Source organism: Pseudomonas kulmbachensis (genome assembly GCF_963681935.1).
Classification (GTDB): domain Bacteria; phylum Pseudomonadota; class Gammaproteobacteria; order Pseudomonadales; family Pseudomonadaceae; genus Aquipseudomonas; species Aquipseudomonas kulmbachensis.
Map to the genome: position 1 here is coordinate 4,791,029 of NZ_OY817088.1, position 57,671 is coordinate 4,848,699.

Consider the following 57,671-nt stretch of genomic DNA (forward strand, 5'->3'; position numbering starts at 1 on the left):
ACCCCCTCAGGAGGTCGCAGGTGGGCTGCCAGGCGTGAGTTTACTCCTTGGTATGGCGTTCGATGGCAAAACCGCTCCAGGACTGCGTAACGGGCATCAGCTCAAGGCGGTTGATGTTGATGTGCGCCGGGGTGTTGAGTACCCAGAAAATGGTCTCGGCGATGTCCTGGGGCTGAATCGGTTCGGCGCCCTGGTAGGTCGCGTCGTACCGCGCCTTGTCGCCGCCGAAGCGCACCATCGAGAATTCGCTCTCGCACAGGCCCGGCTCAACGTTGCTGACTCGCACGCCAGTGCCCTGCAAGTCGCAGCGCAGGTTCAGGGAGAATTGTTTTACAAAAGCCTTGGTGCCGCCATACACATGGCTACCGGGGTACGGGTAGCTGCCAGCGATAGAACCCAGGTTGACGATCCCGGCACCGCGGCCGTAGGCAATCAGGCGTGGCAGCAGCAAGCGGGTGGTGTAAAGCAGGCCCTTGATGTTGGTGTCGACCATGGTGTCCCAGTCGTCGAGATCACACTTGGGGGCCGGGTCGGTGCCCAGCGCCAGGCCAGCATTGTTGATAAGCCCACGCAACTTGCTGAACGAGGGCGGCAGATCGGCAATCGCCGCCTCCATCGCCGCACGGTCACGCACGTCTACCACCAGGCCATGGACCTCGGTCTGCTTGGACAACTCTTCGCACAGTGCCTTCAAGCGATCTTCGCGCCGACCCGTCAGCACCAGTTTCCAGCCTGCCTGTGCAAACTTGCGCGCACACGCCTCACCAAATCCGGAAGTCGCGCCTGTAATAAACAGGGTGGAAGTCATCGTGTTCTCCTTGGCTGGCGGGCATCGGCCGCCGTTGAATTGGACGTTGAGCAGAATGCCCCGGCTGGGTTCCAGCGGCAACCCGGTCATGCTGGCGGACTTTAACTGTACAAAAAACGATCAAACTCCGACAAGCCATGATGCATAAGGCCTGGAGCCATATGCGCTCACCTTATCCACAGGCCCGTCCACAGTCTTTGGGTGTAAGTCGAAAATGCTCGAAGCCGCTATTCACAAGGGGTAGAGCACAGAACGAGGTGTTTTTAACTTGACCTGAACCTGCCCCACATGCACACGCCCCAAAAGGGTGCAACCAGGTAAAACCCGGCACATAGCCACAGGCCAGTAATTACGCCGTCTAGCGCATTCTTTCCAGAGTTTAACCACAGACTTATCCACAGGTTAGTCATGTATTTCGAGCGCTCTTTAAAACTAAACAAACCTGTTGACAAATCACCGGAGCGGCCAAGCAAAAACCACTGATCGAAAAATAACCACACCGCTGGACACCGTGTAGGTAAAGGCCTACAGCCAACTACTCCCACGTTACCCACAGCCACCTCCACAGCAAACGGGGACAAGTCAAATTGATGACAAAACAGGCAATTACAGCGTCTTTATGTCGCGGTTTCACAGAGTTGAAATAATGTTTTCCACAATTTGCGGCGGGGCTGTACGGAGAGGAAATTGTCGAACAAAAAACATGAGGGATAAGCAACTTGCGCAATTGTGTAGCCGCTGCCGCTACAGAGATACTTCAAGCGTGGGAGCGAGCCTGCTCGCGAAGATCATTCGCGAGCAGGCTCGCTCCCACAGGGGGCTTGACCTGGAATAGAGTATCTACAGGGTTTAGGCAGTTCGGTCAGTGCCCACCCAGATAGGCGTTGCGCACTTCGTCGTTACTCAGCAGCTCCTTGCCGGTGCCGGTCAGGCGGATTTCACCGTTGACCATTACGTAGGCGCGGTCCGATAAGCGCAGGGCGTGGTTGGCGTTTTGCTCCACCAAAAAGATGGTCATGCCGGTAGTGGCCAGCTCGCGCAGGGTGGCAAAGATCTGCTTCACCACAATCGGCGCCAGCCCCAGGCTAGGTTCATCCAGCAACAGTAGCTTGGGGCGGCTCATCAATGCGCGGGCGATGGCGAGCATTTGCTGCTCGCCCCCGGACATGGTCATGGCCCGCTGGTTACGCCGCTCCTTGAGCCTTGGGAACAACTCGAACATGCGCTGCATGTCTGCGTCGGCATGTTTGTCACCAATGGGGATGGTGCCCATCAGCAGGTTTTCTTCCACCGACATGTCTGGAAACACGCGACGGCCTTCCGGCGACTGGGCGATGCCGTTGGAGGCAATGTAGTGCGAGGACTTCTGGGTGATGTCCACGCCCTGATAAATGATTTGCCCGCCGCTGGCCCTGGGCTGGCCGAATATCGACATCAGCAGCGTAGATTTACCCGCGCCGTTGGAGCCGATCAGGCTCACGGTTTCGCCCTCTTCGATGTGCATCGAGACTTTTTTCAGTGCCTGGATCGGACCGTAGTGGACATCCAGCTCCTTGAGTTCGAGGATCGTGCTCGTCATATCAGCTCCTCTTCGTCTGCGCCGAGGTAGGCAGCAATCACTTTCGGGTCGTTACGAATAGCCTCAGGCCCGCCCTCGGCGATCACGTTGCCGTGGTCGAGCACCACGATGTGATCAGAAATACTCATGACCATGCCCATGTCGTGCTCGATCAGCACCACGGTAAGGTCGTGTTCGTCACGCAGCAGGCGAATCATCCCGCTCAGCGCTTCGGTTTCCTGTGGGTTAAGACCGGCTGCCGGTTCGTCCAGGCAGATGATTTGCGGACGCGTACACATGGCCCGGGCGATCTCCAGACGCCGCTGTTGGCCGTATGACAATTCACCGGCCAAGCGGTTGGCGCAGTCCACCAGATCCACTACCTCCAGCCAGTAAAACGCATGGTCCAGCGCATCGCTTTCGGCCTTGCGATAGCCCTTGGTGTTGAGGATCCCGGCGAGCATGTTGCGGTTGACCCACATGTGCTGGGCCACCAGCAGGTTTTCCAGTACCGACATTTCCTTGAACAGGCGAATGTTCTGGAAGGTCCGCGCCAGACCCGAGCGGTTGACCAGATGTGTACCACCGAACATTTTGTAGTACAGCCGACTGGCGAACGCCTTGGGCGATACAAAGTCGGTCAGCTTGAACGGTTCGCCCAGCAGCTTGATCACATTGGTACGTGCGCCCCGGGCATTGAGTTCGATCCTGCCGCCGCTGGCCTTGTAGAACCCGGTCAGACAGTTGAACACCGTGGTTTTACCGGCACCGTTGGGGCCGATCAAGGCAAAGATCGAGTTGCGTTTAACCTTGAGGCTGACATCACTCAGGGCTTTGATCCCACCGAAATGCATCATCAGCTTGTCGACCGAAAGCACCACGTCGTCTTTCATGATGGGCTCATTCATGGCGCGACTCCCTTGCGTGGCGTAACACCGACACGGCTGATCCGGATCAGGCCTCGCGGTCGCCAGATCATCATCAACACCATTAAGACACCAAACAGCAGCACCCGATACTCGGCAAAGCTGCGCAGCAATTCAGGGGCCACGGTCAGTACGAACGCAGCAATTACCACACCCACCGTCGACCCCATGCCACCAAGCACCACAATCGCGAGGATCAGCGCCGACTCAAAGAAGGTAAACGAGGACGGGTTAACAAAGCCCTGGTAGCTGGCGAAGAACACCCCGGCCAGACCTGCCGTAGACGCGCCAATGGTGAACGCCGAGAGTTTGACCAGTACATGGTTAAGCCCCATGGAGCGGCAGGCGATTTCGTCTTCGCGCAACGCTTCCCAGGCACGACCGATCGGCATGCGGGTCAATCGATGCTTGATGTACAGCACCAGCAGCACCACCAGAAACAGCACGATGTAGATAAACAGGAATTTGATGTTGGGGTTGTAGTCCAGGCCGAAGAACTGATGAAACGGCACCCCGCCTTCTTTGGCAACACGGCCAAATTCCAGCCCGAAAAACGTCGGTGAAGGCACCGGCATACCGTTGGGCCCACCAGTGAACGACAGCCAGTTGTTGAGTATCAGGCGAATGATTTCACCAAAGCCCAGGGTCACGATGGCCAGGTAATCCCCATGCATTCGCAATACCGGAAACCCGAGAATGCACCCCGCCATCGCCGCCGTAATGGCCGCCAGCGGCAGCACCGACCAAAAGCCCAGCCCCAGATACTGATAGCCCAGCGCCAGGCCATAAGCACCGATGGCGTAGAAGGCCACGTACCCCAGATCGAGCAAGCCCGCCAACCCGACCACGATGTTCAAGCCCAGGCCGAGCAGCACGTAGATCAGGCCGAGGATCACCACGGTCAGGATGTATTTGTTGGCAAAAAACGGGAACACGATGGCAATCACGATCAGCAGCGGCACGATCCAGCGCAGCCGCGATTTGTAATCGGGTGGCAGCACGTGCACACCAGAGCCGGTGGACTCAAAGCTCTGAAGAATTTTCAGGCCCTTGGACGTTTGCAGGAACAGGCTCAGGACAAAGCGTCCCACCATCACAATCGCCACCAGCCAGCCAACACGCGCCGGCTGCAGGTTGAAGCTATAGCCGTCGAGCACTACCCCCACGATCGGTCCGAACACAATCAATGAAATCAACCCGGCAAGGATCGAGTCGATAACGCTTTTTTTGATATCAATTGGTTTGTTAATGGCTGCAGACATACTTACACCTTCGCCACGAGAGGACGACCCAGCAGGCCTTGGGGACGGAAAATCAGAATCAGCACCAGCAGTGAGAAACTGAACACGTCCTTGTAATCCGAGTTAACCAACCCGGCAAAAAGTGACTCGGAAATACCCAGGATGATCCCGCCGAGCATGGCGCCAGGCAATGATCCAATCCCGCCGAGCACGGCAGCAGTGAACGCCTTGATGCCAATAATAAAGCCGGCATAAAAGTCGAACGTGCCGTAGTTCATGGTGATCAACACACCGGCCAACGCGGCCATGGCAGCGCCGATCACAAATACGTAGGAGATCACCCGGTCGGTGTTGATCCCCAGGATCGAGGCCATCTTGCGGTCTTGTTGGGTGGCGCGGCACATGCGGCCCAGCTTGGTGTACTTGATGATGTAGGTCAGCAGACCCATGCCTACGAAGGCTGCAATCAGAATGAAGACTTTGGTGTAGGTGAGTTGTACAAAACCGGTGCCAATATCCACGCGCCAGGAACCGCTAAGGAGGGTCGGAACCCCCTGTTGACGCGAGCCTTGGGCAATTTGCACGTAGTTTTGCAGGATCAGGGAAATACCGATGGCGCTGATCAGCGGCGCCAGCCGTGTGGAGTTTCGCAGAGGTTTGTAAGCCACGCGTTCGATGACCCAGCCATACACGCCAGTCACCACTACGGTGAAAACCAAGGTGCCCAACATCAGTAGCGGGAAGGATTCAATACCGAAGTATGCCAACAGAGCCAGACTGATCGCCGCGAGGTAAGCAGAGATCATGTACACCTCGCCATGGGCGAAGTTGATCATGCCGATGATGCCATAGACCATTGTGTAGCCGATGGCGATCAGGCCGTAGACAGACCCGAGGGTCAGGCCGTTCAGCAGTTGCTGTAGGAAAATACCATCCATAACGCAATCTCACGCACTTGAGCCGTTGCGCAGACGCAAGCCGTCCACGCCGTCAGAGGACAGCTTGGCTGGCAGGGTGTACGCGACTCCTGGAAAAGAAGACAGGTGATGCCGATTTGCCTCCGATGCCCTTGGATCCGGAGGAGCTGGCGCAGGCTGCGATCTTTTGAGTGTTTAAAAGATCGCAGGCTTGGCCAGTTCCTAAGGAATCAGGGAATCAGCAGGAGCGATCTATCTCACTTCTGTTTTTCCAACTGGTGATATTTGCCGCTTTTGTCCCACTGATAAACCACGTAGTCAGAGACTTTCAGGTCGCCTTTGCCGTCCCAGGCTTTTTCACCCATCACGGTTTTAACCGGGTTGGCCTTGAGCCACTTGGCTGCGTCTTCACCTTTATTGGATTTAGCGCCATTGAAGGCGTCAGCCAGGGCCTGGATCGAAGCGTAGGCATACAGGGTGTAGCCTTCTGGCTCGGTGCCGGCTTTGCGGAACTCTTCAACCACCACCTTGCTGTCCGGCAGCAGGCGCGGGTCGGCGCCGAAGGTCATGTACACGCCATCGACATACTGCGGGCCACCGGCAGTGGCCACCAACTCGTCGGTCACGATGCCATCGTCCGACATGAATTTCACATCCTTGAGACCCGCTTCACGCAACTGGCGGACCAGCGGACCGGCTTCTGGGTGCAGACCACCGAAATACACGACATCAGCACCGGCGCCGCGGATTTTTGTGACCAGCGCGCTAAAGTCTTTCTCACCCCGGGTCAGGCCTTCTTCCAGAATAGGTTTCACGCCGCGTTTGGTCAGCTGTGCACTGGTGGCATCGGCCAGACCTTTACCGTATGTGTCCTTGTCGTTGATGACTGCTACTTTTTTGCCCTTGAGCACGTCGACAATGTAGTCGCCTGCAACGATGCCTTGCTGGTCATCACGCCCGCACATACGGAACACTGCATCCAGCCCACGCTCAGTGACCTGCGGGTTGGTCGAGCCCGGCGTGATCATGATCACACCCGCATCGGCATACACCTCGGAAGCAGGAATGGTGTTCGAAGAGCAGAAGTGACCGACCACACCGATCACTTTGTCCTGATCGACCAGACGGTTGGCCACGGCCACGGCCTGCTTGGGCTCACAGGCATCGTCGCCAGCAACCAGCTTGATCTTCTCGCCGTTAATCCCGCCAGCCTTGTTGATTGCATCCGCAGCCGCCTGCGCACCCTTCATGTACTGCTCACCAAATGCCGCGTTGGCGCCGGTCATCGGGCCCGCCACACCAATTTTCACATCTGCCTGAACAAACGAGGACACGCCCAAAGCAGCAGCCACTGCGAGGGCCAGAAAACCTTTCTTGTAGAACGTCTGCGACATGAGGTGGTGCTCCTGAGGTTTTTTTAGTTGGCACTGCGACTTCACATAAAGCGCTGAGCAAGGCGCGTGCCATTGGTTTTTTATTCTTAAAAAAGCCGCTGTGTTGTTGTTATATCGACTGTTTCGGGCCCATTTTCATTGGGCGTGCAACCGTCTAAACCAAGGAAGGTGAAACCATTGTTTATTTGCTGGCGCCACCCATCGCAACAAACGTTGCAACCGGGTTGCCCTGCACTGTGCAACCGCCCTGTAACCCCGTGCGTCACCGAACTGCACACTCTCGGTGCGTAACTGCTACAGGCCGCACCATTAGAGGCTAGTCGCTACACGAAGAAACGCGGTGCCATCCAGAAAAAAACCCCGTCAGATCACAATTCTTAAACATTGTCCGGCGTGATACAGCGAAAAACCGGCTTCGTATAAACAGCTGCGTAGCCCCGTGCCAGACAGTGGTCGCATTGGCGCAAAAGGAATCGGCAAAGCCTTGGCATCGCCGCTGCACAAGTAGTCGGCAAACGCTTTGCCCACCACACTGCCAGTGGTCACGCCCCGACCGTTGTACCCGGTAACTGCCACCAAACCGGGTGCTGGCTCGAACAAACGCATCAAGTGATCAGGGGTAAATGCGATACAACCGGTCCAGGTGCATTCCCACTCCACGCCCTTGAGGTACGGGAAGTAGTGCTGTTGCACACGGTCGGCCCAGGCTTTGAGAAACCAGGCAGGCTTTTGATTGCCATTGCCCAGGCTGCCCAGCAATAAGCGGCCCTCGGCATCGCGGCGGATGCTGCTCAACACCTGCCGGGTGTCCCATGAGCCCTGGCCGCCGGGCAAGATCCGGGCGGCAGTGGCGTCAGTCAGCGGCTGGGAGGCAACCTGGTAGTAGTAACCGGGGAAAAAGTTGCGGCGTAAGTCAGTCCATTCGCCTTCGGTGTAGGCATTGGACGCCAGCACCACCTGTTCGGCATTCACCGCACCCAATGCGGTTTGCACCGACCAGCGCTGGCCCTGGCGCTCAAGCCCGGTTACGGGCGAGTGATCAAACAAGCGCCCGCCCAGATCACCGGCAGCCTTTGCCAGGCCCGAGGTGTAGGCCATCGGGTTGAGGGTTCCCGCGCGACGGTCAAGCAAGGCAGCGGCAATTTTGGTGGTGCCGGTGGCGGCTTCGCACGCAGCGCCGGTGAGTAATTCCACAGGCGCCCCGCGGCGCTTCCATTGCTGCTCGCGGCTGCGCAGATCGGCTTCGCCCTTGGCGTTATGGGCCATGTGCAGCGTGCCTTCGCGGCGCAACTGGCAGTCGATGCGGTATTTATCGATCAGGCTGAATACCAGCGCGGGCGCGGCACCGAGCATGCGATTGAGCTGGCTACCGACCGCTTCCCCGAAACCGGCTTCAATATCATCCGGCGCGATCCACATCCCGGCGTTAACCAGTCCTACGTTACGACCCGAACCGCCATGCCCGGTGCGATGCGCTTCGAGCACACATACACTTTTGCCCTGCTCAAGCAAATGGATTGCGGCTGACAGGCCGGTGATTCCGGCACCAATCACACAGACATCAACGCTGAGTTCACCCTTGAAAGTGGGCGCCTGAGGGCGTTGTGGGGTGAGGTTTTCCCATAGACATTGTTCTTGTAGAGGCATTGCCAAGCTCCAGAAATGAAACCCAACCAAACGCAAATCACCTGTAGCCGCGGCCAAAGGCTGCGATGGGTTGCGCAGCGACCCTGGCTTTCATGAATGAAAGAAGGTCCTGCGGCCCTTATCGCAGCCTTCGGCAGCGGCTACAGGGGTGTACTCCTCTCACTCAATCGAAGGTAATCCCCTGCGCCAACGGCAACTCCAGCGAGTAGTTCACGGTGTTGGTCTGGCGGCGCATATAACCGCGCCACGCATCAGAGCCCGACTCGCGGCCGCCGCCGGTTTCTTTCTCACCACCAAATGCGCCGCCAATTTCCGCGCCGCTGGGCCCGATGTTGACGTTGGCGATCCCGCAGTCACTGCCGGTAGCGGACATAAATTGCTCAGCCTCGCGCACGTCGGTCGTGAAAATGCACGACGACAGGCCTTGGGGCACGGCGTTGTTCAGGCGCAGCGCCTCGGCAAAGTCGCTGTAACCGACCACGTACAGGATCGGAGCAAAGGTTTCATCGCACACTACATCGCTCTGCTCGGGCATTTCCACAATCGCCGGGGCCACGTAGTAAGCGCCAGGGTACTGGCCAGCCAATTGACGTTCCCCCCCAAACACCCGGCCGCCTTCGCTCAGGGCTTGCTCCAGCGCATCCTGCATGTTTTCAAAGCTGTGCTTGTCGATCAGCGGCCCCACCAAATTACCTTCCAGCGGATGACCGATACGCACTTTGGAATAGGCGGCCTTGAGCCGGGTGACGATTTCTTCCTTGACCGACTCATGGGCGATCAGACGGCGCAGGCTGGTACAACGCTGACCGGCAGTGCCGACGGCGCTGAACAGAATGGCGCGCACGGCCATGTCCAGATCGGCACTCGGGGCAAGGATCATTGCGTTGTTGCCGCCCAGTTCCAGAATGCTGCGGGCAAAGCGGGCGGCGATTTTTGGCGCCACTTCACGGCCCATGCGGGTGCTGCCGGTGGCACTGATCAGCGCGACACGCGGGTCTTCAACCAGTGCTTCACCGGCCTCACGGCCACCGATAATCACTTGGGCCAGGTACTTGGGTGCGTCGCTGAATGAGTTCAGGACCCGGTCAAACAGCGCCTGGCAGGCCAGCGCGGTGAGCGGGGTTTTCTCGGACGGCTTCCAGATCACAGAGTTGCCGCATACCAGCGCCAACGTGGTGTTCCACGCCCAGACCGCCACCGGGAAATTGAATGCGCTGATCACCCCTATCACGCCCAGCGGGTGCCAGGTCTCACGCATATGGTGGCCCCGACGCTCCGAAGCGATGGTCAAGCCATAGAGCTGGCGCGACAGGCCGACGGCAAAGTCGCAGATGTCGATCATTTCCTGCACTTCGCCCAAGCCTTCCTGGGTGATCTTGCCCGCTTCCCACGACACCAGCTCGCCCAGATCGGCCTTGTACTCACGCAGCAAATCGCCGAACTGGCGCACCAGCTCCCCACGGCGCGGGGCTGGCACTTTGCGCCAGGCCTCGAATGCGTGCTCGGCGCGGGTCACGTGTTGTTCGGTTTCGGCGGCACCTTCCCAGTGCACGGCGCCAATCTGGCTGCCATCAATCGGCGTGTATACCGGCTGATTACCCTGCTGATACAGCGCGGGATTCACACCAAGACGATCCAGTAATGCAGCAACCATTGGGGGGCACTCCTTGAACTTGAGAAAGATAATTCGCAGGCCGTTAGTTGTAGCTGGCTCCCATGACGGCAACAAACGACCTTTAAGCGAGATATCATTCCGAAAATTCATGCTGCGCTGGTAACGTTGCCTGACAACAAGAATCAAGGCCCTTTTTATGCTCAACAAGCGCCATCTCCCCTCGATCACGGCGTTGCAGTGTTTTGAAGCAGTGACCCGTCACCTGAGCTTCACCCGCGCCGCCGAAGAGCTGAACCTGACCCAGAGTGCCGTCAGCAAACAGGTCGCGCAGCTCGAAGAGTTGCTGCAGCACTTGCTGTTTCGCCGTGTGCGCCGCCGCCTTCAGCTCACACCCGCCGGCGATCTGTATCTGGTAGAAGTCCGAAAAATCCTGACCCAGGTCGAGATGTCGACCCACACCCTGCGCTCCTATGGCGGTGAAACGGAAGTATTGCGAGTCTCGACCCCATCAACCTTCGGTGCCCGCTGGCTGGTGCCGCGCCTCAAGGGCTGGGGGATTCGCCATCCGCAGATCCATCTGGACCTGTGCAACGAGCAACAAGGCGACGATCTGCTGCAAGGGCGCAGCGATCTAGCGTTTTATTTCGGCCAGGGTTCACGACCGGGCAGTGAGTGTCTGAAGCTGTTTGGCGAGGAACTGGTGGCCGTGTGTGCACCCTCAAGCCTGCCGCGCACGCCAATGACGGACCCAACCCAACTGACGGATCTGGTGCTGTTGCAAAACGCTTCGCGGCCGCAGGCCTGGCACGAGTGGTTCGAGGATCAGGGGTATTGCACCGACCACAGCTATCACGGGCCACGCTTTGATACCTTCTATATGTGCATCCGTGCCGCGCAGGAGGGATGTGGCGTGGCGCTGCTACCCAAATTCCTGGTGGAAGAAGAATTGGCCGACGGCAAACTGGTGATCGCCTGGCAACACCTGATGCCGAGTCGCGACTCGTATTACCTGGCGTATCCTGAACATTCGGCAGGCGTGCCCAAGGTGCGCGCGTTTGTGAGCTGGATGATGGAGCAACTGAATGAACAGTGAGCCTCTATATACTCGGTTGCAGGTCAAGTGAGGTACGCAAATCTTCGTAGCAGCTGACGAAGGAACGAGGCTGCGTCCGGCTGCGCAGCAGTCGTAAAGCCATTCAGCTGTGGTGTTTCAGATACATCGTGCACACCGGGTTTACGACTGCTGCGCAGCCGGACGTAGCCTCGCACTGCTCGTCAACTGCTACAGGGTTTTGCTCGTCTCGTTGCTTCAAATATAAAAACCGCTGGCAAAAGCGCCTGCGGATATGCGCCACTAGCGCCATTCATTGAAAAAGCTGAACACCGTGGCAATAAGGCACGGGCAGCATGGAGATTGCCGCTATGAGCGAGAGTGTATTTGCCGATCGCATCGTGCAGAACCTGCTCGACACTGACTTCTACAAATTGACCATGATGCAGGCGGTGCTGCACAACTACCCCAACGTTGAAGTCGAGTGGGAATTCCGCTGCCGCAACAGCGAGGATTTACGCCCCTATCTCAACGAGATTCGCCACCAGATCGAACGCCTGGGCGAGCTGAGCATGACTCAGGACCAGTTGGGGTTTCTGGAGCGAATCACGTTTATGAAGCCCGACTTCATACGCTTCCTGGGCCTGTTTCGCTTCAATATGCGCTACGTTCACACCGCTATCGAAAACGGCGAGCTGGTTATCCGCCTGCGTGGGCCGTGGCTGCATGTGATTTTGTTTGAAGTGCCAATGCTGGCGATTGTCAGCGAAGTACGTAACCGCTCGCGTTATGCAGACACGGTGCTGTCCCAGGCCCGCGAGCAGCTGTATCGCAAATTCGACTGGTTGCAGGCCAACGCCAGCACCGAAGAATTGTCCGAGTTGCAGGTCGCCGACTTCGGTACTCGCCGACGGTTTTCGTATCGCGTGCAGGAAGAAGTGGTCAGCGTACTCAAACACGATTTCCCCGGGCGCTTTGTCGGCACCAGCAACGTCAATCTGTCCCGCGAGCTGGACATGAAACCGCTGGGCACCATGGCCCACGAGTGGATCATGGCGCACCAACAACTGGGGCCGCGACTGATCGACAGCCAGAGTGCAGCGCTCGACTGCTGGGTGCGGGAATATCGCGGTTTACTGGGGATAGCCTTGACGGACTGCATCACCACCGATGCCTTCCTGAAAGATTTTGATCTGTACTTTGCCAAGCTGTTCGACGGTTTGCGCCACGACTCGGGCGATCCCGTAGTGTGGGCTGAAAAATGCATTGCCCATTACCACAAGCTGGGCATTGATCCGATGAGCAAAACTCTGGTGTTCTCCGACAGCCTGACCCTGCCCCGGGCGCTGGAAATTTTCCGCGCACTGCGCGGCAGAATCAATGTCAGCTTCGGCATCGGCACCAACCTGACCTGCGACATTCCAGGGGTTGAGCCGATGAGTATCGTGCTTAAAATGACCGCCTGTAATGGCTCGCCAGTGGCCAAGATTTCCGATGAGCCGGGCAAGACCCATTGCTCCGACCCAAACTTCGCCGCCTACTTGCGCCACGTTTTCCAAGTTCCTGAACAGTCTTCCAAGGAGTGAATCATGCAGGCCATACAGCGTCAGATTGCTGAAGACCTCAAGGTCCAGCCGCCGTTTAAAGACATCGCCGCCCTTGAGGCCGAGGTCGCCCGACGCATCACTTTTATACAGTGCTGCCTGCACAACGCCAGGCTCAAGACCCTGGTACTGGGTATCAGCGGCGGGGTCGACTCACTGACCGCAGGCTTGATGGCACAGCGCGCGGTCGAGCAGTTGCGCGAGCAGACCGGCGATCAGGCGTACCGCTTTATTGCCGTGCGCTTGCCGTACGGCGTGCAGCACGACGAAGTCGACGCCACGGCGGCAGTCGACTTTATCAACCCGGATGAGCGTCAAACCGTAAACATCGGCCCAGCCGTCAAGGCCCTGGCCGCTGAAGTAAGCGCCTTTGACGGCAAGCCGCCAGCCACCGTGGATTTTGTGCTGGGCAACACCAAGGCGCGGATGCGCATGGTGGCGCAATACACCATCGCCGGCGCGACTGGCGGGCTGGTGATCGGCACCGACCACGCGGCCGAAGCGGTGATGGGCTTCTTCACCAAGTTCGGTGACGGTTCCTGTGACCTGGCGCCGCTCAGCGGGCTGGTAAAAAATCAGGTGCGGGCAATTGCGCGGCACTTTGGTGCCCCGGAATCACTGGTAGAGAAAGTCCCTACTGCCGACCTTGAAGACCTGGAGCCGGGCAAACCTGATGAAGCATCCCACGGCGTGACCTATGCCGAGATTGATGCCTTCCTGCATGGCGAACCGGTGAGCGACGAAGCGTTCAACATCATCCGCAGCACGTACGAAAAAACCCACCACAAGCGTGAGATGCCGTTCGCGCCTTGATCATTGTGGGAGCGGGCTTGCTCGCGATGCAGGCGCCGCGATTTGTCAGGCAAATCGAGGTGGTGCTATCGCGAGCAAGCCCGCTCCTACAGTGGTTTCATCATAGGCAATACGAAAAAACGGAATGAACCCCGCGTTTTTTTTCGCTTGTCGCCCCCTCTTGCACAGGCTTTGATAGACGTCTATTTCGTCGCCAGAGCCCTGCCCCATGTCTTCTTTCGATGGTTTGTTCTCCCTTGTCGATTCTTTGCTCGGTCAACCGGCATCCACCTGGTTGCGCAAGCATGTCGAGGTGCCTGAAGGGCTGCTGCGTTTCAGTTGGCATGAGCAGGCGCTGCACCGGGCATGGCTCGCCGAGGCATTGAACCTGTGCCTGCTGCACAAGCTGGTGGAGGCCGTACCGGATGGTCGACGCTATGTGCAAGAACAGGCTCAACACGGGCGCAAGGTGGTGTTTGACCACGGAGCTATCCGCACGGTGGACTGGCCCGCAAACGGCGAGCTGCCCCGTGGCCGTCAGGCATTTTCCCGTTTGCTTGAGCCCTTGGGCTTTACCGATGTTCGAACCTACCCCCTGACCAAACTGAACATGACTGGCTGGGGCTACAGACAAATGGACCTGCCCGAGGACATTGCGCAGTTCTTTGTCTCGGAACTGCATCCGGGGCGTTTCAGCGAAGCCTTTCAACAAGCCGTCAGCCGTGTGGTCGGCTCCAGCCTCGACCCGCTACAAGCCGAGCACGAAAGCATCCTCAAACGCCTGAGCCTTACCCGCCATTGCAGCCTGAGCGAAGCCCAAACCCTGTTACCGGCGCTGTATCAGGCATTCGGCTGTCAACATGGCGTGGTACACGAAGCGGACTATCAGTGCCTGCTCAATGAAAGTGCCGAAATGGCCTGGATTGCCACCGAGGGCAACAGCTTCAACCACCTCACCGACCGGGTAGAGGATCTTGAAGCCTGCGTCGCGCAGCAACGTGACCTGCAGCGGCCAATGAAGGACAGCATCGAAGTCTCGGCCTCGGGCAGAGTCATGCAAACCGCGTATCGTGCCTGCACCGTCACCCGAGGCTTGATCGATGGCGCCGGGGTGTACCGAGAGCACACTGTGCCCGGGTCGTTTGTGGAGTTTATTCAGCGCAAGGTCGACCCCGAGACTGGCCGCATCGATCTGAACTTCGACAGCAGCAACGCCCAAGGCATTTTCAAGATGACCGACTCAAAAGCCTGACCCTGAATGCAAACAGCCCTGACACAAGGCCAGGGCTGTTGGTGGGCTGCGGGGTCTTATTTAAGAACCACGGCGCCTTTCATCATCGAGTTGTGGCCCGGGAAGGTGCAGAAGAATTCATACTCTTCGCCCGCCTTGAGTTTGGCCACGTCGAAAGTCACCGAGTCTTTCTCACCGGCGCCGATCACTTTGGTGTGGGCAATTACGCGCTCGTCACCGTCTTTGAGGTAGTTTTTATCCAGGCCAGCTGCAATACCGTCAGTCGAAATTGCCTGCATGTCTGCCTTTTTGCCCAGGACCCAGTTATGGCCCATGACGTTTTTCGGCAGGCTGCCGGAGTGCGTCAGGTTCACAGTGAAGGTCTTGCAGGATTTGTCGATGACGATCTCTTTGGTGTTGTAAGACATCTGGTCAGTCGAATCGACAGTCACAGCGCACTCAGCCGCCAACAAATGGCCGCTGGCCAAGGTCAAAAGGGATACCGCAACAACTTTGGCAAACATGGTGGATCTCCAAGGCAGGGTATGAAAAGCAAAATCTGTATACAGATTGCCTGAAAATTGTATCGATTCATATGATCTGGGTCATGGTCTATCGCTATGATCGAGACAATTGATCTGTAAAACGGACATAGCGCATATAACCTTAGGTCATCATTTTGATTTTTGGGGAATAAGTGATGAGACTTCCGGCATTAATGACCTGTTTGCTGGCCGCCTATGCCTGTGGCGCCTGTGGTCGCGACGAGATTTAATCCACAACCGGTTTTTGGGTGGGTGTAGAGTCGTATTTTCAGCGCAAAATACAACCTTGCAAAAACCCAGCTAACGGCTAAGCACTAATACAGGGCAGAATACGCGCCGCTTAACCTCACCTTCGACCCCAAGAGGATCGCCCATGGCCAAACCAAACTATAACTTCGCTAAGCGTCAAAGAGACTTGGCTAAAGAGCAGAAGAAAGAGGAAAAGCTTGCCCGCAAGAAAGCGGCTGCTGAAAGTGGCATCGTAGACACCGAACTGGATGACGAAGTCGACGCCGAAAGTGAAGTCGCCGCAGAAGATACCGGCGCTACAGAAGATAAAGCTCCAACTGCTTAAGCTCCCCCCTCGGCCCGGTTATCCACAACCCGGCCCACAGGATCTGTGATCAGGATCAGCAGCCCGGCTGCTGATCCTCGCAGTTAGCCAGAACGCCCTCAGACGCTTTCAAGCGCACGCCCTACCCTTTGCTCAGCAAACAGCCTACGCACGCCAGGCAGGCTTCTCAGCGCGCAGAAAGCACAACGCCAGCCCTAAGGCTGGCGTTGATGTGCCACTTAATACACAAACTCCGTAGCAGCTGCCGAAGGAGCCAGAGTTAGCGAGGCACTACCGGCTTGCGGGTCGGCTTTTGGCTTTTGCCGCCCTTGGCTGCTTCGTGACGCTCTTTAGCAGCCTGCTTGTTACGGGCAAATGCCGCAGCCTTGGCCTGTTCACGCTTGTCCCACGGGTTACCACCATCGCTGGCACGCGGCGGCAGGCCGGTGTGCTGGGTAAGAATCTTGGTGGTTTTCTCACCGGCTACCTTGTGGCTGCCAGCAGGCGTCGAGTTTTTGCGACGCGCACTCTGGTAGCTGTCAGTCGCGGGCTGATGCAGCGGGATCAGTTGATCCTTGCCCGAACCGATCAGGTCAGCACGACCCATGCGGGTCAGAGCTTCACGCAGCATTGGCCAGCCTTTCGGGTCGTGGTAGCGCAAGAACGCCTTGTGCAGACGGCGCTGCTCTTCGCTCTTGACGATAGTCACCGAGTCGCTCTTGTACGTGACCTTGCGCAGCGGGTTCTTGCCCGAGTGGTACATCGCGGTGGCAGTAGCCATCGGCGACGGGTAGAACGCCTGCACCTGGTCGGCACGGAACCCGTTGGTCTTGAGCCAAATGGCCAGGTTCATCATGTCTTCGTCTTTGGTGCCGGGGTGAGCGGCGATGAAGTACGGGATCAGGTACTGCTCTTTGCCTGCTTCCTTGGTGTACTTCTCGAACATGCGCTTGAACTTGTCATAACTGCCAATGCCCGGTTTCATCATCTGGTTGAGCGGACCTTCCTCGGTGTGTTCCGGGGCGATCTTCAGATAACCACCAACGTGGTGAGTTACCAGCTCTTTCACGTATTCCGGCGACTCGACCGCGAGGTCATAGCGCAGACCGGATGCGATCAAGATTTTCTTAACGCCCGGCAAGGCGCGGGCACTGCGATACAGCTGGATCAGCGACGAGTGGTCGGTGTTCAGGTTCGGGCAGATACCGGGGAATACGCAGGACGGCTTGCGGCACGCGGATTCGATCTCAGGCGTTTTGCAGGCGATGCGGTACATGTTCGCGGTCGGACCGCCGAGGTCGGAAATGACACCGGTGAAGCCTGGCACCTTGTCGCGGATCTCTTCGATTTCGCGAATGATCGACTCTTCGGAACGGTTCTGGATGATTCGGCCTTCGTGCTCGGTGATCGAGCAGAAGGTGCAGCCGCCGAAGCAGCCACGCATGATGTTCACCGAGAAACGAATCATGTCGTAGGCCGGGATCTTTTCCTTGCCGTACGCAGGGTGCGGAACACGTGCGTATGGCATGCCAAACACGTAGTCCATTTCTTCGGTGGTCATCGGGATCGGTGGTGGGTTGAACCACACGTCCACTTCGCCATGCTTTTGCACCAGCGCACGGGCGTTGCCCGGGTTGGTTTCAAGGTGCAATACACGGTTCGCGTGAGCATACAAAACCGAGTCACCACGCACTTTTTCAACCGATGGCAAACGGATAACCGTCTTGTCACGGGTCATGCGCGGGCTAGCCAGGATTTGCACCACCTTGGCTTCGTTCGGATCTTCGACCGGGCCCTTTTCCTGCTCGATAGCGCAGGCCTGGGTGTCCTGGGTATTGACGTACGGGTTGATGATCTTGTCGATCTTGCCCGGACGGTCGATACGCGTGGAGTCGACTTCGTACCAGTCTTTCGGCGTGTCACGGCGAATGAACGCGGTGCCGCGAACGTCAGTAATGTCTTCGATCTTGTGACCGTAGGACAGACGCTGGGCCACTTCAACAATGGCGCGCTCGGCGTTGCCGTACAACAGGATGTCGGCGCAGGCGTCGATCAGGATCGAGTTGCGTACGCGGTCCTGCCAATAGTCGTAATGCGCGATGCGGCGCAGGGAAGCCTCGATGCCACCGAGCACGATCGGTACATTTTTATAGGCTTCCTTGCAGCGCTGGCTGTACACCAGGCTGGCGCGATCCGGACGTTTGCCAGCCATGCCACCAGGGGTGTAGGCGTCATCGGAACGGATCTTTTTGTCAGCGGTATAGCGGTTGATCATCGAGTCCATGTTGCCGGCTGCGACGCCGAAGAACAGGTTCGGCTCGCCCAGCTTCATGAAGTCGTCTTTGGACTGCCAGTTCGGCTGGGCAATGATGCCCACACGGAAGCCCTGGGACTCCAGCAGACGACCAATGATCGCCATACCGAACGAGGGGTGATCGACATAGGCATCACCGGTGACGATGATGATGTCGCATGAATCCCAGCCAAGCTGATCCATCTCCTCCCTGCTCATCGGCAGGAATGGCGCTGGACCGAAACATTCGGCCCAGTACTTCGGATAGTCAAATAGAGGCTTGGCTGCTTGCATGTCGATGACCGGTGTTGAGTACAGAAAATGGGGGCGCGTCATTTACTAAGAAATTCGCGGGCGCGGAATATAGCACAAAAAATGATCAATTCCGACGGCAATGGTCGGAATTGATTGGCACACGTTGATTAACCGTGGGAGCCAGCCTGCTGGCGATGGCATCACTGCGGTGTACCTGAAAGCTCACACAGGAGCCAGGCGGATTAATCGTCGTCGAAGTTGTAGCTGCCCGGCGCCAGGTTTTCAAAGCGCGTGTATTTGCCGATAAACGCCAGGCGCGTAGTACCGATCGGGCCGTTACGCTGCTTGCCGATGATGATTTCGGCAATGCCCTTGTGCTCGGTTTCGGGGTGGTACACCTCGTCCCGATACACGAACATGATGACGTCGGCATCCTGCTCGATGGCTCCGGATTCACGCAAGTCGGAGTTGATCGGGCGCTTGTTGGGCCGTTGCTCAAGGGAACGGTTGAGCTGCGACAACGCCACGACCGGGCAGTTGAATTCCTTGGCCAGGGCCTTGAGAGATCGCGAAATCTCGGAAATTTCGTTGGTCCGGTTGTCACCGCCCGAGCCCGGGATCTGCATCAGTTGCAGGTAGTCGATCATGATCAGACCGATTTCACCGTGCTCACGCACCAAGCGTCGGGTCCGCGCGCGCATTTCCGATGGGCTGATACCGGCCGTGTCATCGATAAACAGCTTGCGGTCATTGAGCAGGTTGACCGCCGACGTCAGGCGCGGCCAATCGTCGTCTTCGAGGCGACCGGCACGGACCTTGGTCTGGTCGATACGACCCAACGACGACAACATACGCATGATCAGCGATTCGCCTGGCATCTCGAGGGAGTAAACCAGTACCGCTTTTTCACTGCGCAGAACGGCGTTTTCAACGAGGTTCATCGCAAAGGTGGTTTTACCCATCGATGGACGACCAGCAACGATGATCAAGTCCGACGGTTGCAAGCCACTGGTCATGCCGTCCAGATCGGTATAGCCGGTGGACAGGCCAGTGATCGCGTTGTCGGTATTGAACAGGGTGTCGATGCGGTCGATAGCTTTGGTCAACAGATCGTTAACGCTGACCGGGCCGCCGGTTTTTGGCCGGGCCTCGGCAATCGCAAAAATCTGACGCTCGGCTTCATCGAGAATTTCTGCCGCATTGCGCCCCTCGGGGTTGAACGCGCTGTCGGCGATTTCAGTGCTGATGCCGATCAGCTGACGCAAGGTGGCGCGTTCGCGAACGATCTGCGCATAGGCCTTGATGTTAGCGACCGACGGGGTGTTTTTTGCCAGCTCACCGAGGTAACCCAAGCCACCGACTTGCGAGGTCTGACCTTCCTTGTCCAATTGCTCGGCAAGGGTCACGACGTCGATCGGGGAGTTCTGGTCCGCCAGCTTGGCGATGGCCCGAAAGATCAGGCGGTGGTCATGCCGATAGAAATCGCCGTCCGAGACCTGATCCAACACGCGTTCCCAGGCGTTGTTATCCAGCATCAAACCACCGAGCACGGCCTGTTCGGCCTCGATGGAATGCGGAGGCACCTTCAGGGCTGCGGTTTGTAGGTCGTATTGCTCAGGAGCGGAGATATCGTTCATGGCCACTTGAGTTGTTTGTAAAAACAGGGGGTTTGAAAATCAGAAACTGCAGAAAGACAAAGGGCACGACCTGTAAACAGGATCGTGCCCGATGTTAACCGTCTGACACACAAGGTGCCAGTCAGTTAAGACTGCTTAAGCAGCTACCACAACAACGCGTACGGTTGCTTCAACTTCGGCGTGCAGGTGCACAGCCACGTCGAATTCGCCAACGTTGCGGATAGTGCCGTTCGGCAGACGAACTTCGCTTTTAGCAACTTCAACGCCGGAGGCGGTCAGTGCATCAGCGATGTCGTGAGTACCGATCGAACCGAACAGCTTGCCTTCGTCGCCAGCGGTGGCAGTGATAGTCACTTCCAGCTCAGCCAGTTGGGCAGCGCGTGTTTCAGCCGAAGCTTTTTTGTCTGCAGCAGCTTGTTCCAGCTCAGCACGACGCTCTTCAAACGCAGCCAGGTTGGCAGCGGTTGCAGCGGTAGCTTTGCCGTACGGCAGCAGGTAGTTACGACCGTAACCGGCCTTAACATTTACTTTGTCGCCCAGGTTGCCCAGGTTCGCGACTTTTTCCAGAAGGATCAGTTGCATGTGAAAATCCTCTTAACTTTTAACCTTCACCGTCCGCAGAGTCTTTATCGACACCTTTCGGTGCCAGACGTCCACGAAAATCAATCAGGCTGTCGACAATGGCCAAGACCACGAGCAACGGATAGATCAGCTGCATAAATAGCAACAGCGTGACGTACAACCCCACCAACCAAAACTTGGCCAGTCGCTTTTGCGCCACCAGCCCGTGAATCAGGGCTAGCCCGGCGAAGAACAACGCTACGCTGCACAACGGCGTAAGCATGGCCATTTCAGGACCGAAATTCGGCCCTATAAGCATGCACGCCAGCAATACGAGCGCTGGTCCCAGCGGTAGGCGGATGCTGCGAAATTCGCTGGCAAAACCGCCCGGGTTATACAACAACGCCTGCCAATAACGCCCAAGTATCAGGCTAAGCACGCTGACGACCTGCATCAAAGCTGCAATCAAACCGGTGAGGACGGGTGCAATCAGTGCTCCAAGGCGCGCTCGCTCTACGGCAGATAACTTGTCGTAGAGACCATTGAGGACCTGCGGCAGAAGTTTTTCCAACTCCTGCGCCATCGCACCAATGGGTTCGCGGAAAACCGTACCCAGGATCACGCCATACACCACACCCAACGCTACGCTGACCAGCAGCACGCGATTCCAGGACTGGCCGGCGCGTAACATCAACGCCAACCCCAGAGTTCCCAGCAACACCATAAGGGTGCGAGGTTCTCCGATAAACCACCAGACCAAGGCCGGTAGTAAAGCCCATGAGAGGATGCTCAAGGCATCTCTCGGACCGCGCCGCAGGAGCACAAGGCAACCTGCAGCAGCACTCAACCAGAACAAAAACGGCAATGCCGCACATCCGGCCACGATTAACGTGGCCTGCACACGGCCTCGCATGATGAACTCAGCTAAGGCACGCATGCTTTCAATCCTTTACTACTTGTCGACTGCCCGGTCTCAGCGGCCGTGGCTGTCGGTGTAGGCCAGCAGGGCCAGGAAGCGGGCGCGCTTGATAGCGGTGGCCAGCTGACGCTGATAACGAGCTTTAGTACCGGTGATGCGGCTTGGAACAATTTTGCCGGTCTCGGATACGTAAGCTTTCAGAGTGTTGAGATCCTTGTAATCGATCTCTTTCACTTCTTCTGCGGTGAAGCGGCAGAATTTACGACGACGGAAGAAACGTGCCATGTAATTGGCTCCTCAAAAGGTCCGTGGATTACTCGTCAGCGTTATCGCTGGCGTCGCTGTTATCGCTGTCATCGCCATCGGCGCTGTCAGAATGCTCAGGACGGTCACGACGCTCACGGCGCTCACTGCGGTTCTCTTCAGCCTTGAGCATCTCGGACTGGCCAGTTACGGCTTCGTCGCGACGGATGACCAGGTTACGGATCACAGCATCGTTGTAACGGAAGTTGTCTTCCAGCTCAGCCAGGGCTTTGCCAGTGCACTCAACGTTCAGCATCACGTAGTGAGCCTTGTGAACATTGTTGATTGCGTAGGCCAGTTGACGACGGCCCCAATCTTCCAGACGGTGGATTTTGCCGCCGTCTTCTTCGATCAGCTTGGTGTAACGCTCTACCATGCCGCCGACTTGTTCGCTTTGATCCGGGTGGACCAAAAAGATGATTTCGTAATGACGCATGAATGCTCCTTACGGGTTGTAGCCTGCCGCTAACTAAAAAGCGGTCAGACAAGGAGTGAATGACACTTGTGTGTCTTGCCTAGAGAGGCACATATGCGCCCGCCATGACGGCAAGGGGCGCAATTGTAGAGAAGGGACAACAGAGGCGCAAGGCAATTGGTGATTATTTGAACAATCTTTAGTCACCAAAACTCTGTAGCCGCTGCCGCAGGCTGCGATAAGGCCGAAGGCCCTCAAACGCAGACCGTCAGGCCGAGCGCTTCGCGCCCGATCGCAGCCTGCGGCAGCGACTACAAGTCTTGCTTACTTCTTCTTCGAAGAAGTCTTGGCTTTGACGCTGCGCTGACGCAGGGCTTCGAACAGGCAGACGCCTGTCGCAACCGATACGTTCAGGCTGCTGACGCTACCGGCCATTGGCAGGCGCACCAGGTAATCGCAATGCTCACGCGTCAGGCGACGCATGCCCTTGCCTTCAGCACCCATGATCAGGATGGTCGGGCCAGTCAGGTCTTGCTCGTACAGTTCCTGCTCGGCTTCACCAGCAGTGCCGACGATCCACAGACCGCGCTGCTGAAGCTTTTTCAGGGTGGCCGCAAGGTTGGTAACTGCAACCAACGGAATAACTTCCGCTGCACCACAGGCCACTTTCCGTACAGTCGGAGTCAAGGTTGCAGACTTGTCCTTGGGCACGATAACCGCCAACGCACCGGCAGCATCGGCCGTACGCAGGCAAGCACCCAAGTTGTGCGGGTCGGTTACGCCGTCCAGCACCAGAATCAGCGGAGCACCTTCGGTGCGATCCAGCAATTCGTTGAGCATGGCCTCACCCCACACCTGGCTCGGGCTTACATCAGCCACAACACCCTGGTGCACGCCCTCAACCCAAACGTCCATTTCGCGACGCTCAGCATTGCCCACCGCTACCCGGCTTTCATCAGCCAGCGCGATCAGGGTCTGAACGCGAGGATCGCTACGACCCTCCGCCAGCCATACCTGCTTGACGCGCTTTGGGTGATGACGAAGCAACGCTTCTACAGCGTGAATGCCGTAGATTTTTTCCAACTGACTCATGACTTGGCCTTAGGTTTGCGCGACCCGCCGCTTTTGGCAGCAGGAGCGGCGCCCGATTTTGGCGGGCCTTTACGATGTTTACTCGGCTTGGAGGGCTTGCCTGCATCTTTAGCAGGTGCAGCCCTACCCGACTTTCCCGGCTCCGATGTCCGACCGCCGCTTTTTGATTCGGCCAGCAACGCCTGCTTCAATTCACGGCTCTTGCGCAGCTCGGCGTTTTTCGCCGCAGCATCGCTAGGGCGATAGGTGTCGTCGGTGGACTTCTTGACAGCCTTGGCTGGCGCACTACGACGTGCAGCAGGTGCTGGCTCGACTGGTTTTTCAGTCGGCTTGGTGCCCGACTTGCCTGCATTTTTAGCTTTAGGCGCATCAGCAGTGCGATTTTTACGACCAATCGGCGCGCTGAGGGTTTTTTCCGCCATTTCGAAGTCGATTTTGCGTTCGTCGAGATCGACGCGCATTACCCGCACTTCAACGGTGTCGCCCAAGCGGAAGCTGCGACCGGTGCGCTCGCCCGCCAGGCGGTGATGCACAGGATCGAAGTGGTAGTAGTCACCCGGCAAGGCGGTCACGTGAACCAGACCCTCGACGTAGATATCGGTCAGTTCCACGAACAGGCCAAAACCGGTGACTGCCGTTACTACACCCGGGAACGACTCGCCGACGCGATCCTTCATGAACTCGCACTTGAGCCAGTTGGTCACGTCACGCGTAGCTTCATCAGCACGGCGCTCGCTCATGGAGCACTGCTCGCCGAGCTGCTCCAGGATCGCTTCGTCGTACGGATAGATACGCGCTTTCGGAATGGTCATCGCGCCAGCACGGCGAACGTGCGGGGTGTCCATTTTGGAATGGATCACGCTGCGAATTGCGCGGTGCGTCAACAGATCCGGGTAGCGACGAATCGGCGAGGTGAAGTGGGTATAGGCTTCATAGTTCAGGCCGAAGTGACCCTGGTTATCAGCGCTGTATACCGCCTGGCTCAACGAACGCAGCATCACGGTCTGGATCAGGTGGAAATCAGGACGATCCTTGATGCTGGCCAGCAATGCCTGGTAATCCTTCGGCGACGGACCATCCTTGCCTTTGTGCAGGCTCAGACCCAGCTCACCGAGGAACGCGCGCAGCTTTTCCAGACGCTCCGGCGGCGGACCATCGTGAACGCGATACAGCGCAGGAATTTCGTGCTTCTTGAGGAACTCAGCTGTGGCTACGTTAGCGGCCAGCATGCATTCTTCGATCAGCTTGTGCGCGTCGTTACGGGTGGTTGGGCGAATGTCGGCGATTTTGCGATCGGAACCGAAGATGATTCGGGTTTCCTGAGTTTCAAAATCAATCGCGCCACGAGTATGACGGGCAGCCAGCAGCACTTTATACAGCGAGTACAGCTGCTTGAGGTGCGGCACTACATCAGCGTATTCGCTGCGCAGTTGCTTGGCTTCGTTGGTTTTCGGCTGTTCCAGGATGGTGCTGACCTTGTTGTAGGTCAGGCGCGCCTGGGAGTGAATCACCGCCTCATAGAACTGGTAATCGGTCATTTCGCCGGTTTTGGAGATAGTCATCTCGCAAACCATGGCCAAACGGTCGACTTTCGGGTTCAGGGAGCACAGGCCGTTGGACAGCTGCTCAGGCAGCATCGGGATCACGCGCTCAGGGAAGTACACCGAGTTACCGCGAACTTGCGCTTCAGCATCCAGTGCCGAACCGATTTTCACGTAGCTGGAAACGTCGGCAATCGCCACGTACAACTTCCAACCGCCGGAGAACAGGCGCAACTTGCCAGGCTTGGCTTCACAGAAAACGGCGTCATCGAAGTCGCGCGCATCTTCGCCGTCAATGGTGACGAACGGCAGATGACGCAGATCGATGCGCTTCTCTTTGTCTTTGTCTTCGACTTCCGGCTTCAACCGGCCTGCTTCCTTAAGGACAGCTTCGGGCCAGACGTGAGGAATGTCGTAAGTACGCAGGGCAATATCGATTTCCATGCCCGGAGCCATGTAGTTGCCTACGACCTCAAGCACATCGCCTTGCGGCTGGAAGCGTGGCGTCGGCCAGTGAGTAATCTTCACTTCAACGAACTGGCCAACTTTCGCGCCAGCGTTGCGGCCCGGCGTTACCAGCACTTCTTGCTGGATCTTCGGGTTGTCGGCTACTACAAAGCCGATGCCGCCTTCTTCAAAGTAACGACCCACGATGGTTTCGTGAGCACGCGACACCACTTCGACGATCACGCCTTCACGACGACCACGACGGTCCAGACCCGAAACACGGGCCAGCGCACGGTCGCCATCGAACACCAGGCGCATTTGCGACGGGCTCATGAACAGGTCGTCGCTACCATCATCCGGGATCAGGAAGCCGAAGCCATCACGGTGACCACTGATGCGGCCGAGAATCAGGTCGAGCTTGTCCACCGGCGCATAAGTGCCCCGACGAGTGTAAATAAGCTGGGCATCGCGTTCCATCGCACGCAGGCGACGACGCAAGGCCTCGATTTGGTCTTCTGTAGTCAGACCGAACTCTTCCACCAACTGTTCACGAGCAGCAGGCGAGCCACGCTCGGCCAGGTGCTGAAGGATCAGTTCACGGCTAGGGATAGGGTTTTCGTATTTTTCCGCTTCACGTGCGGCCTCGGGATCGAGGGTCTGCCAATCGGCCATTAGATAGTTTTCACCTTGTCTATATGCGGGTTAGTTTGGCATACGCGTATTGAAACGGGAAATTTCAGGCACACACTGGGCCTTAATAGTCCTTTCTGACCCGCTTTGACGCTGCAGCCCAACCGTTCGCGAAAAATTTTCAATATTTTTAATCACAACGCTTTACAGGTCAAAGGGTCATCCGTATAGTGCGCGCCATCGACAACGGCAACAGTGTTGAAGATAATGCCCAGATGGTGAAATTGGTAGACACGCCAGCTTCAGGTGCTGGTGATCGCAAGGTCGTGGAAGTTCGAGTCTTCTTCTGGGCACCAATTCGAGATTGCAGAGTAGTACACTCTTCAGCCTCACACAAAAACCCGCGAAAGCGGGTTTTTGCATTTAAGATCTTCTAAGCCGCTGATTTAATAAAATTAAAACAGGGGTTTACAGATCCAAAAGCTCTCCGTATTATGCGCCACATCAACAGCGGCAACGTTGCTGATACTGCCCAGATGGTGAAATTGGTAGACACGCCAGCTTCAGGTGCTGGTGACCGCAAGGTCGTGGAAGTTCGAGTCTTCTTCTGGGCACCAATTCAAGTTTCAAGTGTTTTCATCGAATACATTTGAAACCTCACAAAAACCCGCGAAAGCGGGTTTTTGCGTTTCAGGGGCACGCATCACCCCCTGGCACACCATCGCTTACGACCATCGACCTCGCCGTCAAGTGCACTTGAGAAACAATATCGTTTATTATTGTTACAAGTTTTGTAGTACCCAAGCGAGGAACCCAGCGAATGATGCTCCGAAATACCCGGCTTGCGACATCTCTACTGCGCGGTCTGACTCTCTCCATCCTCGGTCTTGCACTGACCGCCCCCGCCCATGCTGCCGACCCTGTATCGCTGACGCTGTACAACGGCCAGCACAAGGAAGTCGGCGATAACCTCGCCAAGGCCTTCGAAGCCAAAACCGGGATTCACGTCAATGTGCGCAAGGGCAGCAGCAACCAGTTGGCCAGCCAGATCATGGAAGAAGGCGACCGTTCGCCTGCTGACGTGTTCTACGCCGAAGAGTCGCCGCCCCTGAACAATCTGGGCGAGCAGGGTTTTCTGGCCAAGGCCGATGACAGCACCCTGCAAGTGCTGCCCAAGGAGTACGTGGCCGCTAACGGCACCTGGATCGGCGTAACTGCGCGCACCCGCGTTGTCGCGTTCAACCCGAAGAAGATCAGCGAAGACCAGTTACCCAAGTCGGTAATGGATTTCGCCGACCCCGAGTGGCAAGGCAAGATCGGTTTCGTACCTACCAGCGGTGCATTCCAGGAACAGGCCGTCGCCATTATCAAACTGCACGGACGTGAAGCCGCAGAAGAGTGGCTGACCGGCCTGCGTGCCTTCGGCAAGACCTACACCAACAATATGGTGGCGCTCAAAGCGGTAGAAAACGGTGAAGTGGCCGCCGTACTGGTCAACAACTACTACTGGTTTGCCTTGCAGCGCGAAAAGGGCCAGCTGGATTCCAAGCTGTATTACTTCACCGATGGCGATGCCGGCGGCCTGATCACCGTGTCCAGTGCTGGCGTACTCAAGGCCAGCAAACATCCGAAAGAGGCCCAGCAGTTGCTCGCTTACATGGCCAGCGAAGAGGGCCAGCGTGTGATCACCAATACCACCGCTGAATACCCGATGCGCAAAGGCATGGTTTCCGAACGTGGCCTCAAGCCATTTGAAGAGCTGCAACCGCCAAAAGTGACACCTGCCGACCTGGGCAACGCGGAAGAAGCCCTGGACCTGGAACGCGATGTAGGCCTGCTCTGATGCTGTCTGCCGCCCAACCTGCACGCTTTATGCCCACCCGTAAACGGCCTTCGATCTGGCTGCTGTTGCCCGTTCTGCTACTGGTGGGCCTGAGCCTGCTGCCGCTGCTGTATGTCGGCACCAAAGCCTGGCAAGCCGGGTGGTCTGAAGCGCTGCACCTGTTGTGGCGGCCCTATGTCTTTGGCCTGATGCGCAACACCTTGCTGCTGATGGTCGGCGTCACCGTGACCTGCGCTGTGGTCGGCCTGTCCCTGGCCTGGTTGCTGGAACGCAGCAACCTGCAGGGACGGCGCCTGTGGGGCGTAATCCTGTGCCTGCCGTTTGCCGTACCGGCGTTTGTCAGCAGCTTTACCTGGGTCTCGCTCAGCGCCAGCTTTGAAGGCCTGGGCGGAGCGATTCTGGTGATGAGCCTGTCCAAGTACCCGCTGATTTTTCTGCCGGTAGCGGCCACACTGCGCAACCTTGACCCGGCGCTTGAGGAGTCGGCCCGTACCCTGGGCCAGAACCGCTGGGGAGTGTTTTACAACATCACCCTGCCGCTGCTATGGCCCTCGTTGCTGGCCGGTTCGCTGCTGATTGCCCTGCACATGCTGGTGGAGTTCGGTGCACTGTCGATCATCGGCCTGCAGACCTTCACCACGGCGATTTATCAGCAGTTCGAGCTGGAGTTCAGCAACGCCAATGCGGCGATGCTCTCGGCAGTATTGCTGGTGATGTGCTTGAGCCTGCTGTGGCTGGAGCTGAAAGTGCGCGGCAAGGGCCGCCACATTCGTATCGGCCAAGGCGCTGCACGGCGGGCCGAGCAAGTACGTTTGGGTAAATGGTCACTGGCAGGGCAACTGTACTGCCTGGCACTGGCGGTGGTTGGCAGCGGCATCCCGCTGGGGATGTTGGTGTACTGGCTGGTCAAGGGCAGCTCCGCGGCCTTCCCTGTGGCCGAGATTGGCGAAGCGCTACTTTCTTCGCTGTCCCTGGCGCTGGGCGGGGCTGCATTGTGCCTGGTGCTGGCGGTACCGGTCGGGCTGCTGGTGGTGCGCTATAAAGGCCCGCTGGCAATCTGGGCCGAACGCCTGCCCTACCTGCTGCATGCGCTGCCGGGACTGGTGATCGCCCTGGCACTGGTGTACTTCGCCCTGCACTACGTACCGGCGCTGTATCAGACTTCGGCCTTGTTGCTGATTGCCTATGCGCTGCTGTTTTTGCCACTGGCGCAGGCACCGATCCGCACAGCCCTGAACAAGGCAGCACCGCAACTGGAAGAAGCAGCACGAACCCTGGGCGCCACGTCGTTCTCGGCATTTTGCCGGGTGACGCTACCGATCATCTTCCCAGCTCTGGGCGCAGCGTTTGCGCTGGTGTTTTTGGACGGGATGAAAGAACTGACGGCGACCTTGCTGCTTAGCCCTACCGGACTTAACACCCTGGCGACCCAGGTCTGGTCGCATACCTCGAACATCGAGTTTGCCGCGGCCGCGCCTTATGCGGCGTTGTTAATTCTCGTGTCGGGACTGCCGGTGTATCTGCTGACCACGAAGATGTATTTGAGCCGCTGACCCTCACCCCAACCCTCTCCCAAAGGGAGAGGGCGAGGGCAGATTTTTATCTCACGCCCTGAACTGCCCCAAACTCGCTTTAAGCTGCGCCGCCAACCCGTCCAGCACCTTGCCGCTGGCCGTGGTTTGGGTCACCGCCTGCGCAGCACGCTCGGCCTGAGCATGAATCACTTCAACCCGCCCACGTACCGCATGCGCACCTTGCGCCTGATGCTCTGCCGCTTTGGTCGCCTCACCAATGGCGGTATGCACCTGCTCGACTGAAGTCTGCATGGTTTTCTGCAATTGCACGCTGCCACGCAGCACCGCCAACCCCTCATCGGCCTGACGCCCCGCCAGACCAATCGCCGCCACCGCCTCTTTCGCGCCCTGCTGCAACGCCACGATATGTGCCTGAATATCGCCAGTGGAGCTTTGGGTCTTGCTGGCCAGCGCCCGCACTTCATCTGCCACCACGGCAAACCCCCGACCCGTCTCCCCTGCCCGCGCCGCTTCGATCGCCGCGTTGAGGGCCAGCAGATTGGTTTGCTCGGCAATGCCGTGAATAACGGTCAGGACCACTTCGATTTGCTCGCTTTGCTGCGCCAACCGCTCAATCACCTTGGCACCCTCGCCCACCTGCCCCGCCAGCGCCTCAATCAGGCCGCCGACCTTGGCCGAGGTACGAGTGTTTTCATCGGTGGCCTGACGGATATCCACCACCTGCTTGAGCGCGGCCTGCATCGCCTGGCTCTCGGATTGCGCAGCATCCGCCATGGTCGACAGCGCATGCAGACTTTGTGCGACTTCATCACGCTGCAATTGCGCGGCAGCATCCGCCCCGGCATTGCGCAAAGTCATCACGCCGATCTCGACCCCGGTACGCTGCGCCACATCCCCCGCCTCACGCACGATGGGCTGCAACTTGTCGACAAAGCGATTGACCGCCGCCGCCATGTCACCGATTTCATCCTTGCTGTTAAGACCCACGCGCTTGGTCAGATCGCCCTCGCCTGCCGCCAGATCATCCAGCGCGGCGATCAGCAGTAACAATTTGTTGACCACACGCCGCCCCAGCACCACGGCCAGCAACAGCAACACCCCCAGACCAACAATCGCCAACCCCAGGCCAATACGCCAGCGCAAGGTGTCAGCCGCCTCGCGCACGGTCTGCGCGGTGTTGACTTGCATCTGTGCCGCCGCAGCCTGCGCGGACTCCAGGCGAGTGCGCAAAACCCCCGCGCTATCACTGGCCGCGCCTTGCAGGCTTGCACCGACCAACTGATCACTGCTGGCGATCAACCCGTTGAATCGCTGATCCAGGGCCACCAGGTCTTGTTCGATCGACGCCGTTGAGACACCCATCAGCACTTTGCCAATCTCAACGCCATTTGGGCTAATGGAGGCTTCGAGGTAATACACCGAAGGGTCGTGCCGAGCAGCATCCAGTACTTTATCCAGGGCACGCTCACCCTGCCCTTTCTCCAGCAGGGCCTTGTTGATGGGATTATCGCGATTCAAGTAACGCGTCAGGTGCTGACCAGCGGCGTCGTCATACACCACGAACAACACATTGGGATTGCGCTGAGCGCGGCGTGCGAATTCGGATAGTGTCGGGACATCACTGTCCCACATGGCCCGCGGTGCCACGGCGGCCAATAGTTGCGCCATGTCGTTGGCCGAATCCATCAAGCTTCTCTCCAGAGCCGCTCGCACCTGCACCTGCTCTTCTTTCAAGCGCGGCGCCAGGCCCGCCGTCAGCCGCTGACGGGTACTGGCGGAGAGCCCGTCCAGACTGCCTTTGACTTCACGCCCGGCCTGCTCCAGTTCAGCCGTCAGCTTTTGGCTGTCGACCCCCAGGCGCGTGTCCAGATCAGACTCTAATGCCGTCACCGTGCTTCGTGTCAGTGCAACAGCCACCAGCACTTGCACCAAAAGAGCGATACCAAGGGTAACGAATACTGGCCGCAGTAGACGGCTTTGTAACAGTGAGAGAACGGCAGACACAGAAAACCCTCCACTTGGGTGCCATTATTTTGATGGCACGCTTATTGACGGTTTTCACAGCAAGGCTCGTGCCGTATCGCTGGTTTCGCCCTACTCCGCGATTGCGCCACCCAAAAACAGAGCGATTCAGAAATTAGGGAAGCGTCCTACATATCTGATTGCCAGTTCCTGATAGCGTTGTCGAAACCATTTAGGTGGTGCAGTTATAAGCCAAAATAAATGAAAGGATTCAAATATTAAGAAGATCAAGACTCCCCTAACTACTTGGCAAACCTCGGGCACCATTACAACCCGATCGAAATCCAATTGAAGAGTGGGAAATCGTTAAGGCAAGGCAACTTCTATCAAACAAGGTTTAAACATATATCCGTAACACCCCAACTTTATTGAGTTCTTCTCTGCAGGGCATTCGCAGGTCAAAATTGCTGGAGCCAAGGCCATGACGCACTCTTCCGTTCCGCCAGTCGCCGCATCACTCATTGCCACAACCGAAAATATCTTACATATCGCACCTGTATCGAGATACTGGAAAGCTGATGCACCCAGCAATGTCGTGTTTCTCCCCCCGACATTAACCAAACAAACTCTGCTTATACAAATCGGACTCCTGCGCCCATCAACTATCGTTGCAGGAGACCAGGTCATCGATGCAGACGTTATCAACCAATGGCGCATATCCCACCCGTTCGGGGACCTCTTCCTGATTCGCAGAGGTACGAGTCTGGATAAAGTGCGGCTGGACCTGTGCGAATCCAACCACATTCGAGTGATCAATACGCCAGGGGTTAACGCACCGCATGTCGCTGCCTATATTGCGCACTGGCTGACACTGGCCGACGGGGCCATACCCCATGATATTTCAGTGTTGGGATACGGCAATGTCGGCAAAGAGCTTGTTGAATTGCTACTTGATCGAGATCCAAATGTTCGGATCAAGGTGCTGAGTCGATACGCTCAAACGCCGGACGATACCGGGAAAGCCTTTTCCGATAGCAGAGTGTCCTTTGTCTCGGACTGGCTCGAAGCACTGGAGGGCGCCCGTGCTGTCGCCGTATGCGTATCGCTGAATAATGAATCCGTTCACTGCATTGATCAGACACTCATTCGGCGTATGCACAGACAGGCCCGCCTGGTCTGTGTCGCCAAACCGGATGTCTTTAGCGATGATGCTTTGCAGACCCTGGCAGAGGCTGAAGGCATCCAACTGATCCTGGACTACGGGCCTATGACACTGGATGCATTTTGTCTGCGCACACAAGCGCTCGGCTACTGCGCCTCCATGTGGCGCAAACCTGCGACGCTGACTACACAGGCGGCAACAACCGAAGCCTGCAATTGCGACCTGGACTATGCCGTCTCAGTTCATCTGAGCTTGATGGCCTTGCGTGGCCTTGTCAGGCGCAAACTTGCACAGCCATTGACGATCCCCTCTGAGCCGGTAGATGCCGGGGCACCCCGCGTGTCGATCATCGGCAGAGGGATCAATGGCCTGCTCCAGGCGGTGATGTGCCGCCTGGCGAATTATCAGGTCACTGTCTACGGCAGAGCTCAGGAGAGCGATGGCGCCAGTCACAAGAATGTGAACATGCGCCATCTATCAGCAACGGAGACGACTGCAAAGCCGCTACATAACGACTACCTACTCCCCGCAAATCAGTATTTGGCCGTTGAGTGCAATCGCGCAGGCATAGAGCTGTTTGAAAAGCTCCTGGCCGACAACCCATCGTTGGCACCATTCGCCCAAGCACGGGTTATACGAGCCTATATGGCAGATGCCGATGGCGTAGAGGCCGCTATCCTCGAGCAGCGCGATATCGAAAGCAGGCCTTGGCCCAGTGGCAAGCCGGGAAGCGAGCCCGTAGAAATCAGTCAACTGCATTTCCAGGCACGTTATGGAATCCCCGAAATCGGGCGGGCTATTGAGGTATCTGGCTACGACCTGGAGTTTCTCCATGTAATGGATGGGTTAGAGGCGCTTTTACAGCGCTCCGGGGTTCAGTTCCTGCCCCGGCATCTGAGTCGGATTCAAATTGCCGAGCTGAGTAGAGAACACTTCGTCGTCACTGCCATGGGAGTAGAGGAACCAGAAGTAAGAGCGATCATTGGCTGGTTTTTCAAACTGCGCGCTGTCGAGAATGAAGGTGCACAAATGCGCGGGCTCAAGCTGCAGTACGATCTGCCAATCGGCGTCATGAATTGCCGCTTGGACGGCGACCACATTCTTGTCTCTGGCGGGCAGGTTCCACCCGACTCAACGCCGGAGGATAAGAAACAGATACTCGCGGCGTGTCTGGCCGCTGTTTCTCGGCACTTCCCGAAGTCCTACCAAAGGGCGATAGAACGTGGTGACTTGCACATTACTGATTGTGCCCGGCCCGGCACTTCAGATGGACTGTCAATAGTTCACTGGTCCGCACACAACCAAATAGTAGCCGGCGGTACTTATGCCGGGGGTACAACACAGGGATTAGTGTGGGCCTCTTTAGTCCAGGAAATCATCCAGGCAAAAGGTCCTGCAGTTTCAGGAATGTATTACAACTCGCGCAACTCTTGATTATTGGTATCGCCCGGTTTCAGGACTGACTGTTGCTCTTGCAGGTTTAATATAAACACCCCCTCAACGCTCAACTCAACAGGGCGTATATCGCAGGAGGCTCTTGAGCCTGCATAATCCGATAGCCATGTACGCGAGTCTTTTCCAGTATTCAAACGTTCAATACGTGAAGATTTTGTAGTGGCTTGTGATGTTTATAAAAAAGCAGCGCAGCATGCCTGAAACAACAAAAGGCCCCGAAGGGCCTTTTGCTTTACATCAGCTGCGACTTAAGCGAACGGGTGACGCAGAACGATGGTCTCGTTGCGATCCGGGCCAGTCGAGATGATATCGATCGGCGCGCCGATCAGCTCTTCTACACGCTTGATGTAAGCGCGAGCGTTAGCTGGCAGCTCTTCCAGGGTTTTGGCGCCCACGGTCGATTCAGTCCAGCCCGGCACTTCTTCGTACACAGGCTGCAGGCCTACGTAGCTGTCAGCATCGGTCGGTGCAATTTCAACACCATTTGCGTCGGTGTAGCCTACGCAGATGTTGATGGTTTCCAGACCGTCGAGTACGTCCAGCTTGGTCAGGCAAATGCCCGAGATGCTGTTCACATCGATAGCACGACGCAGGATAACGGCGTCGAACCAGCCGCAACGACGAGCACGGCCGGTAGTAGCACCGAACTCGTGACCTTGCTTGGCCAGGTGAGCGCCAACGTCGTCGAACAGCTCAGTCGGGAACGGGCCCGAACCTACACGTGTGGTGTATGCCTTGGTGATGCCCAGGATGTAGTCCAGGAACATCGGGCCAACGCCCGAACCAGTAGCAACGCCGCCAGCAGTGGTGTTGGAGCTGGTCACGTACGGATATGTACCGTGGTCGATGTCCAGCAACGAACCCTGAGCGCCTTCGAACATGATGTCTTTGCCGGCGCGACGCAGGTCGTGCAGCTCGGCAGTCACGTCCAGCATCAGCGGCTTGAGCAGCTCGGCGTATTCCTTGCACTCGGCCAGGGTCTTGTCGAAGTCGATGGCTGGCTCTTTGTAGTAACCGACCAGCATGAAGTTGTGGTAATCCACCAGTTCACGCAGCTTGGCTTCAAAGCGCGGCATATTCAGCAGATCGCCAACACGCAGGCCACGACGGGCAACCTTGTCTTCGTAAGCCGGGCCGATGCCGCGACCGGTAGTACCGATCTTCAGCTCGCCACGGGCCTTTTCACGGGCCTGGTCCAGCGCCACGTGGAACGACAGGATCAGCGGGCAGGACGGGCTGATACGCAGGCGCTCGCGCACCGGTACGCCTTTCTCTTCCAGCTTGATGATTTCACGCAGCAGGGCGTCGGGAGCAACCACGACACCGTTGCCGATCAGGCATTGCACGCCTTCGCGCAACACGCCCGACGGAATCAGGTGCAATACGGTTTTTTCGCCGTCGATTACCAGTGTGTGGCCAGCGTTGTGGCCACCTTGGTAACGCACTACAGCGGCAGCATGTTCGGTCAGCAGATCAACGATCTTGCCTTTGCCCTCATCACCCCATTGGGTGCCCAGGACTACGACATTCTTACCCATAACACTTGTCCTCATTCGCGCAAACTTGGTGCCGGCAGCCGCCGGCAGGAAAACTCAAGAAACCAGTGGCACTACTTGCCACAAGCCGTTCTGCTGAATCAATTGGCGGTCGCAGTCTGCCTCTTGGGCGCCAGCCTGCTGTTGCCCAGGCAACGCCTGAACCACACGCTGACCTTCACTGCGAAGCTGGCAAACCTGCTGCCAGAGTGCCGCATCTGTGCTGTCAGGCATCCAGATACCGCCAGACGGTAGCTCGACTTCAGCACGCCCCAGGGTCACCAGGGTTTTCAAATCGGTCGAGAAACCGGTAGCCGGACGGGCACGTCCGAAAACAGCACCGATATCGTCATAACGACCGCCCTGGGCGATGGAGTCCCCAACGCCCGGTACAAAGACCGCAAACACCACACCTGTGTGGTAGTGATAACCACGTAACTCACCCAGGTCAAAATACAACGGCAACTGCGGGAAACGCACAGACAACCGCTCGGCAATCGCCAGCAAGTCGTCCAGAGCAGCCACAACCGGGGCCGGAGCCTTGGCCAGACGCTCACGCGCAGCAACCAGCACCTCGCGGCCGCCACACAAACTAACCAATGCCTGCAGCATGCCTGCCAAATCAGCCGGCAAACCTTCGGTCAAGGCCGTTACTTCGTCGATCGCCTTGCGTTGCAGGGCGTCGAACAATTGTTGTTCCACTTCAACCGACAGGTTGGCCGCACGGGCCAGACCGCGGTAAATACCAACATGCCCAAGGTCCATGTGCACATCCGGCACGTCGGCCAGTTGCAGCATGGACAGCATCAGGCTGATCACTTCAACATCGCTGCTCGGGCTGGCATCGCCATACAACTCGGCGCCCAGCTGGATCGGGCTACGCGAGGATGACAAACCACGCGGCTGAGCATGCAGCACGCTGCCGGCGTAGCACAGACGACTCGGGCCTTCGCGACGCAGGGTATGCGCATCGATGCGCGCCACTTGCGGCGTGATGTCGGCACGAAAACCCATCTGGCGACCCGTTTGCGGGTCAATAACCTTGAAGGTACGCAAATCGAGATCCTGGCCAGCCCCTGTCAGCAGGGACTCCAGGTATTCGATATGCGGGGTGACGACGAACTCATAGCCCCAGCTCTGGAACAGATCCAACACCTGACGGCGCGCCACTTCAATGCGGGCAGCCTCAGGTGGAAGTACTTCTTCGATGCCATCTGGCAAGAGCCAGCGGTCTACCGTTGCCATTACGCCATTCCCCTATGATCCGGGCGGCCAGCCAAGCAGGCGAGCCTTGAGTAAAGCAGAACGTGGCTGCGTCTTGAGCGCGCACAGCAAAAAAGCCCAAGCGACAGGCTTACACAGCACATTCCTCGAAAAATCTGCCGATGCTGTAACAGCCATTCGGTCAATCAAACATACAGACGCAAAAAAGCCGGGAATTTCCCGGCTGCCGCATCATACACTCGTTTTCTAAAAGGATCACCCCGCCAGGCAATTTGCCCGCCCGGCGGAGTGAATACATGCCCTCTGATGAGCATGCAATACCCTCTGAAAACAGTGTGGGAGCGGCTTGCTGGCGATGGCATCGACTCGATTTGTCAGACAGATCGAGTTGGCTGCATCGCTGGCAAGCCAGCTCCCACTGGCTTGAAGCGCTTTTACTGCTGCGAAGGCTTGGATTTTTCCAGGTAGCGGAAGAAATCACTGCTTGGATCCAGTACCAGAACGTCGCTCTTGTTCGCAAAGCTTTCGCGGTATGCGCGCAGGCTGCGATAGAACTTGTAGAACTCCTGATCCTGGCCATAAGCCTTGGAATAGATCGCGGAAGCCTGGGCATCACCATCACCGCGAGCTTCTTCGGACTGACGATACGCCTCAGCCAACAGCACACGGGCTTGACGATCGGCGTCAGCACGAATGCCTTCTGCCAGCTCGTTACCCTTGGCGCGGTGCTCACGAGCTTCACGCTCACGCTCACTGCTCATGCGCTCGAACACGCTGCGGTTTACTTCTTTAGGCAGGTCGATGGCCTTGACCCGAACATCAACCACTTCGATGCCCAGCTCTTTTTCGGCCATTTTGTTCAACGATGCCGTCAGATCAGCCATCAGCGCATCGCGCTCACCGGACACAACCTCATGCAGCGTGCGCTTGCCGAACTGGTCACGCAGGCCCGATTCCAGACGACGCGACAAGCGCTCGTCAGCAATCTGCTTCAGACCCGAGGTCGCAGTGTAGAAGCGCTCGGCATCTTTTACGCGCCACTTGGCGAAGGCATCAACCATTACCGCTTTCTTTTCCAGCGTCAGGAAACGCTGCGTCGGAGCATCCAGCGTCATCAGGCGAGCGTCAAACTTGCGCACCTGGTTAACGTAAGGAATCTTCACATGCAGGCCAGGCTGAACATCGGCCTGAACCACGCGGCCGAAGCGCAACATAACGGCGCGCTCGGTTTGCGAGACGATGTAGAAGCTGTTCCAGGCAACAATCGCCACGACAACGGCAACAATAAGGGCGATCAGCGATTTATTGCTCATCAGCGACTCTCCCGGGTACGCGGTGGTGTCGGCAGGTCCGGATTGGCATGGGATACCGAATCCTTATTGCCCGCCGCGGCGGCTGAACCCGTTGCCGGGGTGCTGCCATTACGGCCTTCGATCATTTTGTCCAACGGCAAGTACAACAGGTTGCTCTGGCCGTTCTTGTTACCGGTCACGAGTACTTTGCTGGTGTTGCTGAAGACTTCCTGCATGGTGTCCAGATACAGACGGTCACGCGTGACGTCCGGAGCCTTGCGATACTCGGCTACCAGTTTGGTAAAGCGATCTGCCTCACCCTTGGCACGAGAGATCACTTCATCGCGATAGCCATTGGCGTTCTCGATGATGCGCTGAGCCTGACCACGCGCTTCCGGCACTACGCCGTTGGCGTAGCTTTCAGCCTGGTTGCGGGCACGCTGCTCGTCTTCACGGGCACGGATCACGTCATCAAAGGCTTCTTGCACTTCACGCGGTGCCGCTGCGCTCTGCACGTTCACCTGAGTCACGGTGATACCGGTCTTGTAGGTATCGAGGAAGCGCTGAAGACGCTCTTTGATATCTACAGCCATTTGTTCGCGGCCTTCGGTCAGAACCTGATCCATCGCAGTGGAACCCACTACGTGACGCAAGGCGCTGTCGGTGGCCTGCTGCAAGCTGACTTCCGGCTGATCGACATTAAGCACGAAGTCGCGCAGGTTGCTGATCTTGTACTGCACGGTCAACGGCACTTCGACGATGTTCTCGTCTTCAGTGAGCATCTGGCCCTGCTTGGTGTACGCACGCTCACGCGTCACGTTCTCCAGGTACTTTTTATCGAACGGAGGGAAGTAGATGTTCAGACCCGGCCCAACGGTGTCGTAGTACTTGCCCAGGCGCAGCACCACGGCTTGCTCCTGCTCATCGACTACATAGACCGCGCTGTACAGCCAAGCGGCAGCCAGTACGACCAGGCCGATCCCCAGCAGGCCATAACCAGCACCTTTACCGCCGTTCGATCCACCGTCGCTACTGCCACCACGTTTTTTTCCACCACCGAACAACCCATTCAGGCTTTCCTGCAGCTTTCGGAAGGCCTCGTCGAGATCTGGTGGTCCCTTGCGGTCGCCATTATTAGGGCGTTTGCCACCCCAAGGATCTTGATTATTCGAGTTGCCACCCGGCTCATTCCAAGCCATAGCGCTCTCCATCTGATAAAGCAAAGACGCGCCCACGGCGCGCCGACCAATGCTACAGAATGCCTATCACAGCGGCACGACCGCTTTGCGAGGCTTTTATTGCAAAGTGTGTTCTTCGATGAATTCCAGCGGCTGCATCCCTTCGCGGCTGACCAAGCGATTGAGCTCGGATCGCGGCAGGCGTACGTCCAGCAAACTGGAGCCCTCGTCGTCATGTTCTTCTTTCTGCACAACCCCCAGTTCGAAGAACTGTGCACGCAGTCGAGCAAAACGTTGCGGCAAGCGCAAGGTGCCAACAAACAAATCATTGCCCAGCAACTCGGCGATGGCCTGCTCAAGCAACTCCAGCCCTTGACCGTCACGGGCCGATAACCAGACCCGCTGCGGCTTGCCGTCGGCATCACGCTGGATCTGCGGCTCGACACCTTCAAGCAAATCGATTTTGTTGTAGACCTCGAGGATCGGCAAGTCCTGTGCACCAATTTCGCCCAGAACCACCATCACCTGCTCGATCTGCGCCATGCGCTCAGGTTCGTGCGCATCGATTACGTGCAGCAGCAAATCGGAATTGCTCGACTCTTCGAGCGTAGACCGGAAAGCCTCAACAAGCTTGTGCGGAAGGTGACGAATAAAGCCCACGGTATCGGCCAGTACAATCGGCCCCAGGTCGTCCAGATCCAGACGGCGCAAGGTCGGGTCGAGCGTGGCGAACAACTGGTCAGCGGCGAATACGTCAGAACCGGTGACCTTGTTGAACAGCGTGGATTTACCGGCGTTGGTATAGCCCACCAGCGACACTGTAGGAATATCGGCGCGTTGGCGCCCTCTACGGGACTGCTCGCGTTGACTGCGGACTTTTTTCAGACGGGATTTGATCTGGCTGATGCGCACGCGCAACAGACGGCGGTCGGTTTCGAGCTGGGTTTCACCCGGCCCGCGCATACCAATGCCGCCACCTTGACGCTCAAGGTGAGTCCAGCCACGCACAAGACGCGTGCTCATGTGGTCAAGCTGGGCCAGTTCGACCTGCAACTTGCCTTCATGGGTACGGGCGCGTTGAGCGAAGATATCGAGAATCAGCCCGGTACGATCAAGTACGCGACACTCGAAAACACGTTCGAGGTTTCGCTCCTGACTGGGCGTGAGCACGTGATTAAAAATCACGATGTCGACCTTTTCGGCCTTGACCAGGTCGCGCAACTCCTCGACCTTGCCACTGCCAATCAGGTACTTGGCCGATGGCCGATGACGCGGCACGTTAAAAAACGCGACGGTCTCGGCGCCGGCCGATACAGCTAACTCCTGGAACTCCTGCGGATCTTCGCGCGCCTCAGGGTCCTGTCCTTCCAAGTGAACGAGGATTGCCCGCTCACCACCACCGTGGCGCTCAAAGAACAAAGCAGACTCCTATCAAGCGTTACCTGGTTCAGCGTCTGCCAGTTCAGATTCAGCTGCGCTTGGCAGACGAATCGGACGTACTGGTACGACTGTCGAGATAGCGTGCTTGTAAACCATTTGGCTGACGGTGTTTTTCAGCAGAATCACGAACTGGTCGAAAGACTCGATGGTCCCCTGCAGCTTGATCCCGTTGACCAGATAGATGGAAACGCCAACCTTCTCTTTACGCAAAGTATTCAAGTAAGGGTCTTGTAGCGAATGCCCTTTTGACATATGCCGCACTCCTGTAAGGATAAAAAATAGAAACAAAAATTAGATGACCGCTGTCGCCACATCCATAGGATAGACGGCATTTGCCAAGACTCAGCTCAATATGGAGACCGATTCCAGGTATTTCAAGGCTCGTGGCAGATTGTCGCAGTCCAGACTGTCCAACCAATGCAGGTTGTCCCAACTACGCAACCAGGTGAACTGACGCTTGGCCAATTGGCGCGTAGCAATGATGCCGCGCTCCTGCATCTCGGCCGCTGTCAGCTTGCCGTCCAGGTAATCCCAGACTTGGCGATAGCCTACAGCACGTATAGACGGCAACCCTGAATGCAGGTCACTTCTACGGCGCAGGCTTATGACCTCGTCAATGAACCCCTGTTCCAGCATCTGCCCGAATCTTTGTGCAATTCGTTCATGCAGCACCTGACGATTCGCCGGAGCGATGGCCAGATGCGCGACAGTATAGGGCAATTGGCTGTGCCCAGAAGCCGCTGCTTTAGTCGTTTGCTCAGATTGTTTTTGCCGATGCTCCGTCACGCTCATCCCACTGACCCGATAAACCTCCAAAGCTCGCGTCAGACGCTGCGGATCATTGGGATGGATCCGCGCCGCAGACTCGGGGTCGATGGCCGCCAGCTGGTCGTGCAGGGCTCGCCAGCCAAGGCGCTGGGCCTCTTCTTCGAGCTGCGCCCGCACTTCAGCGTCAGCTGGAGGCATATCTGCCAGGCCATCAATCAGGGCCTTGTAATAGAGCATGGTGCCGCCCACCAGCAACGGAATATTGCCCCGCGCGGTGATTTCGGCCATGGCCTTGAGCGCGTCGCGGCGAAAGTCAGCCGCCGAATAGCTTTGCGCCGGGTCGAGAATATCGATCAGTTGGTGAGGATGTGCGGCCAGAATCTCTTTCGAGGGCTTGGCCGTACCGATGTCCATGCCGCGGTAGACCAGCGCCGAATCGACACTGATCAGCTCGCATGGCAGTACCTTGCTCAGCTCGATCGCCAGGTCGGTTTTACCGGCAGCAGTCGGCCCCATCAAAAATATGGCCGGGGGTAAAGCGTTGGAACCTGTCATCAGCGACCGCGCAAAAAGAGTTTGTCCAAGTCGTCCAGGCCCATTTGGGTCCAGGTGGGACGACCATGATTGCACTGACCACTGCGCTCGGTGTTTTCCATGTCACGCAACAAGCCGTTCATTTCCGCAATCGCCAAACGACGATTGGCGCGGATTGCACCGTGGCAAGCCATGGTGCCGAGCAACTCGTTGAGGTGAGCCTGAATCCGGTCACTGGTGCCGTATTCCATCAAGTCGGCCAGTACGTCATGTACCAGACGCTGCGCTTCAGCCTGCTTGAGCAACGCCGGAATCTGGCGGATGGCGAGGGTTTCCGGGCCCAGGCGTTGTAGCTCAAAGCCCAGGCGCTGGAACCACTCGGCGTGCTCTTCGGCGCAATCGGCTTCACGCTGACTGACCGCAATCGATTCCGGCACCAGCAGCGGCTGCCCGCTCAGACCTTCGCTGGCCATGGCGATTTTCAGGCGCTCGTACATGATCCGTTCGTGGGCCGCGTGCATATCCACCAGCACCAGCCCTTGAGCGTTTTCAGCGAGGATATAAATCCCTTTGAGCTGCGCCAAGGCAAAGCCCAGCGGCGGGATATCGCCCTGCCCGTCCGGCAACGGCGCAGCGCCGGCCTCGGGCAATGGCGCAAAGAATTCACGATAGGCATTGCGTGCTTCTTCGACAGGAACCGAAGGCGCGGAAGACTGAGGGCGGTACTGATATTGATAACCTGCCCCGGCCCCCGAACCCGCTACATGCTGGGTCGGCGCAGATTGCGGCTGCTCCAGTACGTTGGCCGCCAAGCGCATTTCACCTTGTGGGCCAAACTCACCGGCATCCAGACCCGTTGGCCGATCAGCCCCCGGTACGGGCGCAGGTGCAGCCAACTGATCTTCCGGGCGCACATCGCCCAAGGCACGGTGCAAAGTGCCGTACAGGAAGTCATGCACCATGCGCCCGTCACGGAAGCGCACTTCGTGTTTGGTCGGGTGCACGTTGACGTCAACCACTGAAGGGTCGACTTCAAAAAACAGTACAAAGGTCGGATGCCGACCGTTGAACAGCACATCGCGATACGCCTGGCGCACCGCATGGGCCACCAGTTTGTCGCGCACCGCACGGCCATTTACATAGAAATACTGCAAGTCGGCCTGGCTGCGCGAGAAGGTCGGCAAGCCGACCCAACCCCACAGATGCAGGCCATTGCGCTCAATCTCGATTGGCAGCGCCTGCTCCAGAAACGCCGAGCCGCACACCGCTGCCACACGCCGGGCGCGGGCAGTATCGTCGTGAGCCTCATGCAGATTGAGGATAGTCTTGCCGTTGTGGCGCAGATTGAACGCCACATCAAACCGCGCCAGCGCCAGACGCTTGATCACTTCTTGCAGGTGATCGAACTCGGTTTTTTCGGTTTTAAGAAATTTACGCCGCGCCGGAGTATTGAAAAACAGGTCGCGCACTTCAACCGAGGTACCCACCGGATGTGCAGCCGGTTGAACCCGCGGTGCCATATCGCGCCCTTCGGTCTCAACCTGCCACGCCTGATCGGCGCCACGGGTACGCGAAGTCAGGGTCAAACGAGCAACGGAGCTGATGGAAGCCAGCGCCTCACCGCGAAAGCCCAGGCTCATCACCCGTTCAAGGTCTTCGAGGTCACGAATCTTGCTGGTGGCGTGACGCGCCAGCGCCAACGGCAAGTCGTCGCTGGAAATACCGCTGCCATCGTCACGCACCCGCAGCAGCTTGATCCCGGCCTGCTCGACGTCCACGTCGATACGCTTGGCGCCGGAGTCCAGACTGTTTTCCAGCAACTCTTTAATCACCGATGCCGGGCGCTCAACCACCTCGCCCGCGGCAATCTGGTTAGCCAGGCGCGGGCTGAGCAGCTCAATCCGTGCGCTGCTGTTCAATACCGCGTCACTCATTGTTGAGCCGCCAGGGCGGTGGCCGGAATATTCAGGTTCTGGCCGATTTTCAACTCATCGGTTTTTAAACCGTTGCTCGAGCGCAGTGTCGCCACGCCCACCTGATAACGCACAGCAATCATCGCCAGAGTTTCGCCAGGGCGAACCGTGTGTTCGCGGGCGCCTTGGGCAATTTTGCCGGTATCACGCAGCCAGGCGATATAAGTGCCCGGTGGTGGGTTTTGCTGGAAGAACTGGCGCACGCCGCTGCTGATCGAACGGGCCAACGCTTGCTGGTGACTGCTCGACGCCAGCTTGGAGGCTTCATTGCTATTGGAGATAAACCCGGTTTCGACGAGGATCGAAGGGATATCCGGCGACTTGAGCACCATAAACCCGGCCTGCTCCACGCGCTGCTTGTGCAACGGTGTCACCCGACCGATGTTGCTCAGGACTTTTTGCCCCACGTTCAGGCTCGAAGTCAGCGAAGCCGTCATCGACAGGTCGAGCAATACGCCTGCCAGCATGCGGTCCTTGTCATCGAGACTCACGTTACCCGCACCACCGATCAAGTCAGAACGGTTTTCGCTGTCTGCCAGCCAACGGGCGGTCTCGGAAGTCGCGCCACGTTCAGACAAGGCAAACACAGAAGCACCAAAGGCTGCCTTGGACGGTGCGGCGTCAGCGTGAATCGACACAAACAGGTCGGCGCCCTTCTTGCGGGCGATTTCGGTACGGCCACGCAGCGGAATAAAGTAGTCGCCCGTGCGCGTCAGCTCAGCCCGGAAGCCTTTCATGCCGTTGATCTGGCGCTGCAGCTCTTTGGCAATCGCCAGCACCACGTCTTTCTCGCGCTGCCCTGCCGAGCCCGAAGCACCCGGATCTTCACCACCGTGACCGGCGTCAATCACAACCACGACACTGCGCTTGCCACTCGGAATCGGCGGCAGTTTCACGTCAGGTTGAGCCGGAGTGACCGGCACCACAGGCACCGTCGCCACGTTGGTGGCAGGCAAGCTTGGTGTGAGGTCGGCACCTTGGTCATACAGGTCGACCACCAAACGATTGCCGTACTGTGCATTGGGCGCCAGAACGAAGCTCTTGGGAGTGACGGCCTTTTTCAGGTCGATCACCACGCGCAAATCTGTTGGGGTTCGTTGCGCCGAGCGCATGCTGGTAATCGGTGTGTTGGCCGTCGCTACATTCAACGGCCCGGCCAGGGTCGCGCCATTGATATCAATCACCAGACGATCAGGCGCCGTCAGGGTAAATACGCTGTGTTGCACTGGGCCAGTAAGATCAAATACCAGTCGTGTGTTGTCCGGCGCCCGCCACAACCGCACGCTTTTGACCTGTGTTGCCGCCACAGCATTGACCGCCATGACACTGAGCAACACACCCACCACACTTACTAACGCGCGAAAGCGCATACCAAACCCCATCATTATTTGTATTCCGGTGCCAATGCGGCACACCAAGACTCGCCACGTGAACCTTGGGGCGTCAGTTTCAGAAAACGCCCGGTGTTGTGCGGGCTAATGGTAATGGTCAGGTCGGGCTTTGGCAAAAAGCCTGCACCTTTATCGGGCCACTCGATCAAGCATAGGGCGTCTTCGTCGAAATAGTCGCGAATCCCCATGTACTCCAGCTCTTCAGGGTCGACCAGGCGATACAGGTCAAAGTGAAAAACGCGAATATCGCCAATTTCGTAAGGCTCAACCAGGGTAAAGGTCGGGCTTTTAACCGAACCGGTATGACCAAGGCCGCGAATCAGGCCGCGGGACAAGGTCGTCTTGCCCATGCCCAGGTCGCCGTCCAGAAAGATCAGGCCGTGTCCTTGAGTAACCGTCGCCAGTCGCGCGCCAAATGCGCTCATTGCCTCTTCATCGGCCAGTTGCAGTGTTATTTCGTGCACGGTGCGTGTTCCTCCAACAACTGTCGAATGGCTGGAATCAAATCACTGGCCGCCAGCCCACGGCCCAATTGTCCTTGTTGTTCTCCGGCGCGGGCATGCAGCCACACCGCCAGGCACGCCGCATCAAAAGCGTTCATGCCCTGAGCCAGCAGCGCGCCAATCACGCCTGCCAGCACATCACCCAAACCGGCCGTGGCCATCGCCGGGTGACCGTCATTACAAATGGCCAACTCGCCAGCCAGCCCTGCTACCAGACTGCCTGCACCTTTAAGGACGCACACAACTGAATACTTTTTAACCAGGGCGCGAGCCGCTGCCGGGCGATCAGCCTGTACTTGTTCGGTACTGATACCCAATAAACGCGCAGCTTCACCAGGATGCGGGGTGATCACCGAACCGGGCGCCAGCTCAATACCTGAGTTGGACAGCAGATTCAGTGCATCGGCATCCCACACCTGAGGCATTTTTGCCTGCGCAGCAGCCGACAACAGACTACGCCCCCAAGGCCCTTGGCCCAACCCCGGCCCGACTACAACCACCGAGGCCTGCGCCAAAACGCCCATCAACTGATTGGCCGACGAGACCCCCAGGGTCATCACCTCAGGCACGCGGACCAAGGCTGCGGCCACGTGCTCGGGGCGCGTAGCCAGCGATACCAGCCCTGCGCCACAGCGCAATGCTGCGTGTGCGCTCAAGGCAATCGAGCCGCCAAACCCACGGTCGCCGCCCACCAGCAGCACATGCCCGAACTGGCCTTTATGGGCACTTGGAGCACGTGCAGGCAGCCGTGGCAGGTTATCTGCGCGAAGGGCTTTGGGTCCAACTGACAGGTGTTTGGTCTGGGGCATGCGTGTCGAGCTCCGATGTCTGGCAGAATTATACGCATCTCAGCTCCGGTTTCTCTTGCCTCATGCCTGCTATTACTGCCGATCTCCCCGCTCTCGCTCAGTCCATCAAGGAATGGGGTCGTGAGTTGGGCTTTCAACAAGTCGCCATTGCTGGCCTCGACCTGGGAGAACACGAACACCATCTGCAACGCTGGCTCGATGCGGGCTATCACGGCGACATGGACTACATGGCCGCCCACGGCAGCAAGCGCTCACACCCTGACGAGCTGGTACCCGGCACATTGCGCGTGGTTTCCCTGCGCATGGACTACCTGCCCGGCGACACCCATATGGCGCAATTACTGGCCCAACCCGAAAAGGCCTACGTGTCGCGCTACGCCTTGGGCCGCGACTACCACAAGCTGATCCGCAAGCGCGTACAGCAATTGGCCGACCGCATTCAGGCGGATATTGGCCCGTTTGGCTTCCGCGCCTTTGTCGACAGCGCCCCGGTGCTGGAAAAAGCCATCGCCCAACAAGCTGGTTTGGGCTGGATCGGCAAAAACACCCTGGTGCTCAACCGCAAGGCGGGCAGTTACTTCTTCTTGAGCGAGTTATTTGTCGACTTGCCGCTGCCGGTCGACCCACCCCACGAGACCGAACACTGCGGGCGCTGCACCGCTTGCCTGGATATTTGCCCCACCAATGCCTTTGTCGGGCCCTATGTGCTGGATGCACGCAAATGCATTTCGTACCTGACCATCGAGCTGAAAACCGCGATCCCCGAAGAACTACGCTCAATGATCGGCAATCGGGTGTTTGGCTGTGATGACTGCCAGATCGTGTGCCCGTGGAACCGTTTTGCCCGTACCACGGCTGAAGGCGACTTCAAGCCCCGGCATAACCTGGACAACGCAGGGTTGGCCGAACTGTTTATGTGGGATGAAGACACGTTTTTGAGCCGCACCGAGGGTTCACCGCTACGTCGGGCGGGGTATGAGCGCTGGTTGCGTAATTTGGCGGTAGGGTTGGGCAATGCGCCTTCAACGATCCCGGTACTGGAAGCGCTGAAGGCTCGGCGTGACTACCCGTCAGAGCTGGTACAAGAGCATGTGGAGTGGGCGCTTGAACAGCACGCCCAACGTGCCTGACACACCGCCACTCCCCCAGGTTCGTGCCTGCAGCTTAATGCTCATCGTTATAAACGAACTTGGGCATTTCCCAGTTAAAGCGAATCGCCAGCAAGCGCAGCAATAACCCACCGAACAGCGTGACGAAAATCGCCTGCTCATTGGGCATTTCCATATAAGTACACAGCAAGAAACACCAGGCCGCTGCAAACGACACGCTGGCATACAGCTCGCGGCGGAAGATCAACGGAATGTCGTTGCAGAAGATGTCACGCAAGATGCCACCAAAAACCCCGGTAATCACCCCGCTCACCGAAGCCACCAGCATGCCCTGGCCCATTTCCAGGGCGGTCATGCAGCCAATCAAGGTAAACGCCACCAGTCCCAACGCATCGAGGACCAAAAACAGCGAGCGCAAATGGCGCATCAATGGCGCGATAAAGATCGTCACCAGTGCGGCGAAAGTGGTCAACACCAGATATTCCGGGTGTTTCACCCAGGTCAGCGGGTAATGCCCCAGCAGCACGTCGCGCACCGAGCCGCCGCCTAACGCGGTGACGCAGGCAATCAGCACCACCCCGAACCAGTCCATGCCCCGACGCCCGGCAGACAGCGCGCCAGTCATGGCTTCAGCAGTAATGGCAACTAAATAGAGCATCAACAACATGGCGGCGATCCTTGCAATAAGGCGCGCAGTCTACTCAGTTGGTGCGGGCACCAAAAGGGGGCAGCCGGGAGTCTGCTTCTGCAGCAGCTGCCGAAGGCTGCGATAAGGGCCGAAGGACCTTCAACAGCAGGGCCGCTACGCGCTCCATCGCGGCCTGCGGCAGCGGCTACAGAGCACTGATTAGAACTTGATGAAGTGCTTGCGGTAGTGCTGCAACTCGGCAATCGATTCGCGGATGTCATCCAGCGCCAGATGCGTGCCCTTTTTTACCAGGCTGTCGCGCACTTCCGGGGCCCAGCGAGCTACCAGCTCTTTAAGCGTCGAGACGTCCAGGTTGCGATAGTGGAAGTAGCTTTCGAGGGCTTTCATGTGGGTGTACAGGAAGCGGCGATCCTGGCAGATACTGTTGCCGCAGATCGGCGATTTGCCTTTTGGTACCCATTGTTCCAGAAACGCGATGGTCTGCGCTTCGGCTTCAGCCATGGTCGTGGTGCTGTCCTTGACCCGTTGGGTCAGGCCGCTGCCGCCGTGGGTGCGGGTGTTCCACTCGTCCATGCGGGCCAACACTTCATCACTGTGGTGGATGGCAATCACAGGGCCTTCAGCCAAGGTGTTGAGGTTGCTGTCGGTGACGATGGTGGCCATTTCAATAATGACGTCGTTGTCAGGGTCCAGACCGGTCATTTCCAGGTCGATCCAGATCAGGTTCTGCGCGTTTTGCATAATGGCCTCCAGTGCTTAGTCGCGCAGTTTAGCTTAGGCATGCGGCCCTCGTGCTAAACTCGCCAGCGTTTTACCTTCCTTATCGTTTTATCAACACGGAACACCCATGGCCAAACGCCAGCTCAATCGTCGTCAGAATTGGCGCATCGAAAAGATCCAGGGCGAGCGCGCTGCCCGCGCCGCCAAACGCGAATCCAGTGCCGTCGAAGCGCTTGAAGGCGGTGATTTAGGCCCCGAGCAACTCGGTCTGGTGATCGCGCACTTTGGTGTGCAGGTCGAAGTCGAAGCCCAGGAAGGCGAGCTCAAAGGCCAGATGTTCCGTTGCCATCTGCGTGCAAACCTGCCCGCACTGGTCACCGGTGACACGGTTGTATGGCGCGCAGGCAATCAGGGCATCGGCGTTATCGTCGCCCAGTTGCCGCGTAAAACCGAGCTGTGCCGTCCTGACAGCCGTGGCCAACTCAAGCCGGTCGCCGCCAACGTCGATATGATCGTGATTGTGTTCGCGCCCATGCCCGAGCCGCACGCCAACCTGATCGACCGCTATCTGGTGGCCGCCGAGCACGCCGGGATTCGCCCGCTGTTGCTGCTCAACAAGGCTGACCTGATCGACGACCAAAACTCACCGGCGCTCAATGCGTTGCTGGGGGTTTATCGCCAGCTGGGTTATCCGGTGCTGGAAGTGTCAGCCCATCACGGCGACGGCATGCAGCAGTTGCAAGCGCAACTGGATGGCCATATCAGCGTGTTTGTGGGCCAGTCGGGCGTGGGCAAGTCGTCCCTGGTCAACAGCCTGCTACCAGAGGTCAACCTGCGGGTTGGGCCGTTGTCGGAAGTCTCCGGCCAAGGTACGCACACCACCACCACGGCGCGGTTGTTCCACTTCCCGGGCGGTGGCGAGTTGATCGACTCCCCGGGTATTCGCGAGTTCGGTTTGGGCCACGTAAGCCGCGCCGATGTTGAGGCGGGCTTTATCGAGTTCAACGACTTGATCGGCACTTGCCGCTTCCGCGACTGCAAACACGACCGCGAGCCGGGCTGTGCTTTGCTGATGGCTCTTGAAGATGGCCGCGTGCAGCAGCAACGCATGAACAGCTATCGCTCGATCATTGCCAGCTTGCCTGAGTCGAGTTACTAAGCCGCATAAATGTAGCCGCTGCCGCAGGCTGCGATCGAGCCCGAAGGGGTCGCGCTTTTCAGAGCGAAGGTCCTTCGGACCTTATCGCAGCCTGCGGCAGCGGCTACAAAGTTACGGTGCCTTGTCGTCAAACAAGTTGAGCTTCTGGCGCTCTTCATGCATCGGCATCGGCTGTTTATCGGCGGGCAACTTGATCGGATCGACCGGGCCTTTGGGCAGATCCTGTGGCTTCACCGACTCTGCCCCTTGCTCACCCTCAATCGCTTGCTGGGCCTTTTTGGTCAGTACCACGATATCGATTCGGCGGTTGATCGGGTTATAGGGGTCGGCCTTGTCGAACAACACTGACGAGGCATAACCCACTACCCGGGCAATCTGCGTTTCCGGGTAGCTGCCCGCCACCAGGGCACGCCGGGCCGCATTGGCGCGGTTGGCCGACAACTCCCAGTTGCCAAAATCACCACCTCCCGCATAGGGCATGGCATCGGTGTGGCCGCTGATGCTGACTTTGTTGGGCACAGCCTTGATGGTGTCAGCCATGGCCAGCAAGATATCTTCGAAGTACGGCTTGAGCCGCGCACTGCCAACATCAAACATCGGCCGGTTTGCCGCGTCGGTGATTTGAATTCGCAGACCGTCAGGGGTGATCTCGAACAGCAGCTGATCCTTGAATTTGCGCAGTTGCGGGTTTTCTTCAACCTTGTTCTGCAACTCCTGAAGCAGCAGTTCAAGGCGCTCTTTCTCGACTTGTTCGGCCATGCTCTCAACCTGCTCCGCATCGACCTTGATCTTGTCGGGCTGCGGCTGCAGTTTTTCTTCAGGATTGAGGGTGTTCTCCGGCGCCAACGCGGGCGTGCCGCCCAAATCAATGATGTACGGCGTGCCGCTCTCACTGAAACCGATCGGGTCTTTGAAATACCCGCCAATGGCGATTTTTTGCTCTGGAGTGGCGGCCGTCATCAGCCACATCACCAGGAAGAACGCCATCATTGCCGTGGCAAAGTCAGCGAAGGCAATTTTCCAGGCACCACCGTGATGGCCTGAAGCGTAGCGTTTGACGCGTTTGATGATGATGGGTTGGTTGTTTTCCATAAATCAGCGACCGCGAACCACTTGTTCGAGCTCGGAAAAACTTGGTCGATGCTTGGGATACAGCACTTTACGACCAAATTCGACTGCCAGTGACGGCGGCATGCCCGAGGCCGAAGCTACCAGCGAAGCCTTGATCGACTCGTACACGTTGAGTTCTTCCTTGGCGTCGTGAGCCAAGGACGTCGCCAAAGGCCCGAAGAAACCGTACGCAGCCAAAATACCGAAGAACGTCCCCACCAAGGCCGCACCAACGTGCATGCCGATTGCCGCCTGATCACCTTCACCCAGCGAAGCCATGGTCACGACAATACCCAATACCGCCGCCACAATACCGAAGCCGGGCATTCCGTCCGCGATCCCGGTAACGGCATGGGAAGGATGCTCCAGTTCTTCCTTGAGGTTGAACAGTTCCATGTCGAACAGCCCCTCCAGCTCGTGGGGTGCCATGTTGCCCGACGACATGATGCGCAGGTAATCACAGATAAACGCGGTCATGCGCTCATCTTTAAGTACCGTGGGGTATTTGGAGAAGATCGGACTTGCAGCCGCGTCTTCAATATCGCTCTCGATGGCCATCATGCCTTCGCGGCGACTCTTGTTCAGAATCTCGTAAACCAGCCCCAGTACTTCCAGGTAAAAAGCGTGGGAGAACCGCGAGCCAAACATGCCGAGTGATTTTTTGATCACATGCATGGTCATGTAACCGGGGTTGGCTTGCAGGAACGCGCCAAAGGCCGCCCCACCGATGATCAAAACCTCGAACGGCTGGATCAGCGCCCCGATCTTGCCGTGGGAAAGCACGTATCCGCCGAGCACACTCGCGAACACAACAATGATGCCGATAATTTTAGCCATAGATATAAAGGTACTTAGTAAGTCGGGGTCGAGGTCATATTCCAGCGAAGCTAAAACTCTTCTTCTCCTTATCGGCGAATCTGCGCCAGACTATAGGCGGTAAAGCCGAAAAGCCATTCAACCCATTACGGGCGTGTCCACAATCGATGATGACCGCGTTCCCACCATGGCCAACGAAACCTGCGCACCGACATCTACACCCACCACCCTCGATGCCTGGGTCGCACGCCTGGACGCTGTTGATCTGCCGATTCCGCAGAACAGCCATCTGCGGGCATACAAGGCAATCAACGACAATCGCCGCTCATTGCGCGAGATTGCCGAGGTCATGCAGGACAGCCCGGCACTCGCGCTTAGGCTGATTCGCGAGGCTAATCAGCAAGCCCAGAGCAGCCTGAGCGAGCCTGCCGAAAGCCTTGAAGTGGCCATCAATCGCCTGGGCCTGAAACGTACGCAAGCATTGCTCGAAAACGTACCCGCCCTGGCAATCGAAGAAATCCCGCTGGCCTATCGGCAAATCCAGCTCATCAGCCAGCACGCGGCACAGCAAGCCATTGGCCTGTTCGGCAATCGTCTGGCGCGGCTCTGGCAAGAAATCTATTGGAGCAGCTTGCTGTTTCTGTCGCCGCTGTGGGCCCTGGCGCTTGCCCACCCGCTACTGCTTGAAGCCTGGGAACGACGGGTAATCGAGCAAGGCGAGTGCGCCAAAAAAGTCGAGCTGGCCCTGTTTGGTGTACCGCTGTTTGAGATCTGCCGCACGCTGGCCGAGCTGTGGCGACTGCCGGCCTGGGTGACGCATAGTCATACGGTAATCACCAACGAGCGTCTCACGCTGGTCAAGGTGTTGCACATTGCACGCGACACTCATCATCCGCTGCGCCAGCAACAGCAGCTGGACGCAGAGCCGGCACTGCGGCGCTGGCTCAACCATCCCGCCAACAGCGTGTTACTGGCCAACTGCCTGGCGCTGTCGGCCCAGCAGGCCTGGGACACACCGCATAATTTGCGCTGGCAGTTTATCACCAGCCTGTACCTGCAAATGCCGCTGGATGAAGTGCAACAGCAGGCGCACCAACAGGCCGTGAGCAGCGCACGCTACCACTCGCTACCACTCGCTGCCAGACCTCTGGCACCCGGCCCAGGCGTTGCTCTGGCCGTGGGATGCACGCCGTACCGGCCCCGCCGCGCTGGCTGCACCACCGCCATCGGCCGAGGCACTGACCGCGTGGCGCAAGCATTGTGGGGAACTGTTGGAGCAACCGAGCGCGTTTACTAACCCGATGCACCTGACCACCTGCGCCCGTGAAGCCTTGCTCGCGTGCGGCATGCGCCGGATGATGTTGCTGACCCCCGATAAAACCTCGACGACTCTGAGCGTCAACCAGATGGCAGGACTGGCAAAGACCGCCCTCGACCTGAATCTGAACATCAGTGAGAGCACGGCGCTGCAACGCTTGATGACGCAACCGGCGCAAGTACGCCTGACGCCCGAGAACAACGCCGTGATATCCGCTGTTTTGCCCTATAGCCTGCGCAGCCTGTTCCCTGGCGAGCATCTGCTGCTACGCTCGCTGAGCAGCAACGGTCGCGTAGTCATGCTGATCCTCGCGGATCAGGGCGGCGGGCCACTTTCTGAAACCAGCGTGCAGGCATTTGGCAAAACCGCCCAATGTATCGAGAAAGCCCTGAATAGCTTTAGTACTCGCGGGCGCTAGCGCTACAATCCCCCCCCTTTTTTGCTCTGGAGGCTTCACATGCCTGGCTTCTCTGGCTTGCCGTTAGTGATTGAGCCCAGCGACCTGCTCGCCCGGCTCGACGCCCCCGAACTGATTCTGGTCGACCTGACCAGCGTCGCGCGCTACGAAGCCGGGCATATTCCGGGGGCTCGTTTCGTCGATCCCAAGCGCACACAACTGGGACTGCCACCGGCACCCGGCTTGCTGCCGTCCCAGGCTGCGCTCGAGACGCTGTTCGGTGAACTGGGGCATAACCCGAATGCGGTCTACGTGGTGTATGACGACGAAGGCGGTGGTTGGGCCGGGCGGTTTATCTGGCTGCTGGATGTGATCGGGCACAAGGCTTATCACTATCTGGATGGCGGCATACACGCCTGGATTGGCGACGGTTACGCAGTCAGCCAGGACGTACCGCCAGCCGCCAACGGCACAGTGTCACTGACCTTGCACGACGAGCCTACCGCGACCCGCGAGTACCTGCAAAGCCGCTTGGGCGCTGCCGACCTGGCAATCTGGGATGCGCGCACCGCAGCCGAATACACGGGCGAAAAAGTGCTGGCGGCCAAGGGCGGGCATATCCCCGGAGCGAAGAATTTTGAATGGACCGCTGGCATGGATAAAACCCGCAGCTTGCGAATTCGCACTGACATGGCGCAGATCCTCAAGGATCTGGGCATCACGCCAGACAAAGAAGTGATTACCCACTGCCAGACTCACCACCGTTCTGGCTTTACTTATCTCGTCGCCAAATCGCTCGGTTATCCGCGCGTCAAAGGCTACGCCGGCTCTTGGGGCGAATGGGGCAACCATCCCGATACGCCTGTCGAGCTGCCTGTAAAAAATTAAGGACCTTGAATGAAAAAGCGTTTGTTCCTCCTCAGTCAGTACCTGTTGCCGCATCACCTGCTCTCACGTCTGGCCGGCTGCATTGCCGAATGCCGCGTGCGCTGGTTCAAGAATGCGTTCACCACCTGGTTCGCCAAGCGTTATCAAGTGGATATGTCCCAGGCACTGGTTGAGGACGTTACCGCCTACGAGCACTTCAACGCCTTCTTCACCCGCGCCTTGAAAGACGGTGCCCGCCCGCTGGATCAAACCCCCGGCGCGGTGTTGAGCCCTGCCGATGGCGCAGTCAGCCAGTTGGGCCCGATTGAGCACGGTCGCGTGTTTCAGGCCAAAGGTCACAGCTACAGCGTGCTGGAGCTGGTGGGTGGCGATCCTGCTGTGGCGGCACAGTTCACTGGCGGCGACTTTGCCACCATTTACCTGTCGCCCAAGGACTACCACCGCGTCCACATGCCACTGGCGGGCACCCTGCGCGAAATGATCTACGTACCGGGCCGCCTGTTCTCGGTTAATCAGACCACGGCCGAAAACGTGCCGGAGCTGTTTGCCCGCAACGAGCGTGCCGTGTGCATTTTTGATACAGAGCGTGGCCCGATGGCCGTGGTATTGGTTGGCGCCATGATCGTGGCATCGATTGAAACCGTGTTTGCCGGTCTGGTAACGCCGCCTAAACGCGAGCTGAAAACCTTCCGCTACGACGAAGCTGCCCGTGCGCCGATCCATCTGGAGAAAGGTGCCGAGCTGGGTCGCTTTAAACTGGGTTCTACCGCCATCGTGCTGTTCGGCGCGGACCAGGTGAAATGGGCTGAAGGCCTGACGGCGGGCTCGCCGGTGATGATGGGGCAGAGCATTGGTGCGCCGGCTCACGCCGAATAAAACATAAACCTTAACCTGTGGGAGCGGGCTTGCTCGCGATGCTGTCAACTCGGTACATCTGAATCACCGAGGTGATGCCATCGCGAGCGAGCCCGCTCCCACAGTTTATTTACAGGCCCTTACGATCACGCTGGCCCAGCAGATACAACACGCCATCCAGACCCAGGGTCGAAATGGCATGCTTGGCCGACTTTTTAACCAGCGGCTTGGCACGGAATGCCACACCCAGCCCGGCAATCGCCAGCATCGGCAAGTCGTTGGCACCATCCCCGACCGCAATGGTCTGCTCCAGACTCAAGCCTTCCTTTTGCGCCAGTTCACGCAGCAAGTCCGCCTTGCGTTGTGCGTCAACAATCGGCTCGACCGCGACACCGGTCACCTTGCCATCCACCACTTCCAGCTCGTTGGCAAACACATAGTCGATGCCCAGCTTCGCCTGGACCTGCTTGGCGAAGTAGGTAAAGCCGCCCGACAGGATGGCGGTCTTGTAGCCCAGTCGTTTGAGCTCAGCAAACAGTACTTCGGCGCCTTCGGTCAGGCGCAGCGAGGCACCGATGGCATCCAGCACGCCCACATCCAGACCTTTGAGCAGCGCCATGCGCTCCTTGAAACTGGCCTTGAAGTCCAGCTCACCGGCCATCGCACGCTCGGTGATTGCAGCCACCTGTTCACCGACACCCGCAGCCTTGGCCAACTCGTCGATCACTTCGGCTTCGATCAGCGTGGAGTCCATGTCGAACACCGCCAGACGGCGATTGCGACGGAACAGGGTGTCTTCCTGAAGCGCGATGTCCACGCTCAGTTCCTGCGCCAGGTTGAAGAAGTCGGCACGCAGCGCATCCACATCTACAGGCTCGCCGCAAACACGCAGCTCGATGCAGCTTTTGCTCAACGCAGTCGGCGCATCCAGCGGCACACGGCCTGACAGGCGATCCGTCTGCTCGATGTTCAGCCCATGCTGGCTGATGATCGAGGTCACACGCTGCAACTCACAGGCAGTCACTTGACGACTCATCAGCGTTACCACATGACGGGTCTGACTTTGCTCGTTGACCCAGCGCTGGTAATGCTCTTCGCTGATGGGGTCAAAGCGCAGTTGCAGGCCTTCCTGGGCAATCAATGGCTGCAAGTCTTTGAGCACCGCCGAAACCAGCTCTGCTTGCGGAATTTCCACCAGAAAACCCAACGACAAAACGCCATGGATGGCGGCCTGACCGATGTCGAGAATATTCACACCATTGCTGGCCAGTACACCGGTAATGGCCGCAGTGAGACCCGGACGATCTTCACCGGTGATGTTTATCAGGACGATTTCGCGCAAGGCACACCCCCATTCGCTAAAAAAAACGCATTCTACCCACTTTCAGTGACCATCGGGCACCGCCAAGGCTTTGCCGTCTCCGGGCTGCTCGCTATACTGCGCACCAACTTAACGGACTAAGAGCCGCGCTCAGTGAACCGGCCATTGCCTGTCAAAACAGATAACTTCTTCCTGCTGATCTTCCGGGCCCTGCGCGATCGTCGCGTTCCGCTTGCTCTGCGCATTGCCACCCATAACGTGATTCTGGTCGCCTTGGCGCTGGTCATCTACGCCGTAGTGATGGGGCTGCAATTCAAGCAGGCCATGCACGAACAGGCCGATGCCCTGGGTCAGAGCCTGACCACGCAAACCGCTACCTCGGCGACCGAGCTGCTGGTGTCCAACGACATCCTCAGCCTCAACGTGCTGCTCAACAACCTGACCAAAAATCCACTGGTGGCCCACGCGGCTATCTATAGTGTCGATAACCGCATCCTCGCCGAAGCCGGGCAACGTCCCAAGAACGGCCTGTTGGGCGAAACCGAAGGCGTGTATCAAACCAAGATCACCTTTCAGGATGTGACCGCTGGGCATCTGCGTATCAGTCTGGATATGAACCAGTTTGAGCAGCCGATGACTATCAGCCTGCAGAGCATGGGCATCTTGAGCGCCATATTACTGGCCCTGGCATTGGCCTTGAGCTTGCGTTTGGGTCGCCATATCACCACACCGCTGTTGCAACTGCGGGTA

At 57.9% G+C, this 57,671-nt stretch carries 47 protein-coding genes, 2 tRNA genes and 2 pseudogenes (1 of these 51 cut by a window edge); 16 read left to right on the plus strand and 35 right to left on the minus strand.

The features are described 5' to 3' along the window. Positions 1 to 40: 40 nt before the first annotated feature. The 8 genes from U5A05_RS21990 to amaB form a co-directional block, all read right to left on the minus strand. The gene (locus U5A05_RS21990) at positions 41 to 808 is read right to left on the minus strand and encodes an SDR family oxidoreductase (RefSeq protein ID WP_261739951.1); all 768 of its coding nucleotides are present in this window, start codon (positions 806 to 808) and stop codon (positions 41 to 43) included. A gap of 862 nt (positions 809 to 1,670) precedes the next feature. Beyond that, positions 1,671 to 2,387 carry an ABC transporter ATP-binding protein gene (locus U5A05_RS21995; protein WP_261739952.1) on the minus strand — a complete coding sequence of 239 codons (717 nt, stop codon included), beginning with the start codon at positions 2,385 to 2,387 and terminating at the stop codon, positions 1,671 to 1,673. Then, positions 2,384 to 3,259, minus strand: coding sequence for an ABC transporter ATP-binding protein (locus tag U5A05_RS22000; protein WP_261742507.1), 876 nt, complete (start codon positions 3,257 to 3,259; stop codon positions 2,384 to 2,386). Before U5A05_RS22000 ends, U5A05_RS21995 begins: the two co-directional genes overlap by 4 nt. 11 nt (positions 3,260 to 3,270) lie before the next feature. Further along, on the minus strand, positions 3,271 to 4,554 hold the full coding sequence (gene livM, locus U5A05_RS22005; RefSeq protein ID WP_261739953.1) for a high-affinity branched-chain amino acid ABC transporter permease LivM: 1,284 nt from the start codon (positions 4,552 to 4,554) through the stop codon (positions 3,271 to 3,273). Positions 4,555 to 4,556: 2 nt separating this feature from the next. After that, a complete protein-coding gene (locus U5A05_RS22010) occupies positions 4,557 to 5,471 on the minus strand; it encodes an ABC transporter permease subunit (RefSeq protein WP_261739954.1) in 915 nt (304 codons plus the stop codon). Positions 5,472 to 5,707: 236 nt separating this feature from the next. Continuing rightward, the gene (locus U5A05_RS22015) at positions 5,708 to 6,844 is read right to left on the minus strand and encodes a branched-chain amino acid ABC transporter substrate-binding protein (protein WP_261739955.1); all 1,137 of its coding nucleotides are present in this window, start codon (positions 6,842 to 6,844) and stop codon (positions 5,708 to 5,710) included. Positions 6,845 to 7,207: 363 nt separating this feature from the next. Further along, positions 7,208 to 8,491, minus strand: coding sequence for an L-pipecolate oxidase (amaA, locus tag U5A05_RS22020; RefSeq protein ID WP_321834832.1), 1,284 nt, complete (start codon positions 8,489 to 8,491; stop codon positions 7,208 to 7,210). A gap of 163 nt (positions 8,492 to 8,654) precedes the next feature. Next, positions 8,655 to 10,145, minus strand: a complete 1,491-nt coding sequence (gene amaB / locus U5A05_RS22025) for an L-piperidine-6-carboxylate dehydrogenase (RefSeq protein WP_321834834.1) — start codon at positions 10,143 to 10,145, stop codon at positions 8,655 to 8,657. Between the two features lie 157 nt (positions 10,146 to 10,302). On the opposite strand from amaB, the gene U5A05_RS22030 reads away from it, so the two are divergent. The 4 genes from U5A05_RS22030 to U5A05_RS22045 all read left to right on the plus strand — a co-directional run bounded on the left by U5A05_RS22030 (position 10,303) and on the right by U5A05_RS22045 (position 14,805). After that, positions 10,303 to 11,199 carry a LysR family transcriptional regulator gene (locus U5A05_RS22030; protein ID WP_321834836.1) on the plus strand — a complete coding sequence of 299 codons (897 nt, stop codon included), beginning with the start codon at positions 10,303 to 10,305 and terminating at the stop codon, positions 11,197 to 11,199. Between the two features lie 329 nt (positions 11,200 to 11,528). Then, the gene (gene pncB / locus U5A05_RS22035; protein ID WP_261739959.1) at positions 11,529 to 12,743 is read left to right on the plus strand and encodes a nicotinate phosphoribosyltransferase; all 1,215 of its coding nucleotides are present in this window, start codon (positions 11,529 to 11,531) and stop codon (positions 12,741 to 12,743) included. Between the two features lie 3 nt (positions 12,744 to 12,746). Then, positions 12,747 to 13,574 carry an ammonia-dependent NAD(+) synthetase gene (nadE, locus tag U5A05_RS22040; RefSeq protein ID WP_261739960.1) on the plus strand — a complete coding sequence of 276 codons (828 nt, stop codon included), beginning with the start codon at positions 12,747 to 12,749 and terminating at the stop codon, positions 13,572 to 13,574. A gap of 208 nt (positions 13,575 to 13,782) precedes the next feature. After that, complete coding sequence (locus U5A05_RS22045) at positions 13,783 to 14,805, plus strand: DUF1338 domain-containing protein (protein WP_321834838.1); 1,023 nt, start codon at positions 13,783 to 13,785, stop codon at positions 14,803 to 14,805. Positions 14,806 to 14,861: 56 nt separating this feature from the next. On the opposite strand, the gene azu is transcribed toward U5A05_RS22045, so the two are convergent. Then, entirely contained in the window at positions 14,862 to 15,308 is a 447-nt protein-coding gene (azu, locus tag U5A05_RS22050; protein ID WP_261739962.1) for an azurin, read from the minus strand. 394 nt (positions 15,309 to 15,702) lie between these two features. Between azu and U5A05_RS22055 the strand changes: the two genes are divergently transcribed. After that, positions 15,703 to 15,903, plus strand: a complete 201-nt coding sequence (locus tag U5A05_RS22055) for a hypothetical protein (protein ID WP_261739963.1) — start codon at positions 15,703 to 15,705, stop codon at positions 15,901 to 15,903. 259 nt (positions 15,904 to 16,162) lie between these two features. Here the strand turns inward: U5A05_RS22055 and U5A05_RS22060 are convergent, their stop codons facing one another. The 8 genes from U5A05_RS22060 to rnr all read right to left on the minus strand — a co-directional run bounded on the left by U5A05_RS22060 (position 16,163) and on the right by rnr (position 26,017). Continuing rightward, positions 16,163 to 18,469, minus strand: coding sequence for a YgiQ family radical SAM protein (locus tag U5A05_RS22060; protein ID WP_261742508.1), 2,307 nt, complete (start codon positions 18,467 to 18,469; stop codon positions 16,163 to 16,165). Positions 18,470 to 18,672: 203 nt separating this feature from the next. Then, positions 18,673 to 20,067, minus strand: a complete 1,395-nt coding sequence (gene dnaB, locus U5A05_RS22065; protein WP_048360319.1) for a replicative DNA helicase — start codon at positions 20,065 to 20,067, stop codon at positions 18,673 to 18,675. A 135-nt stretch (positions 20,068 to 20,202) separates the two neighbouring features. Then, positions 20,203 to 20,649 carry a 50S ribosomal protein L9 gene (gene rplI / locus U5A05_RS22070; RefSeq protein ID WP_003439047.1) on the minus strand — a complete coding sequence of 149 codons (447 nt, stop codon included), beginning with the start codon at positions 20,647 to 20,649 and terminating at the stop codon, positions 20,203 to 20,205. A 19-nt stretch (positions 20,650 to 20,668) separates the two neighbouring features. Next, positions 20,669 to 21,565 carry a YybS family protein gene (locus U5A05_RS22075; protein WP_321834853.1) on the minus strand — a complete coding sequence of 299 codons (897 nt, stop codon included), beginning with the start codon at positions 21,563 to 21,565 and terminating at the stop codon, positions 20,669 to 20,671. A gap of 36 nt (positions 21,566 to 21,601) precedes the next feature. Beyond that, positions 21,602 to 21,832, minus strand: a complete 231-nt coding sequence (rpsR, locus tag U5A05_RS22080; RefSeq protein WP_003171373.1) for a 30S ribosomal protein S18 — start codon at positions 21,830 to 21,832, stop codon at positions 21,602 to 21,604. Positions 21,833 to 21,860: 28 nt separating this feature from the next. Then, positions 21,861 to 22,286 (minus strand): 30S ribosomal protein S6, encoded by a 426-nt coding sequence (gene rpsF / locus U5A05_RS22085; RefSeq protein ID WP_003439045.1) that lies wholly within the window; start codon positions 22,284 to 22,286, stop codon positions 21,861 to 21,863. Between the two features lie 303 nt (positions 22,287 to 22,589). Beyond that, complete coding sequence (gene rlmB, locus U5A05_RS22090) at positions 22,590 to 23,357, minus strand: 23S rRNA (guanosine(2251)-2'-O)-methyltransferase RlmB (RefSeq protein WP_048360323.1); 768 nt, start codon at positions 23,355 to 23,357, stop codon at positions 22,590 to 22,592. Next, positions 23,354 to 26,017 carry a ribonuclease R gene (gene rnr / locus U5A05_RS22095; protein ID WP_321834857.1) on the minus strand — a complete coding sequence of 888 codons (2,664 nt, stop codon included), beginning with the start codon at positions 26,015 to 26,017 and terminating at the stop codon, positions 23,354 to 23,356. Before rnr ends, rlmB begins: the two co-directional genes overlap by 4 nt. A 227-nt stretch (positions 26,018 to 26,244) precedes the next feature. On the opposite strand from rnr, the gene U5A05_RS22100 reads away from it, so the two are divergent. The 4 genes from U5A05_RS22100 to U5A05_RS22115 all read left to right on the plus strand — a co-directional run bounded on the left by U5A05_RS22100 (position 26,245) and on the right by U5A05_RS22115 (position 29,371). Next, positions 26,245 to 26,331: transfer RNA gene (locus U5A05_RS22100), tRNA-Leu, on the plus strand. Positions 26,332 to 26,505: 174 nt separating this feature from the next. Beyond that, positions 26,506 to 26,592: transfer RNA gene (locus U5A05_RS22105), tRNA-Leu, on the plus strand. 203 nt (positions 26,593 to 26,795) lie between these two features. Beyond that, complete coding sequence (locus tag U5A05_RS22110) at positions 26,796 to 27,818, plus strand: iron ABC transporter substrate-binding protein (RefSeq protein ID WP_261739966.1); 1,023 nt, start codon at positions 26,796 to 26,798, stop codon at positions 27,816 to 27,818. Then, positions 27,818 to 29,371, plus strand: a complete 1,554-nt coding sequence (locus U5A05_RS22115; RefSeq protein WP_321834859.1) for an ABC transporter permease — start codon at positions 27,818 to 27,820, stop codon at positions 29,369 to 29,371. The genes U5A05_RS22110 and U5A05_RS22115 overlap by 1 nt, the downstream gene beginning before the upstream one ends. A 51-nt stretch (positions 29,372 to 29,422) precedes the next feature. Here the strand turns inward: U5A05_RS22115 and U5A05_RS24355 are convergent, their stop codons facing one another. Then, positions 29,423 to 30,307, minus strand: a complete 885-nt coding sequence (locus U5A05_RS24355) for a methyl-accepting chemotaxis protein (protein ID WP_395247920.1) — start codon at positions 30,305 to 30,307, stop codon at positions 29,423 to 29,425. Between the two features lie 21 nt (positions 30,308 to 30,328). Further along, positions 30,329 to 31,039, minus strand: a pseudogene (locus U5A05_RS24360) (methyl-accepting chemotaxis protein); the annotation flags it as partial. 757 nt (positions 31,040 to 31,796) lie between these two features. Between U5A05_RS24360 and U5A05_RS22125 the strand changes: the two are divergent. Continuing rightward, positions 31,797 to 33,911, plus strand: coding sequence for an FAD-dependent oxidoreductase (locus U5A05_RS22125; protein ID WP_321834861.1), 2,115 nt, complete (start codon positions 31,797 to 31,799; stop codon positions 33,909 to 33,911). A gap of 269 nt (positions 33,912 to 34,180) precedes the next feature. On the opposite strand, the gene U5A05_RS22130 is transcribed toward U5A05_RS22125, so the two are convergent. From U5A05_RS22130 to U5A05_RS22180, 11 genes are all read right to left on the minus strand, one after another. Continuing rightward, positions 34,181 to 35,470, minus strand: coding sequence for an adenylosuccinate synthase (locus U5A05_RS22130; RefSeq protein ID WP_261739970.1), 1,290 nt, complete (start codon positions 35,468 to 35,470; stop codon positions 34,181 to 34,183). Positions 35,471 to 35,524: 54 nt separating this feature from the next. Then, positions 35,525 to 36,712, minus strand: coding sequence for an ATP phosphoribosyltransferase regulatory subunit (locus tag U5A05_RS22135; RefSeq protein WP_261739971.1), 1,188 nt, complete (start codon positions 36,710 to 36,712; stop codon positions 35,525 to 35,527). Between the two features lie 413 nt (positions 36,713 to 37,125). Next, positions 37,126 to 38,004: a protease modulator HflC gene (hflC, locus tag U5A05_RS22140; RefSeq protein ID WP_261739972.1), complete on the minus strand. Its 879-nt coding sequence runs from the start codon at positions 38,002 to 38,004 to the stop codon at positions 37,126 to 37,128. Further along, positions 38,004 to 39,182: an FtsH protease activity modulator HflK gene (gene hflK, locus U5A05_RS22145; protein WP_261739973.1), complete on the minus strand. Its 1,179-nt coding sequence runs from the start codon at positions 39,180 to 39,182 to the stop codon at positions 38,004 to 38,006. The genes hflC and hflK overlap by 1 nt, the downstream gene beginning before the upstream one ends. A 96-nt stretch (positions 39,183 to 39,278) precedes the next feature. Then, positions 39,279 to 40,580 carry a ribosome rescue GTPase HflX gene (hflX, locus tag U5A05_RS22150; protein ID WP_261739974.1) on the minus strand — a complete coding sequence of 434 codons (1,302 nt, stop codon included), beginning with the start codon at positions 40,578 to 40,580 and terminating at the stop codon, positions 39,279 to 39,281. A gap of 12 nt (positions 40,581 to 40,592) precedes the next feature. After that, a complete protein-coding gene (hfq, locus tag U5A05_RS22155) occupies positions 40,593 to 40,853 on the minus strand; it encodes an RNA chaperone Hfq (protein WP_003439025.1) in 261 nt (86 codons plus the stop codon). 90 nt (positions 40,854 to 40,943) lie between these two features. Next, entirely contained in the window at positions 40,944 to 41,924 is a 981-nt protein-coding gene (miaA, locus tag U5A05_RS22160) for a tRNA (adenosine(37)-N6)-dimethylallyltransferase MiaA (protein ID WP_321834864.1), read from the minus strand. After that, positions 41,924 to 43,837, minus strand: a complete 1,914-nt coding sequence (gene mutL / locus U5A05_RS22165) for a DNA mismatch repair endonuclease MutL (RefSeq protein WP_425262890.1) — start codon at positions 43,835 to 43,837, stop codon at positions 41,924 to 41,926. Before mutL ends, miaA begins: the two co-directional genes overlap by 1 nt. Beyond that, complete coding sequence (locus tag U5A05_RS22170) at positions 43,834 to 45,258, minus strand: N-acetylmuramoyl-L-alanine amidase (protein WP_261742510.1); 1,425 nt, start codon at positions 45,256 to 45,258, stop codon at positions 43,834 to 43,836. Before U5A05_RS22170 ends, mutL begins: the two co-directional genes overlap by 4 nt. A 2-nt stretch (positions 45,259 to 45,260) precedes the next feature. Beyond that, positions 45,261 to 45,731, minus strand: coding sequence for a tRNA (adenosine(37)-N6)-threonylcarbamoyltransferase complex ATPase subunit type 1 TsaE (gene tsaE, locus U5A05_RS22175; RefSeq protein WP_261739976.1), 471 nt, complete (start codon positions 45,729 to 45,731; stop codon positions 45,261 to 45,263). Further along, positions 45,719 to 46,579 carry an NAD(P)H-hydrate dehydratase gene (locus U5A05_RS22180; protein ID WP_321834867.1) on the minus strand — a complete coding sequence of 287 codons (861 nt, stop codon included), beginning with the start codon at positions 46,577 to 46,579 and terminating at the stop codon, positions 45,719 to 45,721. Before U5A05_RS22180 ends, tsaE begins: the two co-directional genes overlap by 13 nt. 62 nt (positions 46,580 to 46,641) lie before the next feature. Here U5A05_RS22180 and queG point away from each other — a divergent pair, with 62 nt between their 5' ends. After that, a complete protein-coding gene (gene queG / locus U5A05_RS22185; protein ID WP_321834868.1) occupies positions 46,642 to 47,709 on the plus strand; it encodes a tRNA epoxyqueuosine(34) reductase QueG in 1,068 nt (355 codons plus the stop codon). A 34-nt stretch (positions 47,710 to 47,743) separates the two neighbouring features. On the opposite strand, the gene U5A05_RS22190 is transcribed toward queG, so the two are convergent. Together U5A05_RS22190 and orn are read right to left on the minus strand one after the other, a co-directional pair. Then, positions 47,744 to 48,355, minus strand: coding sequence for a trimeric intracellular cation channel family protein (locus tag U5A05_RS22190; protein ID WP_016783297.1), 612 nt, complete (start codon positions 48,353 to 48,355; stop codon positions 47,744 to 47,746). A gap of 180 nt (positions 48,356 to 48,535) precedes the next feature. After that, positions 48,536 to 49,078: an oligoribonuclease gene (orn, locus tag U5A05_RS22195; RefSeq protein WP_133076648.1), complete on the minus strand. Its 543-nt coding sequence runs from the start codon at positions 49,076 to 49,078 to the stop codon at positions 48,536 to 48,538. A 106-nt stretch (positions 49,079 to 49,184) separates the two neighbouring features. On the opposite strand from orn, the gene rsgA reads away from it, so the two are divergent. After that, positions 49,185 to 50,216, plus strand: a complete 1,032-nt coding sequence (gene rsgA / locus U5A05_RS22200; protein WP_019826259.1) for a small ribosomal subunit biogenesis GTPase RsgA — start codon at positions 49,185 to 49,187, stop codon at positions 50,214 to 50,216. 111 nt (positions 50,217 to 50,327) lie between these two features. Here the strand turns inward: rsgA and motB are convergent, their stop codons facing one another. After that, the gene (gene motB / locus U5A05_RS22205; RefSeq protein ID WP_321834875.1) at positions 50,328 to 51,308 is read right to left on the minus strand and encodes a flagellar motor protein MotB; all 981 of its coding nucleotides are present in this window, start codon (positions 51,306 to 51,308) and stop codon (positions 50,328 to 50,330) included. A 3-nt stretch (positions 51,309 to 51,311) separates the two neighbouring features. Beyond that, positions 51,312 to 52,163, minus strand: a complete 852-nt coding sequence (motA, locus tag U5A05_RS22210) for a flagellar motor stator protein MotA (protein ID WP_261739980.1) — start codon at positions 52,161 to 52,163, stop codon at positions 51,312 to 51,314. A gap of 166 nt (positions 52,164 to 52,329) precedes the next feature. On the opposite strand from motA, the pseudogene U5A05_RS22215 reads away from it, so the two are divergent. The 3 genes and pseudogenes from U5A05_RS22215 to asd all read left to right on the plus strand — a co-directional run bounded on the left by U5A05_RS22215 (position 52,330) and on the right by asd (position 55,621). Continuing rightward, a pseudogene (locus U5A05_RS22215) lies at positions 52,330 to 53,878 on the plus strand (HDOD domain-containing protein). Between the two features lie 39 nt (positions 53,879 to 53,917). Next, positions 53,918 to 54,745 carry a rhodanese-like domain-containing protein gene (locus tag U5A05_RS22220; RefSeq protein ID WP_321834878.1) on the plus strand — a complete coding sequence of 276 codons (828 nt, stop codon included), beginning with the start codon at positions 53,918 to 53,920 and terminating at the stop codon, positions 54,743 to 54,745. Positions 54,746 to 54,754: 9 nt separating this feature from the next. Further along, a complete protein-coding gene (gene asd / locus U5A05_RS22225) occupies positions 54,755 to 55,621 on the plus strand; it encodes an archaetidylserine decarboxylase (RefSeq protein ID WP_261739982.1) in 867 nt (288 codons plus the stop codon). A 109-nt stretch (positions 55,622 to 55,730) separates the two neighbouring features. On the opposite strand, the gene serB is transcribed toward asd, so the two are convergent. Beyond that, the gene (gene serB / locus U5A05_RS22230; RefSeq protein WP_261739983.1) at positions 55,731 to 56,942 is read right to left on the minus strand and encodes a phosphoserine phosphatase SerB; all 1,212 of its coding nucleotides are present in this window, start codon (positions 56,940 to 56,942) and stop codon (positions 55,731 to 55,733) included. Positions 56,943 to 57,074: 132 nt separating this feature from the next. Between serB and U5A05_RS22235 the strand changes: the two genes are divergently transcribed. Next, positions 57,075 to 57,671: the beginning of an AhpA/YtjB family protein gene (locus U5A05_RS22235; protein ID WP_261739984.1), read on the plus strand. Its footprint extends 957 nt past the window's final position; the window shows 597 of its 1,554 coding nt (coding positions 1-597); its start codon is at positions 57,075 to 57,077; its stop codon lies beyond the right edge, outside the window.

Coding starts and splice junctions, on each gene's coding strand:
- queG (WP_321834868.1), top strand. CDS start 46,642: ATGCCTGCTATTACTGCCGATCTCCCCGCTCTCGCTCAGTCCATCAAG.
- U5A05_RS22075 (WP_321834853.1), bottom strand. CDS start 21,565: ATGCGTGCCTTAGCTGAGTTCATCATGCGAGGCCGTGTGCAGGCCACG.
- U5A05_RS22060 (WP_261742508.1), bottom strand. CDS start 18,469: ATGCAAGCAGCCAAGCCTCTATTTGACTATCCGAAGTACTGGGCCGAA.
- orn (WP_133076648.1), bottom strand. CDS start 49,078: ATGCAAAACGCGCAGAACCTGATCTGGATCGACCTGGAAATGACCGGT.
- mutL (WP_425262890.1), bottom strand. CDS start 43,837: ATGAGTGACGCGGTATTGAACAGCAGCGCACGGATTGAGCTGCTCAGC.
- dnaB (WP_048360319.1), bottom strand. CDS start 20,067: ATGAACGATATCTCCGCTCCTGAGCAATACGACCTACAAACCGCAGCC.
- hflC (WP_261739972.1), bottom strand. CDS start 38,004: ATGAGCAATAAATCGCTGATCGCCCTTATTGTTGCCGTTGTCGTGGCG.
- U5A05_RS22015 (WP_261739955.1), bottom strand. CDS start 6,844: ATGTCGCAGACGTTCTACAAGAAAGGTTTTCTGGCCCTCGCAGTGGCT.
- U5A05_RS22190 (WP_016783297.1), bottom strand. CDS start 48,355: ATGTTGTTGATGCTCTATTTAGTTGCCATTACTGCTGAAGCCATGACT.
- rpsR (WP_003171373.1), bottom strand. CDS start 21,832: ATGGCACGTTTCTTCCGTCGTCGTAAATTCTGCCGCTTCACCGCAGAA.
- asd (WP_261739982.1), top strand. CDS start 54,755: ATGAAAAAGCGTTTGTTCCTCCTCAGTCAGTACCTGTTGCCGCATCAC.
- miaA (WP_321834864.1), bottom strand. CDS start 41,924: ATGACAGGTTCCAACGCTTTACCCCCGGCCATATTTTTGATGGGGCCG.
- azu (WP_261739962.1), bottom strand. CDS start 15,308: ATGTTTGCCAAAGTTGTTGCGGTATCCCTTTTGACCTTGGCCAGCGGC.
- rplI (WP_003439047.1), bottom strand. CDS start 20,649: ATGCAACTGATCCTTCTGGAAAAAGTCGCGAACCTGGGCAACCTGGGC.
- nadE (WP_261739960.1), top strand. CDS start 12,747: ATGCAGGCCATACAGCGTCAGATTGCTGAAGACCTCAAGGTCCAGCCG.
- rlmB (WP_048360323.1), bottom strand. CDS start 23,357: ATGAGTCAGTTGGAAAAAATCTACGGCATTCACGCTGTAGAAGCGTTG.
- rnr (WP_321834857.1), bottom strand. CDS start 26,017: ATGGCCGATTGGCAGACCCTCGATCCCGAGGCCGCACGTGAAGCGGAA.
- U5A05_RS22055 (WP_261739963.1), top strand. CDS start 15,703: ATGGCCAAACCAAACTATAACTTCGCTAAGCGTCAAAGAGACTTGGCT.
- U5A05_RS21995 (WP_261739952.1), bottom strand. CDS start 2,387: ATGACGAGCACGATCCTCGAACTCAAGGAGCTGGATGTCCACTACGGT.
- U5A05_RS24355 (WP_395247920.1), bottom strand. CDS start 30,307: ATGGCGGCGGCGGTCAATCGCTTTGTCGACAAGTTGCAGCCCATCGTG.
- pncB (WP_261739959.1), top strand. CDS start 11,529: ATGAGCGAGAGTGTATTTGCCGATCGCATCGTGCAGAACCTGCTCGAC.
- rsgA (WP_019826259.1), top strand. CDS start 49,185: ATGGCCAAACGCCAGCTCAATCGTCGTCAGAATTGGCGCATCGAAAAG.
- hflK (WP_261739973.1), bottom strand. CDS start 39,182: ATGGCTTGGAATGAGCCGGGTGGCAACTCGAATAATCAAGATCCTTGG.
- U5A05_RS22130 (WP_261739970.1), bottom strand. CDS start 35,470: ATGGGTAAGAATGTCGTAGTCCTGGGCACCCAATGGGGTGATGAGGGC.
- U5A05_RS22030 (WP_321834836.1), top strand. CDS start 10,303: ATGCTCAACAAGCGCCATCTCCCCTCGATCACGGCGTTGCAGTGTTTT.
- motB (WP_321834875.1), bottom strand. CDS start 51,308: ATGGAAAACAACCAACCCATCATCATCAAACGCGTCAAACGCTACGCT.
- hfq (WP_003439025.1), bottom strand. CDS start 40,853: ATGTCAAAAGGGCATTCGCTACAAGACCCTTACTTGAATACTTTGCGT.
- U5A05_RS22115 (WP_321834859.1), top strand. CDS start 27,818: ATGCTGTCTGCCGCCCAACCTGCACGCTTTATGCCCACCCGTAAACGG.
- rpsF (WP_003439045.1), bottom strand. CDS start 22,286: ATGCGTCATTACGAAATCATCTTTTTGGTCCACCCGGATCAAAGCGAA.
- U5A05_RS22010 (WP_261739954.1), bottom strand. CDS start 5,471: ATGGATGGTATTTTCCTACAGCAACTGCTGAACGGCCTGACCCTCGGG.
- U5A05_RS22170 (WP_261742510.1), bottom strand. CDS start 45,258: ATGGGGTTTGGTATGCGCTTTCGCGCGTTAGTAAGTGTGGTGGGTGTG.
- U5A05_RS22110 (WP_261739966.1), top strand. CDS start 26,796: ATGATGCTCCGAAATACCCGGCTTGCGACATCTCTACTGCGCGGTCTG.
- U5A05_RS22000 (WP_261742507.1), bottom strand. CDS start 3,259: ATGAAAGACGACGTGGTGCTTTCGGTCGACAAGCTGATGATGCATTTC.
- U5A05_RS22135 (WP_261739971.1), bottom strand. CDS start 36,712: ATGGCAACGGTAGACCGCTGGCTCTTGCCAGATGGCATCGAAGAAGTA.
- livM (WP_261739953.1), bottom strand. CDS start 4,554: ATGTCTGCAGCCATTAACAAACCAATTGATATCAAAAAAAGCGTTATC.
- amaB (WP_321834834.1), bottom strand. CDS start 10,145: ATGGTTGCTGCATTACTGGATCGTCTTGGTGTGAATCCCGCGCTGTAT.
- motA (WP_261739980.1), bottom strand. CDS start 52,163: ATGGCTAAAATTATCGGCATCATTGTTGTGTTCGCGAGTGTGCTCGGC.
- amaA (WP_321834832.1), bottom strand. CDS start 8,491: ATGCCTCTACAAGAACAATGTCTATGGGAAAACCTCACCCCACAACGC.
- U5A05_RS22045 (WP_321834838.1), top strand. CDS start 13,783: ATGTCTTCTTTCGATGGTTTGTTCTCCCTTGTCGATTCTTTGCTCGGT.
- U5A05_RS22125 (WP_321834861.1), top strand. CDS start 31,797: ATGACGCACTCTTCCGTTCCGCCAGTCGCCGCATCACTCATTGCCACA.
- U5A05_RS22180 (WP_321834867.1), bottom strand. CDS start 46,579: ATGCCCCAGACCAAACACCTGTCAGTTGGACCCAAAGCCCTTCGCGCA.
- U5A05_RS22220 (WP_321834878.1), top strand. CDS start 53,918: ATGCCTGGCTTCTCTGGCTTGCCGTTAGTGATTGAGCCCAGCGACCTG.
- U5A05_RS21990 (WP_261739951.1), bottom strand. CDS start 808: ATGACTTCCACCCTGTTTATTACAGGCGCGACTTCCGGATTTGGTGAG.